The 46,633-nt window shown below is 40.7% G+C and carries 50 protein-coding genes and 1 pseudogene (1 of these 51 running past the window's edge); 31 read left to right on the forward strand and 20 right to left on the reverse strand.

The window, feature by feature from the left end; all coding sequences use genetic code 11:
• Positions 1-1,052, forward strand: partial view of an acetate and sugar kinases/Hsc70/actin family protein gene (locus H6G28_RS18255; protein WP_190672906.1) — the end only. It extends 2,332 nt beyond the left edge of the window; 1,052 of the gene's 3,384 nt are visible here — the last part of the coding sequence; its start codon lies off the left edge, out of view; its stop codon occupies positions 1,050-1,052.
• A gap of 82 nt (positions 1,053-1,134) precedes the next feature.
• The gene (locus H6G28_RS18260) at positions 1,135-2,232 is read left to right on the forward strand and encodes a hypothetical protein (protein WP_190672909.1); all 1,098 of its coding nucleotides are present in this window, start codon (positions 1,135-1,137) and stop codon (positions 2,230-2,232) included.
• A 90-nt stretch (positions 2,233-2,322) separates the two neighbouring features.
• On the opposite strand, the gene H6G28_RS18265 is transcribed toward H6G28_RS18260, so the two are convergent.
• Both H6G28_RS18265 and H6G28_RS18270 read right to left on the reverse strand, forming a co-directional pair.
• A complete protein-coding gene (locus tag H6G28_RS18265) occupies positions 2,323-2,478 on the reverse strand; it encodes a hypothetical protein (protein WP_190672912.1) in 156 nt (51 codons plus the stop codon).
• A 59-nt stretch (positions 2,479-2,537) separates the two neighbouring features.
• Positions 2,538-3,257 carry a cytochrome b/b6 domain-containing protein gene (locus H6G28_RS18270; RefSeq protein WP_190672915.1) on the reverse strand — a complete coding sequence of 240 codons (720 nt, stop codon included), beginning with the start codon at positions 3,255-3,257 and terminating at the stop codon, positions 2,538-2,540.
• A gap of 63 nt (positions 3,258-3,320) precedes the next feature.
• Between H6G28_RS18270 and H6G28_RS18275 the strand changes: the two genes are divergently transcribed.
• Positions 3,321-4,142 carry a DNA adenine methylase gene (locus H6G28_RS18275; RefSeq protein WP_190672918.1) on the forward strand — a complete coding sequence of 274 codons (822 nt, stop codon included), beginning with the start codon at positions 3,321-3,323 and terminating at the stop codon, positions 4,140-4,142.
• Between the two features lie 240 nt (positions 4,143-4,382).
• Positions 4,383-5,456: an anthranilate phosphoribosyltransferase gene (gene trpD / locus H6G28_RS18280; protein ID WP_190672920.1), complete on the forward strand. Its 1,074-nt coding sequence runs from the start codon at positions 4,383-4,385 to the stop codon at positions 5,454-5,456.
• On the opposite strand, the gene H6G28_RS18285 is transcribed toward trpD, so the two are convergent.
• Positions 5,386-6,429, reverse strand: a complete 1,044-nt coding sequence (locus tag H6G28_RS18285; RefSeq protein ID WP_190672923.1) for a retropepsin-like aspartic protease family protein — start codon at positions 6,427-6,429, stop codon at positions 5,386-5,388. The two genes, trpD and H6G28_RS18285, sit on opposite strands and share 71 nt — an antisense overlap.
• A 261-nt stretch (positions 6,430-6,690) precedes the next feature.
• Between H6G28_RS18285 and carA the strand changes: the two genes are divergently transcribed.
• The 5 genes from carA (at position 6,691) to H6G28_RS18310 (ending at position 10,754) form a co-directional block, all read left to right on the forward strand.
• A complete protein-coding gene (gene carA / locus H6G28_RS18290; RefSeq protein ID WP_190589200.1) occupies positions 6,691-7,839 on the forward strand; it encodes a glutamine-hydrolyzing carbamoyl-phosphate synthase small subunit in 1,149 nt (382 codons plus the stop codon).
• 153 nt (positions 7,840-7,992) lie between these two features.
• Complete coding sequence (locus H6G28_RS18295; RefSeq protein ID WP_190672926.1) at positions 7,993-8,394, forward strand: STAS domain-containing protein; 402 nt, start codon at positions 7,993-7,995, stop codon at positions 8,392-8,394.
• Positions 8,395-8,795: 401 nt separating this feature from the next.
• Positions 8,796-9,281 (forward strand): Mini-ribonuclease 3, encoded by a 486-nt coding sequence (locus H6G28_RS18300; RefSeq protein ID WP_190589204.1) that lies wholly within the window; start codon positions 8,796-8,798, stop codon positions 9,279-9,281.
• Between the two features lie 96 nt (positions 9,282-9,377).
• Complete coding sequence (rlmB, locus tag H6G28_RS18305) at positions 9,378-10,355, forward strand: 23S rRNA (guanosine(2251)-2'-O)-methyltransferase RlmB (RefSeq protein WP_190672929.1); 978 nt, start codon at positions 9,378-9,380, stop codon at positions 10,353-10,355.
• A 96-nt stretch (positions 10,356-10,451) separates the two neighbouring features.
• The gene (locus tag H6G28_RS18310; protein ID WP_190672932.1) at positions 10,452-10,754 is read left to right on the forward strand and encodes a DUF1816 domain-containing protein; all 303 of its coding nucleotides are present in this window, start codon (positions 10,452-10,454) and stop codon (positions 10,752-10,754) included.
• Between the two features lie 60 nt (positions 10,755-10,814).
• Here the strand turns inward: H6G28_RS18310 and H6G28_RS18315 are convergent, their stop codons facing one another.
• The 4 genes from H6G28_RS18315 to sat form a co-directional block, all read right to left on the reverse strand.
• Positions 10,815-11,654 (reverse strand): alpha/beta fold hydrolase, encoded by an 840-nt coding sequence (locus tag H6G28_RS18315; protein ID WP_190672935.1) that lies wholly within the window; start codon positions 11,652-11,654, stop codon positions 10,815-10,817.
• Between the two features lie 191 nt (positions 11,655-11,845).
• Positions 11,846-12,085, reverse strand: coding sequence for a DUF2059 domain-containing protein (locus H6G28_RS36895; RefSeq protein WP_242051497.1), 240 nt, complete (start codon positions 12,083-12,085; stop codon positions 11,846-11,848).
• Between the two features lie 475 nt (positions 12,086-12,560).
• Complete coding sequence (locus tag H6G28_RS18325; protein WP_190672937.1) at positions 12,561-14,669, reverse strand: caspase family protein; 2,109 nt, start codon at positions 14,667-14,669, stop codon at positions 12,561-12,563.
• Between the two features lie 319 nt (positions 14,670-14,988).
• A complete protein-coding gene (gene sat, locus H6G28_RS18330; protein WP_190672940.1) occupies positions 14,989-16,179 on the reverse strand; it encodes a sulfate adenylyltransferase in 1,191 nt (396 codons plus the stop codon).
• Positions 16,180-16,319: 140 nt separating this feature from the next.
• On the opposite strand from sat, the gene H6G28_RS18335 reads away from it, so the two are divergent.
• Positions 16,320-16,784 (forward strand): hypothetical protein, encoded by a 465-nt coding sequence (locus tag H6G28_RS18335; protein ID WP_190672943.1) that lies wholly within the window; start codon positions 16,320-16,322, stop codon positions 16,782-16,784.
• A gap of 57 nt (positions 16,785-16,841) precedes the next feature.
• Here H6G28_RS18335 and mnmA read toward each other — a convergent pair whose 3' ends face one another.
• Entirely contained in the window at positions 16,842-17,897 is a 1,056-nt protein-coding gene (mnmA, locus tag H6G28_RS18340; RefSeq protein WP_190589219.1) for a tRNA 2-thiouridine(34) synthase MnmA, read from the reverse strand.
• Positions 17,898-18,196: 299 nt separating this feature from the next.
• Here mnmA and H6G28_RS18345 point away from each other — a divergent pair.
• The 4 genes and pseudogenes from H6G28_RS18345 to dnaB all read left to right on the forward strand — a co-directional run.
• A pseudogene (locus H6G28_RS18345) lies at positions 18,197-18,376 on the forward strand (IS701 family transposase); the annotation flags it as partial.
• 8 nt (positions 18,377-18,384) lie between these two features.
• Positions 18,385-18,927 (forward strand): REP-associated tyrosine transposase, encoded by a 543-nt coding sequence (locus H6G28_RS18350; protein ID WP_190589221.1) that lies wholly within the window; start codon positions 18,385-18,387, stop codon positions 18,925-18,927.
• 438 nt (positions 18,928-19,365) lie between these two features.
• Positions 19,366-19,563, forward strand: coding sequence for an Ig-like domain-containing protein (locus H6G28_RS37820; RefSeq protein WP_190672946.1), 198 nt, complete (start codon positions 19,366-19,368; stop codon positions 19,561-19,563).
• A gap of 119 nt (positions 19,564-19,682) precedes the next feature.
• Entirely contained in the window at positions 19,683-21,059 is a 1,377-nt protein-coding gene (gene dnaB / locus H6G28_RS18360) for a replicative DNA helicase (RefSeq protein ID WP_190672949.1), read from the forward strand.
• A 54-nt stretch (positions 21,060-21,113) separates the two neighbouring features.
• On the opposite strand, the gene H6G28_RS18365 is transcribed toward dnaB, so the two are convergent.
• Positions 21,114-21,635: an FKBP-type peptidyl-prolyl cis-trans isomerase gene (locus tag H6G28_RS18365; protein WP_190589225.1), complete on the reverse strand. Its 522-nt coding sequence runs from the start codon at positions 21,633-21,635 to the stop codon at positions 21,114-21,116.
• An 80-nt stretch (positions 21,636-21,715) separates the two neighbouring features.
• Entirely contained in the window at positions 21,716-22,039 is a 324-nt protein-coding gene (locus H6G28_RS18370) for a phasin family protein (RefSeq protein ID WP_190589226.1), read from the reverse strand.
• A 135-nt stretch (positions 22,040-22,174) separates the two neighbouring features.
• Here H6G28_RS18370 and H6G28_RS18375 point away from each other — a divergent pair, with 135 nt between their 5' ends.
• Positions 22,175-22,483, forward strand: coding sequence for a TIGR03792 family protein (locus H6G28_RS18375; protein WP_190672987.1), 309 nt, complete (start codon positions 22,175-22,177; stop codon positions 22,481-22,483).
• 109 nt (positions 22,484-22,592) lie between these two features.
• Here H6G28_RS18375 and H6G28_RS18380 read toward each other — a convergent pair whose 3' ends face one another.
• Positions 22,593-23,501 (reverse strand): DUF4351 domain-containing protein, encoded by a 909-nt coding sequence (locus H6G28_RS18380; RefSeq protein ID WP_190672952.1) that lies wholly within the window; start codon positions 23,499-23,501, stop codon positions 22,593-22,595.
• Positions 23,502-23,712: 211 nt separating this feature from the next.
• On the opposite strand from H6G28_RS18380, the gene H6G28_RS18385 reads away from it, so the two are divergent.
• Complete coding sequence (locus H6G28_RS18385) at positions 23,713-24,795, forward strand: pentapeptide repeat-containing protein (RefSeq protein WP_190672955.1); 1,083 nt, start codon at positions 23,713-23,715, stop codon at positions 24,793-24,795.
• Between the two features lie 162 nt (positions 24,796-24,957).
• Here H6G28_RS18385 and H6G28_RS18390 read toward each other — a convergent pair whose 3' ends face one another.
• The 3 genes from H6G28_RS18390 to H6G28_RS18400 all read right to left on the reverse strand — a co-directional run bounded on the left by H6G28_RS18390 (position 24,958) and on the right by H6G28_RS18400 (position 27,899).
• Positions 24,958-26,361, reverse strand: a complete 1,404-nt coding sequence (locus H6G28_RS18390; RefSeq protein WP_190589240.1) for an NAD(P)(+) transhydrogenase (Re/Si-specific) subunit beta — start codon at positions 26,359-26,361, stop codon at positions 24,958-24,960.
• A complete protein-coding gene (locus H6G28_RS18395) occupies positions 26,358-26,651 on the reverse strand; it encodes an NAD(P) transhydrogenase subunit alpha part 2 (protein ID WP_190589243.1) in 294 nt (97 codons plus the stop codon). The genes H6G28_RS18390 and H6G28_RS18395 overlap by 4 nt, the downstream gene beginning before the upstream one ends.
• A 72-nt stretch (positions 26,652-26,723) precedes the next feature.
• Positions 26,724-27,899, reverse strand: a complete 1,176-nt coding sequence (locus tag H6G28_RS18400; protein WP_190672957.1) for a Re/Si-specific NAD(P)(+) transhydrogenase subunit alpha — start codon at positions 27,897-27,899, stop codon at positions 26,724-26,726.
• 700 nt (positions 27,900-28,599) lie between these two features.
• On the opposite strand from H6G28_RS18400, the gene H6G28_RS18405 reads away from it, so the two are divergent.
• From H6G28_RS18405 to H6G28_RS18450, 10 genes are all read left to right on the forward strand, one after another.
• Complete coding sequence (locus H6G28_RS18405; RefSeq protein ID WP_190672960.1) at positions 28,600-29,154, forward strand: DUF2808 domain-containing protein; 555 nt, start codon at positions 28,600-28,602, stop codon at positions 29,152-29,154.
• A gap of 270 nt (positions 29,155-29,424) precedes the next feature.
• Entirely contained in the window at positions 29,425-29,559 is a 135-nt protein-coding gene (gene rpmH / locus H6G28_RS18410) for a 50S ribosomal protein L34 (protein ID WP_190589250.1), read from the forward strand.
• A 25-nt stretch (positions 29,560-29,584) separates the two neighbouring features.
• The gene (gene rnpA, locus H6G28_RS18415) at positions 29,585-30,007 is read left to right on the forward strand and encodes a ribonuclease P protein component (protein ID WP_190589252.1); all 423 of its coding nucleotides are present in this window, start codon (positions 29,585-29,587) and stop codon (positions 30,005-30,007) included.
• Complete coding sequence (locus tag H6G28_RS18420) at positions 29,994-30,377, forward strand: PH domain-containing protein (protein WP_190589254.1); 384 nt, start codon at positions 29,994-29,996, stop codon at positions 30,375-30,377. Before rnpA ends, H6G28_RS18420 begins: the two co-directional genes overlap by 14 nt.
• A 226-nt stretch (positions 30,378-30,603) precedes the next feature.
• Complete coding sequence (gene yidC / locus H6G28_RS18425) at positions 30,604-31,749, forward strand: membrane protein insertase YidC (protein WP_190589256.1); 1,146 nt, start codon at positions 30,604-30,606, stop codon at positions 31,747-31,749.
• A 3-nt stretch (positions 31,750-31,752) separates the two neighbouring features.
• Positions 31,753-32,268: a Jag family protein gene (locus H6G28_RS18430; protein WP_190589257.1), complete on the forward strand. Its 516-nt coding sequence runs from the start codon at positions 31,753-31,755 to the stop codon at positions 32,266-32,268.
• Between the two features lie 112 nt (positions 32,269-32,380).
• On the forward strand, positions 32,381-32,887 hold the full coding sequence (locus H6G28_RS18435) for a YceD family protein (RefSeq protein ID WP_190589259.1): 507 nt from the start codon (positions 32,381-32,383) through the stop codon (positions 32,885-32,887).
• Between the two features lie 46 nt (positions 32,888-32,933).
• Positions 32,934-33,539 (forward strand): Uma2 family endonuclease, encoded by a 606-nt coding sequence (locus H6G28_RS18440; RefSeq protein WP_190672964.1) that lies wholly within the window; start codon positions 32,934-32,936, stop codon positions 33,537-33,539.
• Positions 33,540-34,611: 1,072 nt separating this feature from the next.
• Entirely contained in the window at positions 34,612-34,956 is a 345-nt protein-coding gene (locus tag H6G28_RS18445) for a DUF1815 family protein (protein WP_190589263.1), read from the forward strand.
• Positions 34,957-35,442: 486 nt separating this feature from the next.
• Positions 35,443-35,940 (forward strand): acyl-CoA thioesterase, encoded by a 498-nt coding sequence (locus H6G28_RS18450; RefSeq protein WP_062297527.1) that lies wholly within the window; start codon positions 35,443-35,445, stop codon positions 35,938-35,940.
• 149 nt (positions 35,941-36,089) lie between these two features.
• Here the strand turns inward: H6G28_RS18450 and H6G28_RS18455 are convergent, their stop codons facing one another.
• Together H6G28_RS18455 and dxr are read right to left on the reverse strand one after the other, a co-directional pair.
• On the reverse strand, positions 36,090-36,287 hold the full coding sequence (locus H6G28_RS18455; protein ID WP_190589265.1) for a hypothetical protein: 198 nt from the start codon (positions 36,285-36,287) through the stop codon (positions 36,090-36,092).
• A gap of 212 nt (positions 36,288-36,499) precedes the next feature.
• Positions 36,500-37,696, reverse strand: a complete 1,197-nt coding sequence (dxr, locus tag H6G28_RS18460; protein ID WP_190589267.1) for a 1-deoxy-D-xylulose-5-phosphate reductoisomerase — start codon at positions 37,694-37,696, stop codon at positions 36,500-36,502.
• Between the two features lie 166 nt (positions 37,697-37,862).
• Between dxr and H6G28_RS18465 the strand changes: the two genes are divergently transcribed.
• Both H6G28_RS18465 and H6G28_RS18470 read left to right on the forward strand, forming a co-directional pair.
• Entirely contained in the window at positions 37,863-38,600 is a 738-nt protein-coding gene (locus H6G28_RS18465; RefSeq protein WP_190672967.1) for a class I SAM-dependent methyltransferase, read from the forward strand.
• A 30-nt stretch (positions 38,601-38,630) separates the two neighbouring features.
• Positions 38,631-40,019 (forward strand): DUF2079 domain-containing protein, encoded by a 1,389-nt coding sequence (locus H6G28_RS18470; protein ID WP_190589271.1) that lies wholly within the window; start codon positions 38,631-38,633, stop codon positions 40,017-40,019.
• A 50-nt stretch (positions 40,020-40,069) separates the two neighbouring features.
• Here the strand turns inward: H6G28_RS18470 and H6G28_RS18475 are convergent, their stop codons facing one another.
• Positions 40,070-41,620: an ArnT family glycosyltransferase gene (locus tag H6G28_RS18475; RefSeq protein WP_190672970.1), complete on the reverse strand. Its 1,551-nt coding sequence runs from the start codon at positions 41,618-41,620 to the stop codon at positions 40,070-40,072.
• 398 nt (positions 41,621-42,018) lie between these two features.
• On the opposite strand from H6G28_RS18475, the gene H6G28_RS18480 reads away from it, so the two are divergent.
• The 3 genes from H6G28_RS18480 to H6G28_RS18490 all read left to right on the forward strand — a co-directional run bounded on the left by H6G28_RS18480 (position 42,019) and on the right by H6G28_RS18490 (position 45,249).
• Positions 42,019-42,981 (forward strand): glycosyltransferase family 2 protein, encoded by a 963-nt coding sequence (locus H6G28_RS18480; RefSeq protein WP_190672973.1) that lies wholly within the window; start codon positions 42,019-42,021, stop codon positions 42,979-42,981.
• A 135-nt stretch (positions 42,982-43,116) separates the two neighbouring features.
• On the forward strand, positions 43,117-43,485 hold the full coding sequence (locus H6G28_RS18485) for an EamA family transporter (protein ID WP_190589277.1): 369 nt from the start codon (positions 43,117-43,119) through the stop codon (positions 43,483-43,485).
• An 852-nt stretch (positions 43,486-44,337) separates the two neighbouring features.
• Positions 44,338-45,249, forward strand: a complete 912-nt coding sequence (locus H6G28_RS18490) for a polysaccharide deacetylase family protein (RefSeq protein ID WP_190672976.1) — start codon at positions 44,338-44,340, stop codon at positions 45,247-45,249.
• 124 nt (positions 45,250-45,373) lie between these two features.
• Here the strand turns inward: H6G28_RS18490 and H6G28_RS18495 are convergent, their stop codons facing one another.
• The 3 genes from H6G28_RS18495 to H6G28_RS18505 form a co-directional block, all read right to left on the reverse strand.
• The gene (locus H6G28_RS18495) at positions 45,374-45,526 is read right to left on the reverse strand and encodes a hypothetical protein (RefSeq protein WP_190672979.1); all 153 of its coding nucleotides are present in this window, start codon (positions 45,524-45,526) and stop codon (positions 45,374-45,376) included.
• Positions 45,502-45,969 carry a hypothetical protein gene (locus tag H6G28_RS18500; protein ID WP_190589281.1) on the reverse strand — a complete coding sequence of 156 codons (468 nt, stop codon included), beginning with the start codon at positions 45,967-45,969 and terminating at the stop codon, positions 45,502-45,504. The genes H6G28_RS18495 and H6G28_RS18500 overlap by 25 nt, the downstream gene beginning before the upstream one ends.
• Positions 45,970-46,366: 397 nt before the next feature.
• Positions 46,367-46,633, reverse strand: a 267-nt coding sequence (locus H6G28_RS18505; RefSeq protein WP_190672982.1) for a transposase, incomplete at its 5' end; no start/stop codon positions are given.

The following is a 46,633-nucleotide window of genomic DNA, read 5'->3' on the forward strand; positions in this document are numbered from 1 at the left end:
TCGCAACCTCCGCAGGTGCGTGTTACGCCGAAAAATTACGCCGACTCAGATTTGACCCTGAAGAATCAAAAGCACTCCTACAAAAAGGCGCAAATCAATTAGAAATTGACGTTAAAAATCTATTTTATTACTTACCTTGCAACTTCAAACGCAAAACCCAAAGCAACGAACTACTACCAATCTTTAAAGCCGGACAAGAACTCCATCAAATTGCACCTTGGGAAACAGTCGCCAAAGTGCGTACAGCTTGGCAAGGTATACAGTTAACTAATATTATTTATCGCCAAGACTACGAAGACGGTGATTTAAGATTGTGGGGAAGCTTCGACGGTAAACATCTCATGGAAAAATTAGGGATGGAAGAAGCGGAGTTTCTCAAAAAAATCAAAGTGCAATTTGAAATTGACCAGACATTACAATTTAGTGTTTTATTATGTCAAGGAAATCCCCATTATTTAATCGATGTTCCCGGTATTGATGTCGGTTCCGCAATCTTAGCAGCTTCCGAAACATCATTATTTGCCGATGGTAAACTAAAATGGAACATCGCCGTAGAACGACCAAATAAAGACTTAACTGATGGCGATATTGCAGTCAATGTCATCGAGTCAGCAACCGTAGATCAACCAAATGCTTATCATTTAGTTTTTGAAATTGACTCAAATGATAACCAATCTCTACACGAATTTCATTACCTCCGCGATGGTTCACCCCAACCAAGCAAAGGTTTAATTAGTAATCCCTTACCACCCTTTCCTTACACTGGACAACACACATTTTACGTCTATCAAACCGACACCGAAACTAACAGAAAAAAATGGATACGTATCGGTTCACTCAGTAAACCATCCGTCACCACAGACTACCCTTGCCAATATCGCGTCACCCTCGACAACAAAGGTATTTTGCGAATGCACCCCGGCGAAGTTCCCTACTGGACATCCACCAGTCAAGAATGTTTAAAACAAGAAGGTTGTGTTTATCGTGCCGAATTAGAATTACAACCTAACGAAGTCGATAAAGAACGCGATCCCTTCTGTGGAATACATTAACTTACTCCGCCTAACTCCCTATCTAAATGTAAAAACTCTCCGCGTCTCCGCGTCTCTGCGTGAGATAAAAAAGGTGAAATTCATGCAGCATCTACGTCAATTATTAGAAACAGAAAACTCCGAATTAGCCAGGTTATTGCGGTGTAGCCTGTATGGACTAGAAGCTGCATTAAACCAAGCCTACACAGAATTACCCGATGATCCTGGTACTGAAATTTGTGCAGAGTTGCTGCAAGAAATCCAAAATTTGTTGCAGCCTCCACATCAAGAAGAAACGACTATTATCCAATCTTCAAATGAATCAAAACTAAATCATCTCCGTGATGCTTGGAATGCTGACTCAGAACTAAGTTTATATTTAGGTGATGCAACTTTACAAAGCCAAAATGATGCTGATTTATGGCATGAAATTCACCGTAAATTGCTACGAACACCTGATGATTTAGCTGTATTTTGGCAACAACGCACCTTAGATTTAGCTCAAGAAATTGGTGCGGTAGAAGATGATTCTAATTTCTACCAACTTCCCTTTATCAGAGATGAAATCATTTACCCTGGACTCAAAGGTAGTGTGAATATTCAGGGGTTATGTTTATCACAAAAAGCACTTTTACAATCAAAAATTTTTCCCCTTCCCGAATCGGAAGATTTACAATTACTTGCAGGTTTTTTAAATTTATATCTCAAATTTATAGAAATAGAACCAGATTTACATCACGCATTAAAAAGTATTTTTAGCTTTGATATTATTCCTTTCAATTCTAAACCAGAACAACAACAACAATATATAGAAGCCTTAACAGACCGCTTTCACCGCACCCAAAAAGCCGAAGAAAATAATGATATTTTAGCTATTGTACGTGCATGGATTGATATAGATGAAGCCATACATTCTTTAGTATTCATTCCCCCCGTTGAACGTTATTCATGGTGGGGAAAATTACAACAAGAATCACGCCGAACCTTAAAAAAAATTGCAGACAAAGCCAATAAATCAGGACACAATGTCAGAATTCGTCAACTGTCAGGACTTTATGCTGATATATGTGCTTTCTCAAAAGATGATTTACAGCTAAATTGTGGCGGTATTCCTGGAGAAGTTTTAACTTGTTTGCGAGTCTATGCACGCATTAATCAAGAAGAATTTCCCGGACGTGTAATATTTCGTTCATTACGTTAATAGAATTATTTTAACGAGCCACAGAGAACACAGAGAGTAAGGAAATACTCTTTGCGTCTTTGCGCCTCTGCGTGAGAATTAAAAGTTTTATTATCCAGAACCTATTAATAATAGTAGGTTGGGTGTAGCGATAGCGAAACCCAACAAAGTCTTGAGAATTTTGGGTTCCGTTCCTCCACTCAACCTACGCCTAAGATTTTTAATCAAAATTAGAGCGATTTTTACTTGCTTAGAAGACAAATTCATCCGCTTTTATCTGCGTCCATCTGCGGTTAATTATTTTTTTGGTGTTAGAAACAATATTACTATTCCGAAAAAAATACAGGTAGGAGAAATGCAACAACAACTCCAATCAATACAAATGCCTCAATAATTCTCAAACTTAAATTATTATCTAACAATTGATTAGCTCTTTCGCCAAAGTTAGTTTGCAAGCTACTCCACCAAGTATGGTAACGAGTCGCCCATTGATTTGGACTATCTTCGGGGCGAACTTGCCAAGAAAACATAGACAATAATAATGGCACACCACCCACTTTAATAGACATTAAAAGATGAATAGCTAAACAGCCGACTATCACACACCAAGCGATAAGATGTAGGGTATACCAAATCTGATTAATTTCTCCAGCAGGAAGCCATTCTTCTTTCATCATCCTACCAGAAACTACAGAAAAAACTGAAGCAACTAGCATAAGAGTGTTAGCTAGTCTTTGCAAACTCACCCACCAAATTGGGTTACCAACTTGGCGCAGTTGTTCCCATGAATTAGCTTGGATAAGTCGCCTATTCCCAGTATGAAAGCTGTAAAGTGCAAATGCTGGCAGTATAATCAAGAAAAATAAGGCAAAAGTGCCATGAATCCCTTGAATATCACCAAGTTGCGGTAATGGAATTTTACCAAATCTACCATCGTAAGTATTGTAAACTAGAAATCCAGTAATGATGGCGGCGATCGCAAAAATTCCACTCACGCCATGCAGTAGTCGCAACCACAACGGTTGATAGGGAACAGAACGAGACATAAAAACATTTATTCTCTACAACAAATATAAAGATATTTTAAGCCAAAGCGCGATTTTTTACTTATGCTCAAAAGTCCCCTCCGCTATCCTGGAGGTAAATCTAAAGCGATAAAACAGATTATTGAATACTTACCAGATAATTTTTCAGAATTTCGAGAACCTTTTGTTGGCGGTGGTTCTGTATTCATTTATTTAAAGCAAAAATATCCTGATTTAAAAATTTGGATTAATGATTTAAACCCAGAACTATTCTTATTTTGGAAACTTGCACAATCTGATATATCTGTATTAGTTGAAGAAATACGCCAAATAAAAAATCAATATACAGATGGTAAGTTATTATTCACAGAACTCACTACCATTGATGTAAAAGAACTATCTGATTTAGAAAGAGCAATACGTTTTTTTATACTTAACAGAATTACTTTTTCAGGAACTATAGAATCCGGTGGTTTTTCCCAAGAAGCTTTTGATAAAAGATTCACTCATTCATCAATAGAACGATTAGAAAAGCTAGAATCTATTTTAACAGCAGATATCAAAATAACTAACTTAGATTATAGTTACCTGTTAAATGAAAAAGGTGAAAATGTATTTTTATTTTTAGATCCGCCATATTTTAGTGCTACTAAATCTAGACTCTATGGAAAGGATGGAGACTTACACACCTCTTTTGATCATCAAAGATTTGCTGAAAGCTTAAAACAATACCATCATCCCTGGCTGATTACTTATGATAATTCTTCACAAATTCGAGAAAATTTTCAATGGGCGAATATTTATGAGTGGGAATTACAGTATGGGATGAATAATTACAAACAAAATGGTGCTGCGAAAGGGAAAGAATTATTCATTACTAACTATCAAATAGAGAAAATTCTATGAATAACTAACTTTGATAGCTGCTCATTTTCCGGTACGATAGCTGCCATATCCGCTTTTTAGAGATGTCTGAAAACTTTTTGATGTTGTATTGAAGCCTTGTAGATGCCCCTTAAAAAGCAGGACTTTGACTCCATTTCCCCCCTTTTGAAGGGGGGCTAGGGGGGATCAAGCGATTAATACTTCTCAGACGTTTTTTAGAAAGCCTTAGCGATCGCATTTTCATCACTTAAAACCCTAGCTATGACAAGTTCCTCAGAAATTTCTACAAGCTGGTATATTCTGCTACAGCAATTAATAGACGGTCAATCTTTGACACGCCCCCAAGCTGCGGAATTAATGCAAGGGTGGCTGAGTGAAGCTGTTCCCCCAGAATTATCAGGAGCAATTTTAACCGCCCTCAATTTTAAAGGCGTTTCCGCCGAAGAATTAACGGGTATGGCTGAAGTCCTACAATCTCAAAGTGTAGGAAGTAGCAAACATTCTGCCCCACTCCCCACTCCCAACTCCCCACTCCCCATCATTGACACTTGCGGAACTGGCGGTGATGGTTCATCGACTTTCAACATTTCCACGGCGGTGGCTTTTGTTGTCGCGGCTTATGGTGTCCCTGTAGCCAAACATGGTAATCGTTCCGCCTCTAGTCTGACGGGTAGCGCGGATGTTTTAGAAGCATTGGGTGTTAACTTAAGCGCACCTAGTGAAAAAGTCCAAGCCGCCTTGCAAGAAGTCGGGATCACCTTTTTATTTGCCCCCGGTTGGCATCCAGCCTTAAAAGCGGTGGCTCAATTGCGGCGCAATTTGAGGATTCGCACTGTTTTCAACTTACTGGGGCCGTTAGTTAATCCCTTGCGTCCGACGGGGCAAGTGGTGGGGTTATTTACACCCAAACTTTTAGAAACTGTGGCTCAAGCCTTACATAATCTGGGCAAACAAAAAGCGATCGTTTTACACGGGCGGGAAAGAATTGATGAAGCCAGCCTGGGGGATTTAACTGATTTAGCTGTGTTATCTGATGGCAAAGTGCAGTTAACAACTCTCAATCCTCAAGGGGTGGGTGTAACACCTGTGTCTATCAATGCCCTTAAGGGTGGTGATGTCCAGGAAAATGCGGAAATTCTCAAAGCAGTGCTGCAAGGCAAAGGAACCACAGCACAACAAGATGCTGTAGCCTTAAATGCTTCCTTAGCTCTACAGGTTGCAGGTGTGATCCCGTTGTTAGATCATGCTCAAGGCGTGAGTGTGGCTAGGGAAATTCTACAGAGCGGGAGTCCGTGGCAGAAGTTGGAGGATCTAGTTCAATTTCTATCGAATTAGCTTCAGAATGCGATTGGGGACGGAATTCAACAACATTGCGCTTAATGGTGACATCGTAATTACCAAAAAAGTCATGTCCCAATAAGCCAGTTTCTAAATCTGTCCCAGCGATCGCTACTGGCACTCGATTCACCCTCACCCCGCTAACTGCCATCGAATCAACATAACCCACCGGAAATTCTACGGCTCTAGAACTCGCAGTATTCGCCTTGGCTTTGCCCACAGGTATAATACCTAACACATTCGCCATCTCCTGGGTAATCACAGTGCCACTGGCTCCTGTATCTACGATCATGTCGAATTTCTGCTGACCATTAAAAGTGACTTCCACAATCGGCGTACCACCCACGCGGCGTTTAATCGGCGCAACAAACACATTTTTTTCCCGTGGCAGAATTTCTGTTGAGGAAAAAACGCGCTGTTCTGGCTGTTGTCTGGTTGGGACAGTTTGTTGTGGCACAAATTTAGCCACAGTTTTTGGCGAGGGAACTGCCACGACTACGTTTTGATTGTCAGCTGATGGCTGTGGCAAATTCGGATTCGCCTTTTGCCGCGCATACGTTACCTTACGCTGGTATTCGACAATTTTGCCTTGAGCCGACACATAATCAGGACTTTGGCGACTGACTTGTTCCATGAGAGCGATCGCCTCTTGAAACTGATGTACCACCAAATTCCAATCTTGAATTGATTGAGCCGATTGGCTGATAGCTACAGCTCCTGCGGCTTTGTCTAGTCCCAACTGAAAAGTATCGGGTTCAAGCGCCGACGGCGGCAATGCTGCTGATTTTGGGCTGGTGACTGGGGCTGTTGATGCAACAGGTGGTGTCACTGATGAATTGTCAGTGACCACAGATTGTTGATTACTAACAGTCTCAGTAGTCTGTTGGTCTTCACTACAGGCAACGCCCAACACAGCTAAAGCACTTGCGAGAAAAATCGGGGCTGTACGAGATAAAAAAGACTGAAGCATAATTGATATCTATTTTACCTAGCCAAACAACTGCAAAACTACTCCTGCCACCGAATCACCCTGGGAAAATAATTCAGAATTATGAAGTATGAATTATGAAGTATGAAGTGTCAGACTTTGCATTTGATGATTTACACTTTTTTAGGATGAAGACGCAGTGTCGAAGTAAAAATCTCAAATTTCAGACTTAATACTTCAGACTTCTTACTTCAAACTTCTTACTTCAAACTTCTTACTTACCCCATCCCTAATCTATCGCCTATGTCCCTGTCTGACGCAATACCCGCTTTACTTGTCTTGGCAGATGGCACTGCTTACCGTGGTTGGTCTTTCGGTGCGACGGGAACCACAATCGGGGAAGTGGTGTTTAACACTGGCATGACTGGCTATCAAGAAGTTTTGACTGACCCTAGTTACTGCGGTCAAATTGTCATTTTTACCTATCCTGAATTGGGCAACACAGGCGTTAATCCTGAAGATGAAGAATCATTGCGGCCGCAAGTGCAAGGTGCGATCGCTCGCAATATTTGTCATAAACCGAGTAACTGGCGATCGACCCAATCTTTACCCGACTACCTCAAACAAAATCAAATTCCCGGTATCTACGGCATTGATACCCGCGCTCTCACCCGCAAAATTCGGATGTTCGGCGCAATGAATGGTGGAATTTCTACAGAAATTTTGGATGAAGCCGAACTGCTAGAACAAGTCCAAGCATTTCCCAATATGGCTGGCTTGAATCTCGTCAAGGAAGTCAGCACACCCCAAGTTTATGAATGGTCAGAACCCACTATTCCCGAATGGGAATTTAATCCCGAAAACATTACTAATGGCGAAGAAACATTTACAGTTGTCGCCATTGACTTTGGGGTGAAGCGCAATATCTTGCGGCGATTGGCTAGTTATGGTTGTCGCGTGATTGTTGTCCCAGTCAACACACCCGCCGCAGAAATTCTCAGCTACAACCCAGATGGCATCTTTCTTTCCAACGGCCCTGGCGATCCCTCTGCCGTTACAGAAGGGATTGAAACCGTCAAAACCCTATTAGAAAGCCAAAAACCTATGTTTGGTATTTGTATGGGACACCAAATTTTAGGTCACGCCCTGGGTGCAGAAACCTTTAAACTTAAATTTGGCCATCGGGGGTTAAATCAGCCTGCGGGTTTACAACGGCGGATCGAAATCACCAGCCAAAATCACAGTTTTGCCATTAACCCAGATACTTTACCTCAAACATTGGTTGAGATCAGCCACCTCAACTTAAACGATCGCACTGTTGCTGGTGTCCGCCATAAATCTTTGCCCATCTTCTCGGTACAGTATCACCCCGAAGCCAGCCCCGGCCCCCATGATGCTGATTATCTATTTGAGCAATTTGTCCAAGCAATGCGATCACTACGCACAGTTTAATGGTGAGGTTAAGTAAAAATATAAAAAGTGCTAGATGGGATCTGTAAAAATTAAAAGTTAAAAGGCAAAAGTCAAAAAACTTTTACTTTTTACGTTGCCTAAACTCTGCTATCTCAGCAGGTTGTAGACAATGTGCATAAAAACCATCTATACTTGAGCGTTCACTTTAATTATGAGGAGGGAATTATTGCTGAGCCACTTAATCTAACCGTAAGCCTCAGAGGCACTCGTGAAATCCGGGATAACTGTCAGCTATTCCGCCTCACAGGTTTGTTAGATGCCTTTTCTGAACCGACATTTCGCAAGGTACTAGGCGGCAAAATTGACGAGGGGCCAAAGCACATTATTCTGGATCTCTCTCAAATTGACTTTGTTGATAGCTCTGGCTTGGGAGCCTTGGTACAGCTAGCCAAGCAGGCTCAAAACGCTGAAGGCACCTTGCAAATTGTTACAAATGCCCGTGTCACCCAAACAGTCAAACTTGTTCGCTTAGAGAAGTTTCTCTCTCTGCAAGCCACAGTGGACGCGGCTCTCGAAAATATCAAAGGGTCTTGATAGTTTGACTGGGGGTGAAATTCAGCTATCCGATAGTTTATCTGGATAGCTTAATTTTTATCAAAACTGGACGCTAACCTCTCTCCTCGTGAGAGAGGTATCAAAGCCAGCCATTTTGATTGAAATCTACAAAACTGACATATTTCATAAATCCTTTTATCGCAAAAAGGGTGTAGGTTGTATTTGTGCAAAACCCTTATACCCTTACACCCCCACACCCCTACACCCAGCCTCAACCATTCCTCTTCTTAAGAAATTCCAACTCCAGTAGAAAATCTCCCCTAAAAAGATAGAATTAATTGGGTAATCCTGATAGTATAGATTGTGCTACGTAAGATATTTTAAATATATTCCAGAAAAATTAATCGTCTAGAAGTGTTCTGTTAAGGAATGATAAATTTGTGGACTCCGAGGAGGAAGAACCAATAGATAGACAAGATGAACCTCCTACATCTGATGATTTATCTTGGGTGCAAGCCTGTCTAGCCAGCAATGTACAACTACACCAAACAATTTCCCCAAGCCAAGTGCAGCAAATTTCTCCGGCTGCTCTTGCTTATGTAGGAGATGCAATCTATGAGCTTTATGCTAGAATGTTCTATCTATTGCCATTACAACGGCTAGAAACTTATCACCGTTTGGTAGTGGCTCAGGTGAGAGCAGAAACACAAGCCCTACATTTGCGATCGCTGATTCCTCATCTGAGGGAAGCCGAACTAGAAATTGTCCGCAGAGGACGTAACGCCTCGACCGGACGGCCTAAACGCCTTGCTCCCGAAATTTATCAACAAGCAACTAGCTTAGAAACTTTGATTGGTTACTTGTATCTTACCGATATCCCACGCTTAACCGAATTGTTGCAAAAACTTCATCTCGAACAAGAGTGAGACATTTCACCTGAGCATTCAAAAATTGGTGTGTTCGGTTCAGCACCTTTAAATATTCAGGATGCCTACTTATAAGCTCATACATAGAAACTCATTATGACTAGCAAACCCAAAAAGCTCCAGACATCTGGTGAACCCAATCGTGGGCGGACTGTGAAAATTAAAGGCAAGCGTTTTAGTGGTAGTCCGATTCGGAAAGCCAAACCAGGAGAGCGTGAAAACCACACCACACCAAGCAATTCCTCGGCAAATCATCAGTTTTCTTATCAATCTCCCATTCTCAAGAAAACCGAAGATAACGAAAATGATTTAATCTACGGTCGTCATCCAGTTTTGAGTGCTTTAGAAAGTCAACGGGAACTCAATCGTGTGTGGGTAACAGCGCGGTTACGCTACGATCCCCGATTTCACAATTTGCTACTACAAGCAAAAGAAAATGGCACAGTTATCGATGAAGTAGAACCCAAGCGTCTTGACCAAATTACCGAAGGCGCTAATCACCAAGGAATAGCAGCCCAAATCGCCCCCTATTCCTACCTAGAATTACCAGACTTAGTTGCTCAAGCTAAATCTGCTGTTAATGATCCCGTGATTGTTGTCGCTGAGGGGATCACCGACCCACATAACTTGGGAGCAATCATCCGCACTGCGGAAGCAATTGGCGCTCAAGGTTTGGTTATCCCCCAAAGACGAGCTGTAGGGATCACTTCAACAGTCGTCAAAGTTGCCGCCGGCGCTTTAGAAAACTTTGCAGTATCAAGAGTAATTAACCTCAGCCGCGCTTTAGAAGAACTCAAAGAAGCTGGTTTTTGGATTTATGGTACCGCCGCTACAGGAAGCGAACCCATACATACAATACGTTTTAGCGGGCCTATAGTTTTAGTCATCGGCTCCGAAGGCGAAGGCTTAAGCATGTTAACTCAACGTGCATGTGATGTTTTGGTGTCAATTCCCTTACAAGGAAAAACCCCTAGTTTAAATGCCTCTGTTGCTGCTGGGATGGCACTTTACGAGGTTTATCGCCAACGTTCTTTGAACACTTTGTATCTAAATAAGTTACCAAAACCTCTTTGAAAAAAAAGAGCAAAAGAGTATAAAGAAATGTAAAGCAACCACAATCACAACGTAGTATCTAACAACTACTACCAGATTGATCAATCAGCAACTACCATGAAAACCATCGGGTACGACATGAAAGAAGCTTTAATCAACACATTTAATAGTCTCGGATTAGCGTGGTGGGTGGAAATAGTAACACAAAACCCCCGTTGCACTTACTACTTTGGGCCATTTCTCACTTCTGCTGATGCCAAATTAGCCTTAAAAGGCTATGTGGAAGATTTAGAACTGGAAGGGGCGCAAGGAATACAAGTGAATGTCAAACGCTGCAAGCCAGATAATTTGACAATTGCCGACGACCTGGGGGAACGGATTGACCGCAAAGTAAAGCCTGCCTTTAGCGGTCAGATTTAATTCAGGCAATTAATTTGGGATTTTGGATGTTAGATTAACTTGCAATCCAAAATCGCAAATCTAAAATCTAAAATTTTCTTGGTGCGCTTCTAACCAGTGGTCGATGTCGCTCAGTACTTGATGCGGAATTTCCCACGGGAAAAGATGTGCGGTGTCGGGGTAACATTGCCACTGACTATCTTTGAGATTTCTAGCGGTTTCTAAACTAGATTCGGCTGTGATGTGGCGGTCTTGAGCGCCTGCTAGTACTAGGCTAGGGCAATTAACTTGCTCTAGTTCTGCTAGACGATTGTATCGAGAGCGCAAAGCATTGGATAAAGCACGAGTCGCAGCAGGTGAGGTTTGTAAATAAGCTGGGACTGCTGCTTGGGCAATGTATTTATAGGCAGTGGCATTATGCTGTTGAATCAAGTAACGAAACAGCGATCGCTTACCAAATGTATCAATATTCCATTGCCAACTAGGCTTAATTAAATTTAACAAAGCTGCAATGCCTGTATACAAGTTATCCTGCCAAGTAATCGGCGGATGACTACCGTAAGGTCTAGCGGCTGTGGCTATCAAAATTAGCCCCGTGACACGCTCTGGCATCCTGAAAGCTAATTCCATAGCCAAAATTCCACCTAGTGACCAACCCAATATCAAGCATTTTTCAATGGCAAAGCGGTCTAAAAGGGCTTCTAGGTCGGTTAAATGGTCTGTCATGGCAAAATTACCTTGATAGCGGCTTTTGCCATAACCACGCAAATCTGGAGCGAAAGTTTGAAAGCGTTGAGATAAGTGATTAGTAAATACAGAAAGACTACGACCAGAACCAGGATGACCATGTATCGCTAAAATTGGAAATCCTTGACCTTGAACGTAGGTGTTAAGGCTGACAGTACCCACAGTTGGAACCATGTAATTTGAGAGTAAAAATTCAGAAGTCAGAATCTAGAATGATTAATATATATTGAAGGAAGAAATCAATCTTCGCCTACCTTTGTATATTGATCAACGGCTTAATTGAGCAGCAATTGAACGACTCCAAATCAACACAGAAACATCAGTTCTAATGATTTGTTATGGCCCTTCTGAATGCGGCTGGAAATCTAGTCTGGTGGTAAACTGATTTTGCCGTTATTATAGTTCTCCCACAATTCAAATCCCATTTTGAACCTTTGTTTAGAAGTATCCATATATGCTTTAACTTCAGACTGCAACAACTTTTTCATCACAGGTTGCTTTGATAAATTTAACAATTTCTTTAATTCATCTTCCGAAAAATCAGCTTCCAATCTTGCTGCATAGGCATCTTTGAAGTATCTCCAACCGATTTCTCGTACAAACATCTTCCTAAACCTTGTATAAAGCTTAAAATCGTCGCCCTTACCTATTAACGTGCCAATCAAGTGGTCGAAATGCAGATCGTATCTTTGTGCAATTCCTATCTCTAGTAGTACCTCAGTTGCTAATTTATACTTGGAGGTTGCTTTGGGAGGTGTTTTTGATTGGTATTCAACTAAAGGGAGTTGTTGAGAATTCGCTACATATACCGTGAAGAAGGTAAAGCAGACGATAAGCAACAATCCGAGAAACCTTGAAAATTTTAACTTTACTTTGAAAATAGGAATTGAAGTACCTGAAATTCGATATAAAATTACGCCAAAAGTCTAATCCATACTGCGGCTCAATTATCCTGTTATATTATGTTTTTTGTACATGAACCTGACCACTTGTGGTTGCCTAATTTTGGCTAAAAACTGACAATTTTAATGGATGTATCGGTTTGGCATAACTATTTATTGTACTGTCAGACTTCAGATTTCAATTGACGTGAAAACTAAAGTTAAAACTAGCCCAATGATTCACATTTAATGTATAAAAATCATTCGCTGTTGCATTGGTTTCGGCGGTGGTAAGGCTGGCGTTATGTAAATCTTGTAAGATGGCTTGGGCGATTTCCCAAGGATTGACTAATGCACCGATTGGTTGTTGGTCGCCTGTGGGATATTTAGCAGTTTCTAAAGCTTTGAGGGTGGTGGTGAAGGGTGCAAGACTCAAAATTAATTGGTGTTCGCATTCGTAAGCTGGCCCTGAAATCGGCCATCCAGATGTTGCTGTATTGTTGGGTAGAGTTATGGTTTCGCCAGCCGGGATGATTACTTGTTGGAGTACAGGTTTTGTTTCGGAAGTGTTGGGTTCTTCAACAGTTTGCCAAGGATAAAAAGCAATTGCAGTTCTATGATTTTTCAATCCTATTAGCATTAAATATACTGTGCGATCGCCTTTATTGTGGATGCGGTATTGAATCCGACTACCAATCGGCACAATGGAAGTGCTGAGTGATTTTTTGGGTAATGTTTTTGTGTCAAGAGTGCGTAAGGTTTCTCTTTGTAAAATGACCTTTGGTGATATCCCATTCACTATTTCTAAACTGCCTTTGATTGGTAGGCGGGAAGAACCTTCATTTTCTGTGAGTCGCCATAACTTGGCTGCTAGTAAATGTGGCAATTTTGTAGCTAACCTTGTAACTGCTACCTTCACAGCTTCCCCAACTTCCCCTGCGCCATTGGCAATTAATTGTCCAGCCGGAGCTAATAAACCATAACGGCTGGGAGTTTGCGAAAGTTTACCAAATATATAATCGGGTGGTTGTTCTCCAGTGACGACACTAACCATAGATGCCATTGCGGCAAAGGCGCTAGTAGCATCAACTCTTTCAATTCTTTCCAACCCAGAATCTAAACCGATATTTAAACTAACATTGCGTGGTAAAATTCTCACTGCTTCTTGAATTAGTTGCCCAACTTGCAGAGGAGTGGCTAATTCTAAACCAGAAATTTGCGCTTTGGCCGTTAACCCTGTACGCGATCGCAATATTAGCTGTTCTCCATTTGCAGAAGTCAAGCGAGAATTGACACCGTAGTTTTCTAATACTTGTGGTGGGAGTCCTCCTAGCCAAATTTGGACGGTTTTTCCATCTTCTTCTATGTTTAAAATTGCTCCCTCAGCACCAAGATTTTGGTCTAACAGCAAGCTTTCGCTGGTTACGGCCTTTTTGCTATTGACTAAACTCGGATGCTGTTTACTACCCCATTTAGACATTGCACTGTCTACATGAGCAAGGCTAAATTGCAGTGTGGTAGTGGGAGTGGTTTCCCAGAGGTACTGAGTTAAAGCATAGGTAAATAAGCCAGCACTAAACCCCGAAAATAGTCCTTCTTGGGCTACTTGTTTGGGATCAGTAGTGGCAGATAAGATAACTGCATTGGTCAATGAAGCTTTCGTTTTGAGTTGTTCGAGAAATTCAATTTCTGCGGTGGCTAACTTGGCGGCTAACTCTTGACGGGCGCGAATTCGCCAATTTGTGGGTTGAATTGTACTAGGCAGATCATAACTAGTATCTAATATTGCTGTGACCTTTTCTGTAGGGAGCGATCGCAGCAACAATAACAGAGTCTCTTCTAAAATATAAGTAGCTATCTTCTCATCTTGAATTTCTAAATTTTCGTTGGTTGGCACTAAAGCATTTTGTAGTGTTTCATCAGACTCGTTTATCCTGATGCGCGTACCATAGCCGCTAAAGTGAAAAACAACTACATCATCAGATTTGACTTGTTTACCAAGATGATCTAAACAAGCCGCCTCAATAAATTCCCGACTCGCTTGTTCATCAGTTAACGTCAAAATATTGGCAGGTACAAAGCCGAACCGATGAATCAACAGTTCTTTCTGCAATTCCACATCGGTAAGACAGCCACTCAGCGAAGGACTTTTGCGGTATTGATTAATGCCGACTAATAAAGCTAGTTTTCGGGGCGTGGGTTGTGCTAAAGCTTGGTAGTGCTGACTCCAAGTAAACAATTCCGCTTCCGTGACACCCAACACCGCCAGTATTGAGCCAATCCGTTTTAAAAAAGTCCGACGCTGCATAAAGTTAGCTATCAGTCCTCAGCCTGTCAGCTAACAGCTTAAAGGGCTGAAGTCGTGACTGTAAAGTTAAAGTTTTTACTATTTACATCTTGACAAGTTTAAAACTTATGGCAATTCGATGAGCAGCTATCCCTAATAAATCTTGTAGAGTCTTGCATTAGGCGACTGGAAGTCGCGGCTACACGGGCAAAACCCGCCTATGCGGGTTAAGAACCTTGATTTTCTCTCAGTCCGCGCAGGCGGACTTTGTTTGTATAGCCCCGATTTCTAATCGCTAGGGCTGGATGCAAGATGAGAGTCTCTACGCCTCATCTATTGATTAAGTCAAGGCTGGAACAGGAATGGGAACTCGCATCGCCCGCGCCAATTCGGCTGCAACTTCTGGGCGGGAGAATTCTGGTGGGGGTAATTCACCGCGACGCAGCATTTCTCTGACTTTTGTACCTGAAAGGTGAATACGTTCTTCTGGTTTGCTGGGACTGGTTTTAGTCGTCGCCATTTGCTTGGTACGTGTGCAGTAGAAAGCGTGTTCAAACTTCATCGGTACAATTCCGATTTCACTTGGCTCAAATTCATCAAAGATGTATTGAGCGTCATAAGTGCCATAATAATCGCCAACGCCAGCATGATCCCGCCCGACAATGAAGTGAGTACAGCCGTAGTTTTTGCGAACTAAAGCATGGAAGATAGCCTCACGGGGGCCAGCGTAACGCATTGCGGCTGGGTTAATTGCTAAAACTACGCGATCGTGGGGATAATAATGCTCCAGCAAAATTTCATAGCAGCGCATCCGCACATCAGCAGCAATGTCATCATCTTTAGTTGCGCCTACCAATGGGTGCAAAAATAGAGCGTCTACAGTTTCCAAGGCGCACTTTTGGATATATTCATGAGCGCGGTGGATGGGGTTGCGGGTTTGGAAACCCACAACAGTTTTCCAACCATTTTCCCGAAACATTTGCCGTGAAGCAGAGGGGTCAATTTGATAAGTGGGAAACTGAGGATGGGGATCTCGTTGCAACAGCCAGATATCACCAGCAAGATGTACAGAACCTTGGTTATAAACTACCTGCACACCAGGATGATTTGCGTCATCTGTGCGGTAGACATTGACAGCTTCGCGGATTTTGTCGTAAGTATATTTTTGTGTGAGTTGTAAAACCCCAATAAACCGACCTGCGGGGTTATCTAAGCGAATTAAATCACCTTCTTTTAGGGGAGAAGCAACTTCTTCTGCTACCGAAAGTGTAATTGGAATTGACCATACCAGACCGTTAGCCAGACGCATTTCAGTGACAACGCGATCGTAGTCCGACTGGTTCATAAAACCAGTGAGTGGACTAAAAGCACCGATCGCAATCATTTCTAAATCAGAAACCGCACGCTCGTCTAGTTGCACACGAGGCAAAAATTCCGCCTGAGACAGAAACTCTTCTCTTTGTTCCGGTGTGGCGATGCGATTAACTAACTCTCCACCATGTGGCGCAATAGCATCTTGATGGTAACTCAACGTAATCCCCTCTTAGCGATAACTGTAATTGTTGCAAACTATGTATTAACTAACTTATCAAATGCTGGTACAGAGAGTAAAAATACTTCTGTAAAATTAGTCAAAAGAAGATTGAAAAAAGTAGTTATTGCCCATCAAGTATGTTTGACCCTCTCAAGTACGCTGATGAACTCATTGATTCAAAACAGGAAAATGAGTTATTGAAGTGGCTGCGACAACTTAATGATGAGGAAAAATTTACCTTTGTTTGGCGCGTATTAAACGCAAATCCTTGGCAGGGTTGTAAATTAGCCAAGCGATCGCAACTCAAACCTATTTTTTTAGAAGTGATTCTCGCAAATGGTTTAGTCTATGGTGACGCAAGCACGGTGGAATGGTATATCAAAGCTGTTCTGCCCAATTTAGGTTACAAGCGAGTACTTGAGATTATCAAAGCTCAGATAGATATTGCGCCATTATGTGTGTATAAAACTCTCTACTGGCTACCTTCGTTATACCGTAATCAATCAACACAACTAAAAAATGAGATATGCACACTTATTGAAGAATTCAATCAAAAGTATCCCAATTATGAACCACGTAGAAGCACGGGTACTCATGCTTAACAGCTAAATACTGACGATGAGTAGAGACATTGAATTTTAACGTCTCTACACAAGCATTTAACTAAACTGCTCAATAATTCCGCCGCCTAACACTTTTACCCCGTTGTACCAAACTGCTGCTTGTCCTGGGGTAATGCTGAACTGGGGTTCATCAAATACCAAGCGGACACGGGAATTTTCCAGAGGAATTACCGTCACTGGTACAGGCTGAGAACGATAGCGGACTTGAACTTCAGCTTGAATTGGTGTGGAGGGTTCAGCGATGGAAACCCAATTTACTCGCCCGACTGTACATTCTGGCTGAGTTACTTTGGTGCGATCGCCTACCACAACCCGATTATTCACAGCATCCAATTCCACCACGTATAATGGTTCAGCCGCCGCAATGCCTAAACCTTTGCGCTGACCAATGGTGTAATGATGGACACCATCATGTTGTCCCAAAACTTTACCTGTGGTATCCACAATATCCCCTTTTTTGGGAGCAAGATATTTATCTAAAAATGCCCGCATGGAACCATTGCTTTCCACTAAGCACAAGTCTTGACTTTCTGGTTTGTCGGCAGTTTTCAAATTATATTCCGCAGCAATCCGGCGCGTATCTGTTTTTTCTAGTTCACCCAGAGGAAATACGGAAGCTGCGAGTAAATCTTGAGACAAATCATACAAAAAGTAAGACTGGTCTTTGTTACGGTCAACTGCTCTTAGTAACTGATAACGCCCACTTGCATCATCATAATTAATCTGGGCATAATGACCAGTGGCAATGCGATCGCATCCCAATTGTTCACGAGCATATTCCACCATCGGGCCAAACTTCACCGTTTTATTGCACTGGGAACAAGGTAACGGCGTAATTCCCGCACTATAACCAGACACTAAATAATCAACAATATTGCTCTGAAAGACATCCCGAATATCCACAACTTGATGGGGAATACCTAGTTGTTCGCAAATATCAGCCGCGTCGATCATTCCTTCAGAGCAACATTGCCCTTTGCCTTTCATCAGCCAAAGGGTCAAACCAATTACTTCATAGCCCTGATTATGTAAGATAGCAGCAGCAACAGAACTGTCAACGCCACCGGAAAGACCAACGACAACTTTTTTCATATCTTTAATGTTTTTAGACTAGCAGCTGCTGACGACAGAAATTAGAACTGTTTCCATTAATTCTGATGGGCTGTAAGATATCCGACTAGCGGATCTAAATACCCTGACTGAGCGATCGGCTTTTTTAAAGACAGCTGCGCGACTGCTCAATTGTAGCATACATATCTCAAACCCTTGCTAGTCAAGCACTTGGGTGACTAATAAATATTGCTAGTCATAAATTGTGGCTATACATCAATACATTTCAGTTAAGGCTAAAAACTTATACTGGTGTAGCGACTGTCTTGAATGTCAAAATATTTGCGGAGCATCCCTTGTGGGATGAAAATTATGGTTGGAAGAATATTTTAAATAATTTACGTCTGATTGTTCAACCTTTAATCTTTTTCAATTTGATTAAACCTTGGCTCAAGGTATTTCCTATTCCTCAACTTTCTACAGGATTTTCTTACTTGATTAGCATCATGAATACCTTGTAAATTATGTCATGGAATACCGCAGAGCAAAAGTAGAAGGAGGTACTTTTTTCTTCACTGTGGTTACTCACAAGCGCCAGGAATTTCTCTGCGAACCAGAGAATATTATTTTATTGCGACAAGCATTCAAAAAAGTGATTGCACAACATCCATTGATTGTAGATGCGATCGCTATTTTACCAAACCATATCCATTGTCTTTGGAGTTTACCACCAGGAGATAGTGATTTTTCCAATCGTTGGCGATTAATTAAAAACTATTTTAGTCATCGTTGCGATGTTAAATATCATGGAAAAATATCAGCATCGCGTCAAAATAAAGGCGAATTAGCAGTTTGGCAACGCCGATTTTGGGAACATCAAATTAAAGATGAAGTTGATTTTATTCGCCATTGTGATTACATCCATTACAACCCCGTTAAACATGGCTATGTCAAAGCACCTAAAGATTGGCAATATTCCAGTTTTATGTTGTATGTACAGCGAGGAATATATCATATTGATTGGGGTGCAGAAGAAGATATAGAATTTCCCCAAGATATAGGAAATGAATAATATTCGTAGGTTGGGTGAAGGCGCACAAGAGATATTGAAAAGAACACGGTAAATCTATATTGCGCCGTAACCCAACACCAAATTATAATATTTTGAGAAAATATTGTGACAGGTAAAATAATTGCAGCGTGAATTTTACCGTTTGAATTAAAATATTTTGGTAGTTGAAAGTTTTGCGGTTTTCTTCGTGGCATTTGTTGGGTTCCACTTCGTTCCACCCAACCTACAAGATCAGGCGATCGTACTCACTACGGCAAATACTACAGCAGCAACAAAGTAACCTTAGTCAACACCACCCCCAACAGTAACCTTATCCTCAACCAACCCCTCACCTTTAAAGTAGACCTCACAGGCATTCAAGCAGGAACCGCCGCTACCCTCTACTTCGACCTCCTCGGTTTCGGTGCCAGAGATGCCAAAGTCGTCCTCGACAACGTAATGTTGCTGAACAACGACTTCATAGCACCAGTCGCCAACAACGACACCGCCACCACCAACCAAACCCAACCAGTTACAATCAACATCCTCAGCAATGATACCGACGCAGACAGCAGCATCAACCCCACAACCCTGACCGTTACAACCAATCCCAGCAACGGGGCGATCGCCATCAACCCAGATGGTACAGTTATATAACTCCAAACCTCACCTTTGTCAGCACAGACACCTTCAGAAACAGAATACAAAGGCAATTCGCTATGTTTTAGCTAAGGTTAACGTAAGTGATATCCTAAATTACTCATCCAAAATCGTATATGGCGGAAGAATTAAGTTTTCAAGGCGATGGTAGCGATGCCTACGGCAACCTCTCCGGGCAACGCCTACCACCCCAAAATATTGAAGCAGAAGAAGCGATTTTGGGGGGAATTTTACTAGATCCAGAAGCGATTGGTCGAGTTAGCGATCGCTTAGTTCCTGAAGCATTTTACATTAGCGCCCATAAAGATATTTATCAAGCCGCCCTGCGTCTCCACGCCCAAAGTAAACCCACAGATTTACTATCTATTACCAGTTGGTTAACTGATAATGATTTACTAGCGAAGATTGGTGGGAGAAATAAACTAGCCACCCTAGTAGACAGGACAGTTTCTGCTGTTAACATCGACGCTTTAGCAGGCTTAGTCATGGAAAAATACCTGCGGCGACAGTTAATTAAAGCTGGTAACGAAATTGTCCATCTTGGTTACGAGACAGAAACCGAATTACCCATAGTTTTAGACAAAGCAGAACAAAAAGTTTTTGGGGTCACCCAAGAACGACCCCAATCAGGTTTAGTGCATATTTCTGATACTTTAGTCAATACTTTTCAAGATATTGAAACACGCCATCAAGGTGTCGCTTTACCTGGGATTCCTTGTGGCTTTTATGATTTAGATGCTATGACTAGCGGTTTTCAGCGTTCTGATTTGATTATCGTTGCTGGCAGGCCGTCAATGGGAAAAACCGCATTCTGCTTGAATTTAGGTCATAATATCGCTGCTTTATATAAATTACCAGTTGCTGTTTTTAGCTTAGAAATGTCCAAAGAACAGCTAGTACAGCGACTATTAGCCAGTGAAGCGGGAATTGAATCTGGTTATCTCCGGAGTGGACGTATTAGCCAAACCCAGTGGGAACCGTTAAGTCGGGCAATTGGTATGCTTTCCGAGATTCCACTTTACATTGATGATACGCCGAATATAACAGTCAACGAGATGCGATCGCAAGCCAGAAGATTGCAAGCCGAACAAGGCGCAGATTTAGGCTTGATTGTCATAGATTACCTGCAATTAATGGAAGGTGCAGGCGATAACCGCGTACAAGAATTATCTCGCATCACACGCAGTCTTAAAGGTTTAGCCCGTGAGTTATCTGTACCTATAATTGCATTATCACAGTTAAGTCGCGGCGTAGAAGCACGTACCAACAAGCGCCCAATGTTATCTGATTTGAGAGAAAGCGGCAGTATTGAACAAGATGCGGATTTGGTTATTATGTTATACCGCGATGAATATTATTCACCAGATACCCCCGATCGCGGCATTGCTGAAGTCATAGTAGCAAAACACCGCAACGGCCCAACAGGTACAGTCAAACTTTTATTCGACCCGCAATATACCAAATTTAAAAACCTAGCCAGACCAAATTATTAACTATGAAGTATGAAGTCTAAAAATTTTCAGACTTCAGACTTCATACTTCACACTTTATTTAACACCAAGCAATTCCACATCAAAAATCAGGGTAGCGTTAGGTGGAATTACGCCACCTGCACCACGGGAACCATAACCCAACTCTGAAGGGATAATCAACTCACGCCGACCGCCAACTTTCATTGTGCTGAGTCCTTCGTCCCAACCTTTGATTACCTGTCCAATGCCGATTTTAAACTGGAAAGGTTGACCGCGATCGCGGGAACTATCAAACTGAGTTCCATCTTCTAAAGTGCCAGTGTAGTGAACTACAACTATTTGGCCAGGTTCAGGAGTCGCCCCAGTTCCCTCTGTGATTTCAACGTATTTTAGTCCAGAAGGAGTTGTGACAACATTTTTATCAGACATAGTGTTATTCGCTATCAGAGTATCGTTTTTTGTAATGGTAGTGGGGGATGATTGCGCTTGGGTCAAATTAGCCGCAACAGCAGTCTCAGGTTTACCGCCTAATTGTGCTAACACTAAAACCACCACACAAGCCAGCATGACACCCACGCTGAGTAAAATTGCTTTCAAAATTAGTCCTCCATACTGAGGTCGTTTGGTAAAAGCAATACCAACAGGACACATTTTAGTTTAAATCAGAAAGCACATTATTAACGCCAAAGCTTATTTTCTAAATCCCTTACTTGACGTTCTAAACGGTCAATTCTCCCTCGGAGTTCATCTACCTCAGACTGACGCGCCACTCCTAAATCTTGCAACATATTCCGCATTTGTCGTTGCATTTGAGCATCCCAATTACCTTGCTCTGACTTTAGCTGCTGTACAATATCGTCCATTACCGCCTTAGCTTGCTCAGGATTCAGCTTACCGTCTTTGACTAATTCATCACTCACCTCACGCAGCTTTTCTGCTACCAAAGACGTTGTACCAATTCCCACCATCATTAGCTGTTGCAACCAGTTGTTGCTATCCATACGTCCTTCCTGTTATTTATTTCAAACCAGCCTCCTTGCTCTTGAGTGTATGCAATCAAGCTATGCTGGAAGCGGAGTTAATTCTAGCCTACATCTCTATTTTGGCAAATTCGCAAACATCAGGAATCAATGAGTGTGGTTATAGAACTGCTAAAATTTCAAGTTAACCCAAATCTGCGGGAAACTTTTATCCAAAAGGATGCAGAAATTTGGACAACAGCATTAGCAAAGTATCCAGGCTTCCTCAGCAAAGAAGTCTGGATTAACCCAAACAAGCCCTCAGAAGTAACTTTTATGATTCGTTGGGCAACAAGAGAACAATGGCAAGCTATTTCTGAAGCAGACTTAGCCGCGATTGATAGTCAATTCGCACAAGTAATGGGAGATAATTTTCAGATGATTGAGTCGGCAGAATATCAAGTCAGAAAATTTCCTCATAAGTGAGATTTTATCTGTAGATCACAAAATACTCATAGTTTGTAGGAGTCAGCTTATTTGCCTACAATTCACACTAATAATTAGGCTTATTTCGGAAAATAGATTTTGGTGTATTTTATTCCTGTTGCAGCCAAGCTACTAAATCAGCTTCATTAGAGAAATCTAGTAAAGCTTCTGCTAAATTCTCTAACTGAGTTAAAGATAATCCCCGCAGTTGCTCTTGTAATTCAGGAGTAATTGTACCGATGCGTCTTGTTAATTGACGCTGAATTACTTTCAATTCTCCTTGTTGCAGCCCTTGTTGTATCCCTTCCTCCATCCAACTGGTGACGATTTGCATAACTACCTCTTGTTGAATTGGTTCAAATTGGGCAATTTCCGCCTGGAATATTTGATTTTCTTGGGCATTTAGCCGTAGATAACTGTCAATAAACCCTGAAATTAACTGCATCCGTGCTGGATCTAACTGCAATGTAGCTAATAGGCGCAGACACTCCGATTTTACTCTAGGACGGTCTTGTGGCGCTATATTCATTTTAGCCATGAGCGCACTAGCTACGGGATTTTGCTGTTGTAGATACTCTCGCCAATTCAAGCGATTTAACTGAATCACATCATAGTTGAATTGCAAGACGACTTTATTGGGAAATGCAACTTGATGAAAATCTTGTTCGACTTTTTTGGGGCGATCGTAAGAAAATAAGGCAATGGGATAAACTGGCAAGCCGTATTTCTCATACAATCTGGCAAAGTAGCGATACATCCGCAAATCAAATGCTTCTTGATAATAAGCTTGATGTTCCAGATGTATTAAGAAACAGGATTCTTGTCCTCTAAATTTTGCTTTTACTACTATGTCAGTTTCATATTTTTCACCAGCCGTAACATCAGTAAATATTTCTTTATCAAGGAAGGTGATGCTGTCTCTTTCCAGATAAGCAGTGATTTCTGGGAAGAATAACTCGATGAATTCCCAGAAGAAGGTGGTGAGTAGTTCTTTGAACAGGCGATCGTGGTCTATCATGATTAGATTTATATCATGTTACTGATGAGCGATCGCTCAATATTTGTGAAAATAGGAATGCGATCAATAATTATGATTTTAGTTATAATTAAGTCAATTATATATAACACGCAGATTAACGTAGATATGTTTGTAAATCAGCAGATGAAGAAATGCTATAATACTAGCAATAATCAATATATTCAAAAACAAATTATTGAATTTTTATTTTATGAATAAGATAAAACATGATAAGAAAATTGTCCTGCCTACCATAGGAATTATTTTAATTTTAACAGTGATAGTGATAGTTATACCTCAATGGGCAGTTAACAATACAAACCTTACAAAGGAAAAGCGTCTTGAAATCGCCAATAGTTATCGCACTTTGATGATTCAGGGTTTTGGAGCTTTATCTTTCTTGATTACAGCAACTTTTACATGGCAAAATCTAAAAGTTGCTGAGGCGAACTTAAAAGTTGTACAAGATAAACAAATTGCAGATGCAAAAGTTGCTGAGGCAAACCTAAAAGCTACACAAGATAAACAACTGACAGAACGCTTTGCCAAAGCAGTTGAGATGTTAGGGCATCAAGATATTCATGTTCGCTTAGGTGCAATTTATTTACTAGAAAGAATTTCAAAAGATTCTGAGCAAGATTATTGGCAGATAATGGAAGTTCTCACGGCTTATGTTCGAGAAAAGTCTCCTTATCAATACTCTTGGAATACTGTACATCAATTAAAAGATGAACCTTATGTTCCACTACCAACAGATATCCAAGCAGTTCTGACTGTTATTGGTAGACGCAAAGATCCTGAAACAAAAGAGACAATTTCTTTAGATTTGAGTGGCAGTAATCTTAGGGGAGCTAAACTAGGTTCAGCTAACCTCAAAAATATTAATTTCAGGAGAACTAATCTCAGCAATGCGTACCTTAAAGGAGCAGACCTTGAGGGTGCTATATTGTATGAAGCTGTTCTTCTTGAGAGAGCAAACTTAGTAAAAGCTAATTTAAGCAATGCTAACCTTGGCTGTGTCAAAATAGCTCACGGTGTCCTTAGAGGAGCAAATCTAACGAAGGCTGATTTAGGCAATGCTGACCTCAGTTACTCCCTTCTGAATGAAGTTGATTTGAAAGATGCTGAGTTAGTAGCAGCAAACCTTTTGGAGGCTCACTTATACAGTGCAAAAAACCTTGATCCAAATCAAATCATCAAAAAAGCCATTAATTGGGAAAAAGCCCACTACGACCCTGAATTTTACCAACAAATTAAGTCAGCAATAAATACAACTAGTACAAATAATTTATAGACTTCCTACGAAAAAATTTATAAATAAATGTATAGGTGAAACAAAATAAAAAAACTTGCCTCAGAAGCATCACACCTCCAAGGCAAGTTAATTCTCTAATTCTTTCCTCTGCGTCCTCCGCGTCTTGGCGGTAGCCTACGGCAAGCCGCTTGCGCGTCTACGTTAAAGTTGCTTCACTTCCGAAACCAACTTCGCCACCATATCTTTCGCGCTACCAAACAACATTGTGGTTTTATCTTTGTAGAACAACTCATTATCTACACCAGCAAAACCAGCACTCATCCCGCGCTTGATGACAATTGTTTGTTTTGCCCGATCTACTTCCAAAATTGGCATTCCGTAAATTGGGCTATTGGTATCGCTACGCGCGGCTGGATTTACCACATCATTCGCGCCAATGACTAAAGCTACATCAGCTTGTTCAAATTGGGGATTGATATCATCCATATCGTACAACTGGGTGTAAGGCACATTCGCCTCTGCCAATAATACGTTCATGTGTCCGGGCATTCTCCCCGCTACAGGGTGAATGGCATACTTCACATCTACACCCATACGTTCTAGTTGATCTGCCAACTCTCGCACGCTGTGTTGCGCTTGGGCAACTGCCATACCATAACCAGGTACAATTACCACGTTCCGGGCATAACCCAACATCATCGCACCTTCTTCGGGATCAATACTGCGGACGGTTTGATCTGCTGCACCAGCCGCCGCCGCACCAGCAGCACCGCCACCTGAACCAAAAGCACTGAACAGCACGCTGAACAGAGAACGGTTCATGGCTTTACACATGATTTCCGTCAGGATGAGGCCAGAAGCTCCCACCAATGCGCCGGCGATGATTAACATATTGTTCATCACCACAAACCCCGCAGCCGATGCAGCGACACCCGATAAGGAGTTTAACAGCGAAATTACCACAGGCATATCGCCGCCACCAATGGGGATGACGAACATTACACCCAATACCAAAGAAACCCCAACTACTGCCAAAAATATGGGTAGGCTATCTGGTGTGACAATTAAGTAAGCACTACCAGCTAGATAAGCACCCAGCAACAACAAGTTAAATGGCTGTTGGAAGGGAAAGGTAATGGGAGAACCGCTAATTAAACCTTGTAATTTGGCGAAGGCGAGAAAACTGCCTGTGAAGGTAACACCACCAATTAACACATCCAATAACATGGAAATGTTGACATCTAAAGGGATGGGTTGGGAGTGTTCTAGTAAACGCCAAAATTCTGCCACAGCGACTAGGGCGGAAGCTGCACCGCCTAAGCCGTTGAGTAAACCCACCATTTGGGGCATTTCGGTCATTTGGACTTTGTAGGCTGCGATCGCACCAATGCCTGAACCTATCGCCAAGCCTAACAAAATCATTTCATAATTCAACACATGCTGATCTAGCATGGTCGCCACAATTGCCAGCAGCATTCCCACCGCCGCAATCACATTTCCATTCCGGGCTGTGGCAGGCGATCCCAGTTTTTTCAAACCAAAGATGAATAAGGATGCAGCGACTAAATACGTCAGCTGAATTCCAGTCGGTAAAAAGTCACTCACGCCTTAATCTCCTTTTTCTTGAACATTTGTAGCATTCTGTCGGTGACGAGAAAACCACCCACAACGTTAACTGTGGCGAGTACCACAGCAATCAAACCCAAAATTACCGAAACACTTGTTTCCTTAGCACCAGACGCTACTATCGCCCCCAGTACCGCAATGCCAGAAATCGCATTGGAACCAGACATTAAGGGCGTGTGTAGAGTTGGCGGGACTTTGTTAATCACTTCAAAGCCAATAAATGATGCCAACACAAAGACAAATAATGCCGCAAGTAACGCATCTGTCATGTTTAAATCTCCTTATATGAGGGGCTAGGGGCTAGAGAGGTTAGGAACTTCCCATTCCCTATTCCCCATTCCCTAATTAACAGCAGGTTGTTGAGTATTGATAGTTTGCAGCCCATCCTTGACACGTTGATTGCGGATTTCGCCTGCGTGGGTAATGCAAGCCGCATCAATGATGTCGTCGGCAAAGTTAATCTGCAAAGCTTTTTCTTTGTTGATTAATAGTTGCAATAAAGATGTGAGATTCTTGGAATACAGTTGGCTGGCGTGAACTGGCATAGATGAGGGGAGATTAATCGGCCCAATAATGGTTACGCCATTCCAGACAATATCTTTACCGGGATCAGTGCAGGCGCAGTTACCACCTTGTTCTGCGGCTAAATCGACAATGACTGAACCTGGTTTCATCTGTGCCACCATTTCTTCTGTGACAAGCAGTGGTGCTTTTCTCCCAGGGACTTGGGCGGTAGTAATCACGACATCAGAGTTTTTGATATGTTCTGCTAAAACTTCTTGAGTCCGTTGTTTGCTGGCTTCGGAAATTTCTTTGGCGTAACCACCTGCGGCGGTGGTTTCTTCGTCGAGTTTGACTTCCACAAATTTTGCGCCTAAGCTTTGGACTTCTTCTTTGACGGCGGGACGAATATCAAAGGCTTCCACAACAGCACCCAAACGTCTGGCGGTGGCGATCGCTTGTAATCCCGCGACACCTGCACCCATAATCAATACTTTAGCTGGGGCAATTGTCCCTGCTGCTGTTGTCAGCATCGGGAAATATTTAGGTAAGGCGGCAGCAGCAATTAATACAGATTTGTAACCAGCGAGTGAAGCTTGGGAAGACAAAGCATCCATACTTTGCGCCCTGGTAGTTCTGGGGATCAATTCCATACTCAAGGCTGTAACTTTGCGATTAGCTAACTGTTGGGCAACTATCGGATTTCCTAAAGGATTGAGAAAGCTAATTAAAACCGATCCTTCCCGCAGTAAATCAATTTCTGATCGTCCATCTTCTCGCTCTTGGGGTGGACTAACTTTTAATAAAATATCTGCTTGGTTCCATAATTGATCAGTATCACTAATAATTTCTGCACCTGCGGCTTGATATGCAGCATCACTAAAAAATGAACGCTCTCCTGCACCTTTTTCTACCCATACTTCTAAACCTTGTTTGACAAGTCGCGCCACAGTTTCAGGATTTAAAGCCACACGACGTTCGCAAACTTCTATTTCTTTAGCAACTGCTATTCTCATGAAATCTCCTAGAGATAAATACTCACATCTCTGCAAAACCTTCAAATATCCCGATTTCGGGACATTGTGTACTCATAGTGAAGCTGCAATTATTACCAGCGATCGCTTGATTTTGTAGATTGAACCTTGAACTTTATCTTTCCTACTGTTAGTTCTCAGGCTAAAGCCGGATTTTGCTTTTATACAGGTCAAACTTGCCGATATTGACCTATAGGTTTACATATTGCTAATGCTATGTTGATTCCCAAGTTTACATCTTTAGTCTTTAGGTTATTTTCCAGATTGCAAGATTTTGCCTTAATTACATAGTGGAATCTACTTGAAATTTTTAAAGCTTAATAATTTGATGTATTTTTAAAGATTACTCTTTAGATTGCTGCTGACTTATTTTTATTAATCTAGCCCAATCTTCATGGCGATCGCTAATTTTATAGCTCAATTTTTATAACAAAACCCGCAAAAGTTATATACAGTTGTACATATTTAGCAACATCCACACATTTTCCAGTTCTGAGTACTGAGTTGAAAATGTTGAGTCACAATACTAATCATGAGGTTCTAGCCTCTCTAACTCCTCAGCTATGGCACTTTTTATTTTCCCTAATCGTCCATAGTCAAGAATTCGGTAGTAAAGTTTAGTTAAGAATACTCAACAAGAGTATTTACATAAACAGGTTATATCTGCTAGAGGAGCCTAACTATGCAACGTCCACTGTTCAGTCATTGGCTGATACGCAAGCCACAATTCGCAATTCTTTTCGCTTTAGCTGTAACTAGCTGTCTTTTAACAGGATTGACTACTCAAGTCTCTGCACAAAGCTTACCTGGATTCACATTATTTAGCGGTATCAAAGCCGAAAATCAGCTACCTTTCCGCTTGGATTTTGGCGGACAAACAAACAGTAGAGATAGATATATTCTGAGGATTCCTCAACAAAAAATGAAATTGGCGGTGGCGCAATTTGCCATCACTTACCCCAACTACTACAAAGGCAGTTTTGATCCCAAGAGAGTAGAAGTCAGATTTAGAGGGAAAAAAGTACCGATTTCGGAAGTGAAGTGGGATAAAGAAGCCCGCATCATCGAAATATTTCCCGAAGAACCAGTCCCCGCAGGCGGCCCTGTGGAGTTAGTTTTATCTAATGTAGAGAATCCTTCATTTGGGGGAGTTTTCTATTTCAACTGTCAAATTCTCTCACCAGGTGATACTCCATTACTACGCTACATAGGAACTTGGATTTTGAGTATCAGCTAAATCTCAAGTCGATCAATTTTAGATTTTGGATTTTAGATTTTAGATTGACTGCACCAATTCCGGGATGCAGCTTGGGGATGAATCAATTTTAGATTTTGGATTTTAGATTCAACCCAGCAATCCAAAATCCAAAACTTAAAATCTCAAATTCGGTGAATCAAGGCTCAACAGTCAAGGGTTTTAGACGATAGACTTTTGACTCTTGACTACAAGCAGTGGTAAGATTATAGATTGTGACTTTTTATAAGAATCGCCTTAGAGGACAGCAGTATGAAAAGAACCCTGCGTGGTACTTGCCGTAAGAGAAAAAGAACCTCCGGTTTTCGTGCCAGAATGAGAACACCAGACGGCAGAAACGTCATCAAAGCTAGGAGAAAAAGAGGACGTTATCGTCTGAGCGTATAGAGCATTTTCAGCAACTAGAGGGGCTGTGGCTTTGCCCAAGGCGAATCGACTAAAATCTCGCAAAGATTTTCAGGCAGTTTTCCGCGAAGGAATTCGGCGACAAAGCTCTCATTTCACTTTGAGAGCTTTAAAACCAAAAGCTACTCCAGAATCTGTTGGAGATACTGCCGCTACCACTAAACTAGCAACTGATACCAAAAAAGTTGATAGTACAAAAATTGGCATATCGATCAGCACGAAAGTCAGTAAAAAGGCTGTCGTGCGTAACCGCATTAAACGACAAATGGCAGCAGCCTTGCATCAGTTGTTGCCAAAATTATCTCCTGGATGGCGATTGGTATTTGTGGTAAAACCAACAACAGCAGAATCTAAGTGCGGAAGCCAACAATTTCTGCAAGAATTAGAGCAGTTGTTGGCACAAGCTGAGGTATTAAATGGGCATTCGTGAAGAAATTTATTATGAAGGCGGGCCTCACGTTGGGGACTTAATTCTCAACTTGCTGATTGGACTGACTGTTGTTGGTATTCCTTTAACAGTTGGAGCGATTGTCAGAGCATTGTGGCTGCGCTATCGCATTACCGACCGACGGATTTCAGTAACTGGCGGTTGGATGGGACGCGATCGCACTGACATTATTTACTCAGAAATTGTCAAAATCGTCAAAGTTCCCCGTGGTGTTGGCATTTGGGGAGATATGGTAGTCACCCTCAGAAATGGCAGTCGCTTAGAAATGCGGGCAGTTCCCAATTTCCGCGAAGTATATGACTACATCAATGAAAAAATTGCTGCCAAAAATCCCACTTATAGCGCGGCTTAATAACAGGTAGGGAGTAGGGAGTAGGGAATAGGGAGTGGGGAATTCTGTATAAAATAAAAAATTCAAAACTTCCCACATATTAAGAACTGCACACCACTCCCAACTCCCCACTCCCAAATTTTGCCCTGGTGCGGCTATCCGTAGCGAGAGATAGTCGCAGCCGAATCACGATTTAGATAAATTAGATTCAGTTAAATTTACAGTACCTCAGGTTGAATTCAGAATAATGGACTTTGGTATCGGCTTCCTCTCAAACAACGTCATGTTGCCAATCATAGACTTTTTCTACGGCATTTTGCCGAGCTATGGATTGGCGATCGTGGCCTTGACATTGATAGTCCGCTTTGCGCTTTACCCCCTGAGTGCTGGTTCAATCCGCAATATGCGGCGGATGCGAATTGTGCAGCCTCTCATGCAAAAGCGGATGCAAGAAATCAAAGAACGCTATAAAGACGATCCGCAAAAGCAACAAGAAGAAATGATGAACGTCCAAAAGGAGTTCGGCAACCCCTTAGCAGGATGTTTACCATTACTGTTGCAAATGCCTGTATTGTTAGCTTTGTTTGCCACTTTACGGGGATCACCGTTTGCCGGCGTAAATTACTCCGTCAACCTGCAAATCTTGCCATCTGAACAAATCGAACGAATTCAACCACAAGCCTTTGCGACTTCCCCACAAAACATCTACGTTGCTGATGGGGAACATCATAAAGTAACTGCTATTCTCCCTGGCGGTAGCAAACTAGCCGTCGGAGAAAAAACCAAAATTCAATATCAGACCTTAGAAGGTAAGCCTTTTGATGTCTTATTAACAGAACACCCAGAAACCAAACTCACGCCCGAATGGAAAATCACCAAAGGCGAAGAAAGAATTAAAATCGATGCTGAAGGTAATATTGAAGCCTTACAACCTGGAGATGTGACACTGCAAGGCACAATTCCTGGACTAGCAGCCGACAAAGGATTTTTATTCATTGATGCCTTGGGTAGAGTTGGTGCAGTTGATCCCGACGGTACCATCCACTGGGATATTGTAGCGATGGTCATTTTCTTTGGGATCAGTCTCTACGTCAGCCAAATCCTTTCCGGGCAGAACTCCAGTGGCGGCAACCCCCAACAGGATACAGTCAACAAAATCACCCCAGTCATCTTTTCTGGGATGTTCTTATTCTTCCCCTTACCTGCTGGGGTGTTGATGTATATGGTAATTGGTAATATTTTCCAAACTCTGCAAACTTACATTCTCTCTCGTGAACCCTTACCAGAGGAACTGCAAAAAATTGTAGCCATCCAAGAGAAAGAAGCAGCAGTGGCAGAACAAAAAGCATTACCTTTTGAACCAAAAAGTTCTAAGAAAAAGCCTACAGGTTGATAGATGACTAACAGTTCCATGCAGCGAGGTCAGCAGTGGTTAAAATCACTGCTGGAACTCACTGGGGTCTCTGCGGAGATTCGAGGCAATATAGAAGTAGCCCCGCCTCAAGATGATGATGCCCCAGAACCGGATAATTACTGGTTGACAATTGACGAAACCAACTTAACTCCAACGCAAATCAAAGTTCTGATTGGTGCTGATGGTTCGGTTTTGGACGCAATTCAGTATTTAGCTAATTCCGTCCTTAACTTGAACCAAGCACAAGCAGAACAAGCATCCTATACCATTGAGTTAAATGGTTATCGGGTGAAAAGACAAGCGGAAATTCGCGCTTTAGCGGAAGCCGCAGCTGATGAAGTGCGGAGTTTTGGTCGAGAAGTGGAAATTAAATCTCTCAGTTCAGCTGAACGGCGGCAAATCCACACGTTTTTGAAGGAATTTGCTGATTTAGAAACCTTCAGCCGTGGCAAAGAACCACATCGGAATTTGGTTGTGCGTCCGGCTATGGAGTTATGAAAGCTCTCTCAGTTAACAATTGCGACTGTGCTAAGAGCTAAAATCAAAATGTAGTATCAGCAAAATCGCTGATTAGTAACACAAATTTGAGTGAGGGTATCTCACAAATCCTATGGACGCAATTTTTATTCCGCAGCTCACTAAAGCCCCGGAGCGGACAGAGGAAATTCAGGTTCAAGAGTTTCTGCCTGGGCTAGAAACGTTAACACCAATTCGAGGTCGTATTCGTGTACAGCATCACGGTAATTACCTAGAAGTGTCCGGTCAGGCAGAAACAATTATTACCTGTACATGTAACCGATGTTTGCAGCAGTATAATCACCGTTTAGCGGTAAAAACTAAAGAAGTTATTTGGTTGGATGAGGTAGCTAATCAACCACAAGACTTGCCTCTAGAACGAGAAGTAGCTATGGAAGACTTGGTAGAAACCTTGTCGCCCAATGGATATTTTTTTCCTAGTGAATGGCTGTATGAGCAGATATGCTTAGAAATGCCTCAACGTCAGTTGTGTGACTTAAATTGTCCAGGTATTTTGGCTAGTGTGGATGAGAAGCCAGAACAGCCTGTTGATAGCCGTTGGGCTGGCTTAGAAGCTTTGAAAAAGCAACTCCCTGGATAGTGCGGAACTTTTGTAGCCAAGGGTGGGAAGAAAATCAATTAGCACTATGACATATATCTCACCGCAAACCCTGACTGTTGAAGATTTTCTCTTGCAATACCGAGACAATCCTCGCTATGAATTGGCAGATGGAGAACTAATTGATATGGAACCCACTGGCCCACACGAAACGGTGAGTGGCAAAATTGCAACCCAAATTGGCAGTCACTTAGTTACAGAAAAACTGCCTTGGTTTATTCCTCGCACTTGTCTAATTTACCCTTTTGCTGAGGCTGCTACAGTTCGTCGTCCTGATGTTGTGGTGCTGGATGAAACGGTTCTTGACCGTGAACCTTTATGGGAGCGAGAACCAGTAATTACCTTGGGGCGCTCGATTAAATTAGTGGTGGAAGTTGTCAGTACTAATTGGGAAACTGACTATGCACGCAAAGTTGAGGAGTATGCACTCTTAGGCATTCCAGAATATTGGATTGTTGATTATCGAGGATTAGGTGGTGTTGCATTTATTGGGAAACCGAAACAACCCACCTTTACAGTCTGTACACTGGTTGATGATACTTATAGCCAACAACAGTACCGTCTGAGTCAAGCAATTAATTCTGTGCTTTTACCCCGTCTCCAACTCCGGCTGGATGATGTGCTACCTCGTTAAACTTGTTAATTATTTATAAAAATATACAAATAGGTTGTTAGAAAAAAGTTTGGGCGATCGCACCCTAAAATAAATATTTGCTCAAGTTATACATTTGTTTGTTGCATTAATCTCTAACTATCGTTAGAGTGACAAACCCTAGCTCTAAAATATGATGAATTAACAGCAATTTCTGGAAAAATCAGCACTCCTTATTTTAGGAGTATAAGTATACTTAATCATTTATTGCATCTTATCTCAGTTTAGGTTTTAGATTGGAAATTGCGATCTCAGTCTTGCCAAACCTGTTGTCTGTTATCTGCCATCAAAGTTGTAGCAGTCAAAGTATAAGTTAAGACTTCAAAAAGCACGAATGCTAGTTATAGTAAGACTTTTACCTCCTGCCTCCTACCTCCTCCTATAACTGGCGAATTGGCAACATACTTATTCTCGGTTTGGTTATTCTCTGGTTTGTGTCTAGAGATAGTTGGGTAAAAAATTATCTTAGTGACTCAGAACACTTTTTGTATCAAAATTTTCTGCCAAGCTATTAATATTCCTGCTACACAGCATCTCACCTCTGCAAGTTTTTCTACCAAACTCCATATATTTATTTAGGAGGTCTCAAAATTTATTACCTAACCCTTGAGTCATACCAAACTTAGAGTTAAAGATACTCTCAGTTGACTAGCCAAGCAAAGGCGTAAAGAACATTAAAGGAGATTCAAGCTTCTGCACATCATAGGTTAGGCTACACATAGCTAGTAAACGCGATATCCGTAGCTTTTCTGTGGTTGACTAGTACCAAATTTGGGTTACTCTTAAAACGGATCGCCGTAAGCTATCATCTTTAATGACAGAAGTATATGAAGAAACAATAATTTTTAAAGTTCTGTCTGAAAGATTAAACTTGCAAACTGAATAGTTTGATACGGCAAACTGAACAGTTATCTCATACCCTAAGCTAGGTAGTTAATTAACTACTGCAAATATAACCGGGAATTGTAATGGATAGTTTACAATACCAGTGGGTAAGAAAATCTAAAAAAAATATAAAAGTGACTAAAATGACTGTGGTGTCTGGAGGACAAACGTGTTTCTGAGATTAGCACATCAACATCGGCAATTTGTTCAAGACTTGGTAATGAACCTACAAGCCTTGGCAATTGTACTAGAACGGCGTGGTTATCCTGCGTCTTGTTATACCTGTGGCGACCAGATGAACAGTGCTTCGTTTATGGTGAGCCTGGGAAATAACCATCTGATTCGATTTTTGGTATCAGATTATGGAATTACTTGGACAGAAATGCGGGATGACCGCGAATTAATGAAATTAGAAGGAGCGGAAGCAATTAACCAGTTACAGGAACTGGCAAATCTTGTGAAGCAATCTGTACCAGCTTATACAAGTGGTAAGACCTTAGCCAAGAAGAGTTAAGGGTTTCGGGATCTGATGGGTTATTTTCAAACAAACTCCGAGAATAAATTGCTCATTAACAATGGCTCACTGGTAATTGGTAATTGGTAATTGTGGTAGGGTTTTTCATCCTCCATTACCTATTAACCATTACCTTCAATAAGATTGGCAAAGGGCTAGGTTGTGAAATGTTTTGTTTCTGTAAACTGAAGATAGAAACAATTTTGCGAATTTTGTGCATCTGCGACATTGATTGAAAAAAAATTGGGAATTGACCAAGCAAGAAACACTTGGTGATGTCATTGTTCTGTGTGACATTTAAAATCATTAAATTGTTGGTTGCTACATCTGTGATATGAGGGTCAGGCAACTGAGAGATATTTTGGCTGATGGTGATTTAAATTATGACATGCGATCGCAGGGTGATTTTGGCAGTCCTGTGGCATAGATGTCTCATTTTTGTGATATTCCAGAGGTGGAAAACCATAGTTAGTCACAAACTGGAAAATGTCTGAATCACAACCAAACCCAGCACTACCACCAACCGATGCTATTGAAGTTACAGAGAGTCGTGCGTTTGAGAGTTGGTTTGAATATCCGATTAGAGTACAACCCCATCATACTGACTATGCAGGTATTGTCTGGCATGGTACTTATTTAACTTGGATGGAAGAAGCAAGGGTAGAGTGTTTGCGCTCTATCGGGATTGAATTTGCTGATTTAGTAGCACTAGGCTGTGATTTACCAGTGGTAGAAATTTCAATACGCTATCACCGTTCCATTCAATTGGGTATGCAGGCTATTGTCAAAACTCGGATGACGGAAGTCACTGGTGTGCGGATTAATTGGGATTATGCAATTGTTTCTGTTGATGGACAGCAATTGTATGTCACCGCTAAAGTCACCTTAGTCGCACTAGATAGAGAAAGAGGTAAGATTATGCGCCAGCTACCTGCAAATGTTAAGGATGCGCTGGCGAAGATTGCGGGATTACATGGTAATTAATCAGGACTGAGGCGCAAATATAATCTGTGGAAATTGGGTGTAGGGTGTAAGGGTTTTGAATAAGTAAACCTCACACCTACACCCTTATACCCAAACTGTTTGGACAATCTTGGCGCGTAAGTCCTGAGATAATTGCGCCTGTATTCTGATTATTTATTCAGGCGAATTTGCAAAAGATTTTGAGTAAACTGAGTGATCTGATGCCAAATATCCATCGGTGTAATGCCAAAACCTACCTGTAATAAAATAATAATTGCCGCAATAGTCAGGGCATTACTCACAGTGGTTTTGATAACTTTCCATAATATTGTAAATACAATCCAAGCAATAATTAAAGTTGGGATCATAGTAATTATTTAAGAAGAATTCAGAATAAATTAGGGGATAAAATTAGGTAAAAACTATTGTGGTAATGATAGCGGAAATTACCGAGTAAATTTCTGTTTACGGCTATTCTTTAGAAAAAATTTATAAAAAACAAGATACCAGACTTATCAAAGAAGCCAGGTATCTGAATTACAGAATTGTTACAAATCAAAGGATTGTTATATCTGAGTTTTTAGTGCAGAGAAATCATCTGCGGGGAAGTTACTAAATTTTTAGTTGCGGTTAAAACTTCTTGTCTTGCCCATTGATCTGCTGCCAAAATGTCATCTAAAGAAGGATTTGTACAGTTATCATTTTGATGGCGATCGCATACCCATTCAATACACCGGGGAATATCTAAAAAGCTAATTTTCTCTGCTAAAAATAAAGCTACAGCTTGCTCATTAGCTGCATTCAACACGGCTGGCATCGAACCACCTGCTTTACCTGCGGCATAAGCTAACTGCATACAAGGATATTTTTGATGATCTGGCTCACGGAAGGTAAAACTACCAGCTTTGACTAAATCGAGACGTTCCCAGTCTGTGTAAATGCGATCAGGCCAAGATAACGCATATAACAGGGGTAAACGCATATCTGGCCAGCCAAGTTGGGCTAATACAGAGGTGTCTTGTAGCTCAATTAACGAGTGAATAATGCTTTGAGGATGGATGACGATTTCGATATTGTCGTAGTCTAAGCCAAACAAAAAGTGAGCTTCAATAACTTCCAACCCTTTATTCATCAAAGTCGCTGAGTCTACCGTAATTTTTCTGCCCATCGACCAGTTAGGATGTTTGAGGGCATCGGCGACGGTGACTTCTGGCAACTTTTCTACAGGCCAATCACGGAAAGCACCACCGGAGGCTGTCAGCAAAATCTTCCGCAGTCCGCCTGTGGGAACACCTTGCAAGCATTGAAATATGGCTGAGTGTTCCGAATCGGCAGGTAAGAGTTTTACCCCATGTTTTTCCACCAAGGGGAGAACTACAGGGCCGCCGGCAATTAAAGTTTCTTTGTTGGCGAGGGCAATATCTTTACCTGCTTCAATGGCAGCGATGGTGGGTAATAAACCAGCACAACCAACAATCCCGGTAACAACAGTCTCGGCATCGCCATAGCGGGCAACTTCAATCACTCCGGCGGTACCAGCCACTAAAATGGGTTGGGGATTGAGGTCTTGGATGGCGGCTTGGAGTGCAGGTAATTTATCTTCAGCTGCGATCGCTGCTATACTTGGTCGAAACTGCCGAATTTGATCCGCCAACATCTCGACATTATTACCTGCTGCCAATCCAACAATCCGAAATTTATCTGGGTACTGAGCGACAATATCTAAAGTCTGAGTACCGATGGAGCCAGTGGAACCAAGAAGAGTAATAGCTTTCACAATTGCTTAATAATTTAGAGATAACTCCCACTATAAATTGCTTGGGACTGATTTATAACAGCGATCGCCACAATTAATCATGAAAAATGCTGAGTTATGAAACTGCATTTGCAGTACAAAAAAGTGTGAAAATATTGGCATTGTTACTCAAACACCAAATTTTGGTATGGATAAAAATTTTTATCTCAAGTATGCGGCTGTTGAGGATCAACATTGGTGGTTTGTCGGTCGTCGCCAAATTGTAGAAAAATTGATTCGTCAACTCAAACTGCCAAACAATGCCAAAATTCTAGAGGCTGGCTGTGGTACTGGTGGCAATTTAAGGATGTTGGCGCGTTATGGTGAAGTTGCAGCAATGGAGTTTGATGAAACAGCTTGTCAATTAGCGAATGAAAGGCAAGTGACTAAAGTCCAACAAGGTAGTTTACCTGATAAAATTCCCTTTAACGACCAGTATGATTTAATTGTCATCTTAGATGTTTTAGAGCATATTGATGATGATTTAGCTGCTTTAGAAGCATTGTCTAGCAGATTAAAACCAAATAGTTGGTTATTAATTACAGTGCCGGCTTATCAATTTTTATGGAGTTACCATGATGAAATTAACTATCATAAACGTCGCTATACATTGAAAAGATTAAAAAGAGTTGTGAGACTAGCTGGTTATCATATCCGCTATGGTAGCTATTTTAATACTTGGTTATTTCCCTTGGTAGCTGGAGTACGTTTATTAAAAAATCTGCTCAAACTTGATAAAAAATCAGATGCCAGTGGTGATTTAAATTTACCCGCAAAACCCATCAATAAATTTTTAACTTTTTTATTTGCTAGTGAACGTTATTTTATGAATTCGTTCAGTTTACCTTTTGGAGTCTCTGTTGTCCTAATGGTACAGAAAAATTAGTCAAAACTATAAATTTAGCTAAACATTTTTATGCGATCACCAGCAATTAATTCTGTATCTTGGATGATAGGTGTAAGTGCATTAATTTTATTTTTATGTAGCAGTCTTAGACACGCTTTGTTTCAATCCACAGCACTTGATTTAGCAGTTTTTGACCAATGGGTGTATTTAGCCAGTCAAGGTCTACCGCCAATTTCATCATTCTTTGGGTTTCACTTGCTGGGAGATCATGCTGCTTTTATTCTGTATGTGATCGCCCTACTATACAAAATTTATCCTGATGTACACTGGCTATTTGCTATACAAGCGATTGCTTTAGCAGTAGGCGCTGTACCAATATATGCCTTAAGCTTACAAAGTGGTTTATCTATTAGTTATGCGCGAACTATAGCACTTTCATACTTGCTGTATCCTGCCTTATTTAATATTAACTTTTTCACTGACTTCCGCCCAGAAGCGATCGCTGTGCCAGCATTACTGTGGGCCATGTGGGCAGGAATGACTCACCGAACTTTGCAGTTAATTCTAGCTGTTGCTTTAACCTTAAGTTGTAAAGAAATTTTGAGTTTAACTGTAATTGCTTTAGGAATTTGGCTGTGGCTAATTCAACATCGTCGTCTGTATGGTCTAGGATGTATTTTTATAGGCACAGTTTGGTATTTAATAACAATTGGATATCTTGTTCCCATGCTCCGCAATGGTCAAGCTGGTGGGGTTGTATTTTTCCGTTCTCTTGGAGATTCACCTACACAAATTCTCTGGAATATCATTACTAATCCTGCTTTAATTTTAGGAAAATTCTTTGCACCAGAGACATTATTTTATTATTTACTTTTACTCTTACCAGTCCTTATTGGATTACATTGGCGAACCATAATGGTGATTTTGCCAGGCTTACCAATGTTATTACTCAACATTCTTTCTGATTATTCGGCACAGCGAGATTTAGTCCACCATTATTCATTGCCAATATTCCCGTTTATTATTGTATGGTTAGTGCATTCAATTAGTCATTACCAAAAACACCAAAAAAGAAGCTGGTTAAAGCCTCATATTTTATTAGCTTGGTCTATAGCTGCATTTTTATTACTGGCTAAGTATGAGTTTTTTGTGACTCGTTATCTTTCAAATTTACCAAACCTAAACTCTCTTTATACTGCTGTTAATTTGGTTCAAACTCATGGAAGCGTTTTGACAACATCAAGAATAGCCCCCCATTTGAGCCAGCGTCCAGTTATTAAATTAACTAACATGAATTTAGTACCAGACGGCGTTAATAATTTTGAGTATATACTAATAAACTCAAATACAACAAATAAACCTGAATTTTCTTCTAGCTTGATTACTCAATTACAAAGTAACAAAGCATTTCATTTAATTTATCAGCAAGATAATATATATTTATTTACTAAAAATTAGTTTTATAGTTTAGGGTTTGTATAGGAGCAAAATCAAAACACTATACATAGTTAGTTCACTGGTGGCGCAATTAAACTAAAATTTTCAGCAGTATCTAAAACTTTACTAACAGGTAAATCTAGGCGGGATAATGTGACATTATCTAAGAGTAAATAAGACTTATTAGCCAGCATTTGTTTTAAAACTGGGGCATTTACTGGAATTACTTGGCAATCACAATAAAAATTTAAACTAGGGCGGCTATAAGCAAATGAGGTGTAGATTTTTGTACCTGGGGAGGTATGGGTGCGAATTAAGGCGGCGACGGGTTTAACCGGGAATGCCTCATTTAATTCCCAAATCCAAGATTGGGAACTCATCAATAGTAATAGTACTAAATACATCCCAGAAAATAACACAGGAATAAATCTGCGATCGCATTTATAAATCAACCATGCTGCTAAACTCAGACTCATCGTTAAAATTATAGCCATCGCAATTAATACAGGCTCTTCCTGGGCAATAATAAAGTAAACACAACCTCCTAAACCAGCCAGCGCCATTATAACTATAAATATTGCCCAAACTCGCCTATTAATTACTTGATTTCGCCAAACTTCACTAAACTCTGTCCCAATTGCCAAGGCTAAAAATGGATATATAGGCATAACATACCAAGGCAATTTTGTAGTTATCAAAGAGATAGCGACAAAGTAAACAATCGTACCAATTAAAATTAAGCGACTCCAACTAGCATCGCGTTTCTTCCAAGCTAGATAAAATCCGGCTGGCCAAAATAACAACCAGGGAAAAGCATACTTTAATAACTCAATTAAATAATACCAAGGAGCGCCTGTATTACCCTCAACAGGTTGGGATATGCGGTCAAATGTTTGCGCTTGTAAATTTATCTGGAAGAAATTACTACCATAATGCTGCCATTGGGCAATATACCACGCGATCGCCGGCGCAATTCCCAACACAATTCCAGCCCATAAGTAAGGGTTGTTTAACACAATTAACGGTGATGAAGCCAAGATAAATAATCCAGCAATACCTCCCAGCAACAAAACCAGCATTCCTTTAGTCAGGGTAATTAACCCTAGACAAAATCCCACACCTAAAGCCCAAGGTTTTTGCTGACGTGATTTTAATAAACAAAATAATAATAGTAAGAAAAATGTAATACTGGCACCATCTAGCATTGCCAAGCGTCCATGACGCACGACAGGTAAAGTTGTTAAATAAACGAAAGCCGCAAACAACGCAGGTAAACTATCGTTAAACAACAAAATCCCTACTAAATACAATAACGGCACTCCCAAGGCAGTTAATAAAGCACCCGGTAGGCGTGTTGTCCATTCATTTACACCGCCTAGAGAGTAACACCAAGCAATTAACAAGTGCATCAGAGGTGGCTTATTATGATAAGGTTCACCGCCTAAAGTTGGATACAGCCAATGCAGAGAACCAAAAGCAGCACGCCAAATTTCCCTGGCGACTTGTGCTACTGTACCTTCATCCCAGTCCCGTAAGGGGGAATTTCCTAAACACAGCAACCACAGCAGTAAAGCACCTATTAGCAAGGTTAATAGCCATTCAGTTTCTCGGAATGGGCGCATAAATAAATTTAGTTTAATTATTTTATTGATTGTTTATTGATTACGATCACTAGTACAACAAGGCAAAAGTAAAAGGTTAAAAGGAAAAAGAAAGAATAGTGATCCCACAAGCCTTTTAAAAGTTTCTTATGGTCGGTTTATTTACGCCGATTTGTAATAGATATACGACTCATATTTGATTGATGAAAAAAATCCATACACTCAGATAATGCTTCTTTCCTACTCTCCACTCCCTATTCCCCATTCCCTGTCTACACAACTAGATTCGGAAATCAAACCAGATTCCTATATAATTTTAAGGAATTTTATATCAGGAACGACATCACCAAGTTTATAGTATATATCTATTTGAATCTGGCCTTTTCTTGCTGTCTTGATGAAATAATCTGATAAAAACTGTGATTCAACCAATATACTCTTTGGTCATTCCTATTTATAACGAAGAAGAGAATATCACGGAAATGTACCGTCGGCTGCATCATGTAGCAGAACAGTTAGATGGTGAGGTGGAATTTATTTTAGTCGATGATGGTAGCCGCGATCGCTCTTTGAGTATGATTCGAGAACTCCGCCATCGTGATAGTCGAGTTCGTTACCTGAGTTTTGCGCGAAACTTTGGCCATCAAACTGCTGTCACGGCTGGACTAAATTTTGTCCAAGGCAGATGTGCAGTTATTATGGATGCGGATCTACAAGATCCCCCAGAACTAATTTTTCAGATGGTGGAAAAATGGCAACAAGGCTACGAAGTAGTGTACGCTCAACGTTTAGCTCGTAAACAAGAAAGTTGGCTCAAACGTTTTACAGCCTATGCTTTTTACCGCATTCTCCGACGTTTATCTCATGTGGATATCCCCACAGATACCGGAGATTTTTGTTTACTAGACAGGCAAGTTGTCGATATTCTCAATGCTATGCCCGAACGTAACCGTTACATTCGGGGTTTACGCGCTTGGGCGGGTTTTCGCCAAACTGCTGTACTGTTTGAACGAGAACCGCGTTTTGCAGGCAAAGTTAAGTATACTTTCGGTAAATCTTGGGCTTTGGCTGTCGATGGAATTATTTCCTTTTCTACTGTGCCATTAAAACTGGCAACCTACTTAGGTATGGTAGCAGCTGCGATCGCTCTATTGATGATCATCCTCGTCCTATATTGGCGCTTATTTGACCATGCTAGTCCTTTAATTGGTTACAGTTTAATTACAATTGCCATCTTTTTTCTCGGTTCTGTGCAGTTGATTTGTATAGGAATTTTAGGCGAGTATATCGGCCGAATTTATGAAGAAGTCAAAGCCCGCCCCATATATACTGTCAAAGAAACCGGCGGTTTAATTAAAGTCTCAGAAATGCAGTCTAAATAATGGCTGTTATATCAAGTTAAGCAACAGTCATCAAAATACATAACTGTTCCACATTTAACTTGCATATTTTTGATTGAGGAGTAAAACATCAGACTCCCTCTAGTCTGAATGTATAAATTAGGTGTGTAACAGCTTATGACCCCCCAAGAATTTAGTTTATTAATTGTATCCATTCTCATCAGCACAGCCGGACAATTTTTTCTGAAAATAGGCGCAAATAAATTAGGCAGGGTGAATTTAGGCAACGCCATCACTCACATTCTGGGTATTATCACAATCCCAGAACTATTAATTGGATTAACTTGCTACGGTTTTGGGGCGATGTTTTATATCCTGCTACTATCTAGAGTTAACCTGAGCGTTGCTGGCCCATCTGTATCTATCGGTTACATTTTCTCTGTGTTGCTTGGCTATTGGATCTTGAAAGAGCCTATACCCTTCATTCGCCTAGTTGGTTTAAGCTTTATTGTTGTGGGTGTAATCTTAGTAGTTTGGCGCAAATAATCAACTGTCTATGTCGTTGATATTTGATGTCTCAAACAAGTATGTATCGGGAAAACGAAATTTTTACGAAAATAGACAAGAGACTAAATAGTTGCTGGATAATTAGCAAGAATTATTATAGTTTTTTCTAACTATATACATAGAATACAACAATATTAAATTTTATTTAAATTTTTGACAAAAGTTATCTTCAACCCGTAGCATTATTGTACAAAAATGTAGTTAAAATCATGGATTAATCATATCATTACCAATGAATGATTAAAGAGTATAGAAATTAACGGCTTAATATTGCTTGATAATGAGAAACTAGCTTTTGTTGATGACCACTATATCAATCAAAAGCTAGGAGAAACTATTGTGTATGGAAAAACTTAATTTTTTATTCAAACAGAAAGAATATTTTTTAGCAGTAAAATATACAATATTAAATGCAACTTGCAGGGAACAAATAATCTATGCAAGTAGTTATTAACTGTATGTGGAATTGTATAAATTATGAATTTTATTGTTTGTATAAATCTTACAGGAGGCTTCTTGAAGGTTAAGAAAATGATTAGTAAACTAATACAAGCAGACTGTGATTACTATCAGTATGAGCAGTATTAATATAACGATAAAGAGTGAAAATACTTAAGTAGTCCGAGTGGCTCTGGGCGATCGCTTTCAGAGAGATTACTGATACCATAACCCGCCTCATACGAAGGAAAATTCCAGATAAAATTCTGTAAAACTGAGGCAAATTTTCAGGATTAGTAGAAAGTAATTGGGAATCTAAATTTTAGAGAAAAGTGTGCTATAAATTACCGTCAGAACCATACATAATGGTTCGACCCTTGAAGGAGCTATGAAGTGGAAAACAATAAATCTTTACTTTGGCCGCAAGGTATATTAATTGCGTTGCTTGCCCTAGGTGCTACATTAAGCATTGCTATGATGATGCTTTTGAGGCCAAATGCTTCTGAAGCCCAAAGCAGTCAGAATATAAATATCAATAATAATTTAGTTGCCAAAGTAGGTACGCAAAAGCGCATTGAAGGATTAAAAGCAGCAATGCTGACAACTTGGCAACAAGAAGCACAAGCTAAAGGTCTTGGTTATGCTTTAGCGAAACGCTTTCAAGGAGCAGTTATTAAAGAGGCTAAACTTAGTCCTAATCAAAAAGTCATTGCACTCACTTTTGATGATGGCCCTTGGCCGGAAAGTACTGCTCAAGTACTAGACATTCTCAAGCAGAATAATGTCAAAGCCACATTTTTTGTTGTTGGTCAAAACGTCAAAAATTACCCCGACTTACTCAAGCGGGTAAGTGCAGAAGGTCATGTTGTTGCTAACCACACTTGGCATCACTGGTATCATGTCATGAATCAACAGGCAGCAGCCTATGAAATTGAGCATACAACCGAGTTGATTTATAAAATTACAGGTGTCAAAACAAATTTGTTTCGCCCACCTGGAGGAATCATGCACAATGGCGTAGCCGCATACGCTAAAAACGCCAAATATGCAATTGTGATGTGGTCAACTGATTCTGTAGACTATTCTCAGCCTGCTGTACCCAAATTGATTAATAATGTCTTTCAACTAGCTAAACCAGGTGGGATTGTTCTGATGCACGATGGTGGTGGAAATCGCTCCCGCACTGTGCAGGCTTTACCAGAAATTATTAGTAGATTTCGGAAACAAGGATACAGCTTTGTGACTGTTCCAGAACTTTTAGAAATGGAAGATAAAGCACAAAGTGTAGTTGCCCAGAAAAAGTAATAGTTAAATTACTAATTACCGATTATTAATATAGTAATCAGCTTTGATTTTTAAATTATGTGTAGGGTGGTCATGTTTAGGATTGACAAATGCCCACCTTACCAATATCTAGTTTTCTGCACAATCAAATATGAGTTTTATACTGGTCATATAGAGTGCGATCGCAACACTCAGATGTAGGGTGGGCAATCATGCCCACCAAGCTTTCATTACTATCAAGTCGCTTATGCAGAATCCAGATTAAGCAATTTTCTATCGCTTTAATTGCTGTTGCCATTCATCTAAACTGATGTATTTATTCTCAATTACATCCAGAACTTCTATCAGACCATTGTTATTAAACACCCGAAACCAATAAATTGTTGAATCATAGTCTGATTGATTTTCAAATATACGAACCGTGTAGTAAGGTTCATTTTCCGTAGGAGAACCATCCACTACCGCCCCTAATTTAATTGTCCCTCTAGAAAGCTTGGCGATTTCCCTGGCTTTGCGTTGTACTTGTGGCAACTTCCAAACCAAATTCAAAGCCGTTTCTTCATCAATTTTGTTAGTCAATTCAGCAACTTTCACAACATTAGCTGGATTTAACTCAGATAATGTTTGTGCAGTAATTAACCCCGATTTAACATCATAGTTGGAACTTTGAGAAAGAGCTACTTGGCATCCCACACTCATCAATAAAGAAGACATTATCGGTAAGCAAATGAATCTTTTCATGGAGCAATCCCTGAGTGTTATGCTGTCGTTCACTTCATGTCATATATACACTAGGGTAACAGTCATCACCCCATATTTGAGGTGATTAATCATTTCTTCTTATTGGTATTAGTAATTGTACTGAGTTAGCATATATAGGAATCCGGTTTGATTTCTGAATTTATTTGTGTAGGTAGGGAATAGGGAATGGGGAGTCGGGAGTAGGAAAGAAGCCTGATCTGAGTGTACTGATTTTTTTCCCAAATCAAATATAAGTCCTATATCAGATCCCCGAATTATTTGAAAAATCAGTAATTTGGCACTTTACTAATAATTCATAACTGCAAAATAACTACTTTAACGGTATTTTTGCCTGTAAAAATACTTGCTCAACTGTAAATTCTAAGCTCTTGTGCATTTAAATTGTGATAATAGTATCGCCTTTATTTTTGAGTTTTCGTTCCCATTTAATAATTAACGCTCCTTCATTTAAAAGTTGATGTAATAAATATTCTAGGTCTTCAATTGATTTAAATAGCCGATTAGCAATATATTCTTTTGTCGAGTGCCAGACCAATTCAATTAAATTATAATCTGGGCTATATTCCGGGAGAAACTCTAAATGAATATTCGGCATTTCTGCTTCAATTTTATTGATATACTCTTCTCTTTTGTGAAAACTTGC

The organism is Nostoc sp. FACHB-190 (assembly GCF_014696905.1).
Taxonomy (GTDB): Bacteria; Cyanobacteriota; Cyanobacteriia; order Cyanobacteriales; family Nostocaceae; genus Nostoc_B.

Bases quoted from the DNA above. Each gene is read 5' to 3' on its own strand.
- H6G28_RS18260 (WP_190672909.1), top strand. From the start codon at position 1,135: ATGCAGCATCTACGTCAATTATTAGAAACAGAAAACTCCGAATTAGCC.
- H6G28_RS18265 (WP_190672912.1), bottom strand. From the start codon at position 2,478: ATGAATTTGTCTTCTAAGCAAGTAAAAATCGCTCTAATTTTGATTAAA.
- H6G28_RS18270 (WP_190672915.1), bottom strand. From the start codon at position 3,257: ATGTCTCGTTCTGTTCCCTATCAACCGTTGTGGTTGCGACTACTGCAT.
- H6G28_RS18275 (WP_190672918.1), top strand. From the start codon at position 3,321: ATGCTCAAAAGTCCCCTCCGCTATCCTGGAGGTAAATCTAAAGCGATA.
- trpD (WP_190672920.1), top strand. From the start codon at position 4,383: ATGACAAGTTCCTCAGAAATTTCTACAAGCTGGTATATTCTGCTACAG.
- H6G28_RS18285 (WP_190672923.1), bottom strand. From the start codon at position 6,429: ATGCTTCAGTCTTTTTTATCTCGTACAGCCCCGATTTTTCTCGCAAGT.
- carA (WP_190589200.1), top strand. From the start codon at position 6,691: ATGTCCCTGTCTGACGCAATACCCGCTTTACTTGTCTTGGCAGATGGC.
- rlmB (WP_190672929.1), top strand. From the start codon at position 9,378: ATGACTAGCAAACCCAAAAAGCTCCAGACATCTGGTGAACCCAATCGT.
- H6G28_RS18310 (WP_190672932.1), top strand. From the start codon at position 10,452: ATGAAAACCATCGGGTACGACATGAAAGAAGCTTTAATCAACACATTT.
- H6G28_RS18315 (WP_190672935.1), bottom strand. From the start codon at position 11,654: ATGGTTCCAACTGTGGGTACTGTCAGCCTTAACACCTACGTTCAAGGT.
- H6G28_RS36895 (WP_242051497.1), bottom strand. From the start codon at position 12,085: ATGTTTGTACGAGAAATCGGTTGGAGATACTTCAAAGATGCCTATGCA.
- H6G28_RS18325 (WP_190672937.1), bottom strand. From the start codon at position 14,669: ATGCAGCGTCGGACTTTTTTAAAACGGATTGGCTCAATACTGGCGGTG.
- H6G28_RS18335 (WP_190672943.1), top strand. From the start codon at position 16,320: ATGTTTGACCCTCTCAAGTACGCTGATGAACTCATTGATTCAAAACAG.
- mnmA (WP_190589219.1), bottom strand. From the start codon at position 17,897: ATGAAAAAAGTTGTCGTTGGTCTTTCCGGTGGCGTTGACAGTTCTGTT.
- H6G28_RS18350 (WP_190589221.1), top strand. From the start codon at position 18,385: ATGGAATACCGCAGAGCAAAAGTAGAAGGAGGTACTTTTTTCTTCACT.
- H6G28_RS37820 (WP_190672946.1), top strand. From the start codon at position 19,366: ATGTTGCTGAACAACGACTTCATAGCACCAGTCGCCAACAACGACACC.
- dnaB (WP_190672949.1), top strand. From the start codon at position 19,683: ATGGCGGAAGAATTAAGTTTTCAAGGCGATGGTAGCGATGCCTACGGC.
- H6G28_RS18370 (WP_190589226.1), bottom strand. From the start codon at position 22,039: ATGGATAGCAACAACTGGTTGCAACAGCTAATGATGGTGGGAATTGGT.
- H6G28_RS18380 (WP_190672952.1), bottom strand. From the start codon at position 23,501: ATGATAGACCACGATCGCCTGTTCAAAGAACTACTCACCACCTTCTTC.
- H6G28_RS18385 (WP_190672955.1), top strand. From the start codon at position 23,713: ATGAATAAGATAAAACATGATAAGAAAATTGTCCTGCCTACCATAGGA.
- H6G28_RS18395 (WP_190589243.1), bottom strand. From the start codon at position 26,651: ATGACAGATGCGTTACTTGCGGCATTATTTGTCTTTGTGTTGGCATCA.
- H6G28_RS18400 (WP_190672957.1), bottom strand. From the start codon at position 27,899: ATGAGAATAGCAGTTGCTAAAGAAATAGAAGTTTGCGAACGTCGTGTG.
- H6G28_RS18405 (WP_190672960.1), top strand. From the start codon at position 28,600: ATGCAACGTCCACTGTTCAGTCATTGGCTGATACGCAAGCCACAATTC.
- rpmH (WP_190589250.1), top strand. From the start codon at position 29,425: ATGAAAAGAACCCTGCGTGGTACTTGCCGTAAGAGAAAAAGAACCTCC.
- H6G28_RS18420 (WP_190589254.1), top strand. From the start codon at position 29,994: ATGGGCATTCGTGAAGAAATTTATTATGAAGGCGGGCCTCACGTTGGG.
- yidC (WP_190589256.1), top strand. From the start codon at position 30,604: ATGGACTTTGGTATCGGCTTCCTCTCAAACAACGTCATGTTGCCAATC.
- H6G28_RS18430 (WP_190589257.1), top strand. From the start codon at position 31,753: ATGACTAACAGTTCCATGCAGCGAGGTCAGCAGTGGTTAAAATCACTG.
- H6G28_RS18435 (WP_190589259.1), top strand. From the start codon at position 32,381: ATGGACGCAATTTTTATTCCGCAGCTCACTAAAGCCCCGGAGCGGACA.
- H6G28_RS18440 (WP_190672964.1), top strand. From the start codon at position 32,934: ATGACATATATCTCACCGCAAACCCTGACTGTTGAAGATTTTCTCTTG.
- H6G28_RS18450 (WP_062297527.1), top strand. From the start codon at position 35,443: ATGTCTGAATCACAACCAAACCCAGCACTACCACCAACCGATGCTATT.
- H6G28_RS18455 (WP_190589265.1), bottom strand. From the start codon at position 36,287: ATGATCCCAACTTTAATTATTGCTTGGATTGTATTTACAATATTATGG.
- H6G28_RS18465 (WP_190672967.1), top strand. From the start codon at position 37,863: ATGGATAAAAATTTTTATCTCAAGTATGCGGCTGTTGAGGATCAACAT.
- H6G28_RS18470 (WP_190589271.1), top strand. From the start codon at position 38,631: ATGCGATCACCAGCAATTAATTCTGTATCTTGGATGATAGGTGTAAGT.
- H6G28_RS18475 (WP_190672970.1), bottom strand. From the start codon at position 41,620: ATGCGCCCATTCCGAGAAACTGAATGGCTATTAACCTTGCTAATAGGT.
- H6G28_RS18485 (WP_190589277.1), top strand. From the start codon at position 43,117: ATGACCCCCCAAGAATTTAGTTTATTAATTGTATCCATTCTCATCAGC.
- H6G28_RS18495 (WP_190672979.1), bottom strand. From the start codon at position 45,526: ATGGCAACAGCAATTAAAGCGATAGAAAATTGCTTAATCTGGATTCTG.
- H6G28_RS18500 (WP_190589281.1), bottom strand. From the start codon at position 45,969: ATGAAAAGATTCATTTGCTTACCGATAATGTCTTCTTTATTGATGAGT.